Source organism: Corynebacterium sp. HMSC075F02 (assembly GCF_001838335.1).
Classification (GTDB): domain Bacteria; phylum Actinomycetota; class Actinomycetes; order Mycobacteriales; family Mycobacteriaceae; genus Corynebacterium; species Corynebacterium jeikeium_D.
This window is the reverse complement of the sequence record NZ_KV836308.1, coordinates 1-56,321: the sequence shown is the minus strand read 5'-3', so window position 1 is coordinate 56,321 and position 56,321 is coordinate 1. Positions and strand designations below refer to the sequence as shown.

The 56,321-nt window shown below is 58.2% G+C and carries 52 protein-coding genes, 1 tRNA gene and 1 CRISPR repeat array (1 of these 54 running past the window's edge); of the genes, 23 read left to right on the top strand and 30 right to left on the bottom strand.

Going from position 1 to position 56,321, the window contains the following annotated elements; all coding sequences use genetic code 11:
- Positions 1–349 carry the 5' end (the start) of an SDR family oxidoreductase gene (locus HMPREF2920_RS03410; protein ID WP_016421787.1) on the bottom strand. The gene continues 383 nt to the left of window position 1, outside the view, so only the first 349 of its 732 coding nucleotides appear in the window; the start codon lies at positions 347–349; its stop codon lies beyond the left edge, outside the window.
- 24 nt (positions 350–373) lie between these two features.
- Positions 374–1,135, bottom strand: coding sequence for an SDR family oxidoreductase (locus tag HMPREF2920_RS03405; RefSeq protein WP_049193380.1), 762 nt, complete (start codon positions 1,133–1,135; stop codon positions 374–376).
- 183 nt (positions 1,136–1,318) lie between these two features.
- Between HMPREF2920_RS03405 and HMPREF2920_RS03400 the strand changes: the two genes are divergently transcribed.
- The gene (locus HMPREF2920_RS03400) at positions 1,319–3,379 is read left to right on the top strand and encodes an oxidoreductase (RefSeq protein WP_049189818.1); all 2,061 of its coding nucleotides are present in this window, start codon (positions 1,319–1,321) and stop codon (positions 3,377–3,379) included.
- An 11-nt stretch (positions 3,380–3,390) separates the two neighbouring features.
- Here HMPREF2920_RS03400 and HMPREF2920_RS03395 read toward each other — a convergent pair whose 3' ends face one another.
- The 4 genes from HMPREF2920_RS03395 to HMPREF2920_RS03380 all read right to left on the bottom strand — a co-directional run bounded on the left by HMPREF2920_RS03395 (position 3,391) and on the right by HMPREF2920_RS03380 (position 6,520).
- Positions 3,391–4,053 carry a nitroreductase family protein gene (locus tag HMPREF2920_RS03395; RefSeq protein ID WP_049172542.1) on the bottom strand — a complete coding sequence of 221 codons (663 nt, stop codon included), beginning with the start codon at positions 4,051–4,053 and terminating at the stop codon, positions 3,391–3,393.
- A 3-nt stretch (positions 4,054–4,056) separates the two neighbouring features.
- Positions 4,057–4,557, bottom strand: a complete 501-nt coding sequence (locus HMPREF2920_RS03390; protein WP_070767672.1) for a methylated-DNA--[protein]-cysteine S-methyltransferase — start codon at positions 4,555–4,557, stop codon at positions 4,057–4,059.
- Positions 4,558–4,569: 12 nt separating this feature from the next.
- Positions 4,570–5,517, bottom strand: coding sequence for an alpha/beta hydrolase family protein (locus tag HMPREF2920_RS03385; protein ID WP_049189819.1), 948 nt, complete (start codon positions 5,515–5,517; stop codon positions 4,570–4,572).
- 109 nt (positions 5,518–5,626) lie between these two features.
- Positions 5,627–6,520, bottom strand: coding sequence for a cation diffusion facilitator family transporter (locus HMPREF2920_RS03380; RefSeq protein WP_070854005.1), 894 nt, complete (start codon positions 6,518–6,520; stop codon positions 5,627–5,629).
- 43 nt (positions 6,521–6,563) lie between these two features.
- Between HMPREF2920_RS03380 and HMPREF2920_RS03375 the strand changes: the two genes are divergently transcribed.
- A complete protein-coding gene (locus HMPREF2920_RS03375) occupies positions 6,564–8,981 on the top strand; it encodes an ATP-dependent RNA helicase (protein WP_070854004.1) in 2,418 nt (805 codons plus the stop codon).
- A gap of 12 nt (positions 8,982–8,993) precedes the next feature.
- Here the strand turns inward: HMPREF2920_RS03375 and HMPREF2920_RS03370 are convergent, their stop codons facing one another.
- A complete protein-coding gene (locus HMPREF2920_RS03370; RefSeq protein ID WP_242458688.1) occupies positions 8,994–10,160 on the bottom strand; it encodes a glycosyltransferase 87 family protein in 1,167 nt (388 codons plus the stop codon).
- A gap of 84 nt (positions 10,161–10,244) precedes the next feature.
- Between HMPREF2920_RS03370 and HMPREF2920_RS03365 the strand changes: the two genes are divergently transcribed.
- Positions 10,245–10,967, top strand: a complete 723-nt coding sequence (locus tag HMPREF2920_RS03365; RefSeq protein WP_049193390.1) for a YggS family pyridoxal phosphate-dependent enzyme — start codon at positions 10,245–10,247, stop codon at positions 10,965–10,967.
- Positions 10,968–10,997: 30 nt separating this feature from the next.
- Entirely contained in the window at positions 10,998–11,384 is a 387-nt protein-coding gene (locus HMPREF2920_RS03360) for a Rieske (2Fe-2S) protein (RefSeq protein WP_049172555.1), read from the top strand.
- A gap of 14 nt (positions 11,385–11,398) precedes the next feature.
- Here HMPREF2920_RS03360 and HMPREF2920_RS03355 read toward each other — a convergent pair whose 3' ends face one another.
- Entirely contained in the window at positions 11,399–12,613 is a 1,215-nt protein-coding gene (locus HMPREF2920_RS03355) for a Fic family protein (protein ID WP_070767698.1), read from the bottom strand.
- 200 nt (positions 12,614–12,813) lie between these two features.
- Positions 12,814–14,022, bottom strand: coding sequence for an MFS transporter (locus tag HMPREF2920_RS03350; protein ID WP_070595869.1), 1,209 nt, complete (start codon positions 14,020–14,022; stop codon positions 12,814–12,816).
- Positions 14,023–14,128: 106 nt separating this feature from the next.
- On the opposite strand from HMPREF2920_RS03350, the gene HMPREF2920_RS03345 reads away from it, so the two are divergent.
- Together HMPREF2920_RS03345 and HMPREF2920_RS03340 are read left to right on the top strand one after the other, a co-directional pair.
- Positions 14,129–15,346, top strand: a complete 1,218-nt coding sequence (locus HMPREF2920_RS03345; RefSeq protein WP_070595870.1) for a saccharopine dehydrogenase family protein — start codon at positions 14,129–14,131, stop codon at positions 15,344–15,346.
- Positions 15,343–16,194 carry an SDR family NAD(P)-dependent oxidoreductase gene (locus HMPREF2920_RS03340; RefSeq protein WP_070767668.1) on the top strand — a complete coding sequence of 284 codons (852 nt, stop codon included), beginning with the start codon at positions 15,343–15,345 and terminating at the stop codon, positions 16,192–16,194. Before HMPREF2920_RS03345 ends, HMPREF2920_RS03340 begins: the two co-directional genes overlap by 4 nt.
- Before the next feature lies 1 nt (position 16,195).
- Here the strand turns inward: HMPREF2920_RS03340 and HMPREF2920_RS03335 are convergent, their stop codons facing one another.
- The 11 genes from HMPREF2920_RS03335 to HMPREF2920_RS03290 all read right to left on the bottom strand — a co-directional run bounded on the left by HMPREF2920_RS03335 (position 16,196) and on the right by HMPREF2920_RS03290 (position 29,645).
- Complete coding sequence (locus HMPREF2920_RS03335) at positions 16,196–16,531, bottom strand: YciI family protein (RefSeq protein ID WP_049172565.1); 336 nt, start codon at positions 16,529–16,531, stop codon at positions 16,196–16,198.
- A gap of 108 nt (positions 16,532–16,639) precedes the next feature.
- A complete protein-coding gene (locus tag HMPREF2920_RS03330) occupies positions 16,640–17,044 on the bottom strand; it encodes a hypothetical protein (protein ID WP_049172567.1) in 405 nt (134 codons plus the stop codon).
- Between the two features lie 54 nt (positions 17,045–17,098).
- A CRISPR array of direct repeats spans positions 17,099–19,080; the repeat unit is 28 nt; unit sequence GGAACATCCCCGCTCGCGCGGGGAAAAC.
- Between the two features lie 44 nt (positions 19,081–19,124).
- Positions 19,125–19,490, bottom strand: a complete 366-nt coding sequence (gene cas2e, locus HMPREF2920_RS10590; protein ID WP_083327106.1) for a type I-E CRISPR-associated endoribonuclease Cas2e — start codon at positions 19,488–19,490, stop codon at positions 19,125–19,127.
- Complete coding sequence (gene cas1e, locus HMPREF2920_RS03325) at positions 19,484–20,443, bottom strand: type I-E CRISPR-associated endonuclease Cas1e (protein ID WP_070854003.1); 960 nt, start codon at positions 20,441–20,443, stop codon at positions 19,484–19,486. The genes cas2e and cas1e overlap by 7 nt, the downstream gene beginning before the upstream one ends.
- Before the next feature lie 2 nt (positions 20,444–20,445).
- Complete coding sequence (gene cas6e / locus HMPREF2920_RS03320) at positions 20,446–21,147, bottom strand: type I-E CRISPR-associated protein Cas6/Cse3/CasE (RefSeq protein WP_070854002.1); 702 nt, start codon at positions 21,145–21,147, stop codon at positions 20,446–20,448.
- Positions 21,148–21,150: 3 nt separating this feature from the next.
- Positions 21,151–21,852 (bottom strand): type I-E CRISPR-associated protein Cas5/CasD, encoded by a 702-nt coding sequence (cas5e, locus tag HMPREF2920_RS03315; RefSeq protein WP_070854001.1) that lies wholly within the window; start codon positions 21,850–21,852, stop codon positions 21,151–21,153.
- Entirely contained in the window at positions 21,852–22,973 is a 1,122-nt protein-coding gene (gene cas7e / locus HMPREF2920_RS03310; RefSeq protein ID WP_070854000.1) for a type I-E CRISPR-associated protein Cas7/Cse4/CasC, read from the bottom strand. The genes cas5e and cas7e overlap by 1 nt, the downstream gene beginning before the upstream one ends.
- A 20-nt stretch (positions 22,974–22,993) precedes the next feature.
- A complete protein-coding gene (gene casB / locus HMPREF2920_RS03305) occupies positions 22,994–23,617 on the bottom strand; it encodes a type I-E CRISPR-associated protein Cse2/CasB (protein ID WP_070853999.1) in 624 nt (207 codons plus the stop codon).
- A 2-nt stretch (positions 23,618–23,619) separates the two neighbouring features.
- Positions 23,620–25,254 (bottom strand): type I-E CRISPR-associated protein Cse1/CasA, encoded by a 1,635-nt coding sequence (gene casA / locus HMPREF2920_RS03300; RefSeq protein ID WP_070853998.1) that lies wholly within the window; start codon positions 25,252–25,254, stop codon positions 23,620–23,622.
- Entirely contained in the window at positions 25,251–28,052 is a 2,802-nt protein-coding gene (gene cas3 / locus HMPREF2920_RS03295) for a CRISPR-associated helicase Cas3' (protein ID WP_168168140.1), read from the bottom strand. Before cas3 ends, casA begins: the two co-directional genes overlap by 4 nt.
- Positions 28,053–28,316: 264 nt before the next feature.
- A complete protein-coding gene (locus HMPREF2920_RS03290; RefSeq protein WP_069359349.1) occupies positions 28,317–29,645 on the bottom strand; it encodes a PepSY-associated TM helix domain-containing protein in 1,329 nt (442 codons plus the stop codon).
- Between the two features lie 145 nt (positions 29,646–29,790).
- Here HMPREF2920_RS03290 and HMPREF2920_RS03285 point away from each other — a divergent pair, with 145 nt between their 5' ends.
- Complete coding sequence (locus HMPREF2920_RS03285; RefSeq protein ID WP_070853996.1) at positions 29,791–30,828, top strand: aldo/keto reductase; 1,038 nt, start codon at positions 29,791–29,793, stop codon at positions 30,826–30,828.
- Here HMPREF2920_RS03285 and HMPREF2920_RS03280 read toward each other — a convergent pair.
- On the bottom strand, positions 30,812–31,810 hold the full coding sequence (locus HMPREF2920_RS03280) for an LLM class oxidoreductase (RefSeq protein ID WP_049193400.1): 999 nt from the start codon (positions 31,808–31,810) through the stop codon (positions 30,812–30,814). The two genes, HMPREF2920_RS03285 and HMPREF2920_RS03280, sit on opposite strands and share 17 nt — an antisense overlap.
- 54 nt (positions 31,811–31,864) lie before the next feature.
- On the opposite strand from HMPREF2920_RS03280, the gene HMPREF2920_RS03275 reads away from it, so the two are divergent.
- Complete coding sequence (locus tag HMPREF2920_RS03275) at positions 31,865–32,782, top strand: FAD-dependent oxidoreductase (protein ID WP_070853995.1); 918 nt, start codon at positions 31,865–31,867, stop codon at positions 32,780–32,782.
- On the opposite strand, the gene HMPREF2920_RS03270 is transcribed toward HMPREF2920_RS03275, so the two are convergent.
- Positions 32,739–32,978 (bottom strand): GNAT family N-acetyltransferase, encoded by a 240-nt coding sequence (locus HMPREF2920_RS03270; protein ID WP_306295160.1) that lies wholly within the window; start codon positions 32,976–32,978, stop codon positions 32,739–32,741. The two genes, HMPREF2920_RS03275 and HMPREF2920_RS03270, sit on opposite strands and share 44 nt — an antisense overlap.
- Positions 32,957–33,100: a GNAT family N-acetyltransferase gene (locus HMPREF2920_RS11055; RefSeq protein ID WP_306295439.1), complete on the bottom strand. Its 144-nt coding sequence runs from the start codon at positions 33,098–33,100 to the stop codon at positions 32,957–32,959. Before HMPREF2920_RS11055 ends, HMPREF2920_RS03270 begins: the two co-directional genes overlap by 22 nt.
- A 309-nt stretch (positions 33,101–33,409) precedes the next feature.
- Between HMPREF2920_RS11055 and HMPREF2920_RS03265 the strand changes: the two genes are divergently transcribed.
- Positions 33,410–34,639, top strand: a complete 1,230-nt coding sequence (locus HMPREF2920_RS03265) for an HNH endonuclease signature motif containing protein (protein ID WP_070853994.1) — start codon at positions 33,410–33,412, stop codon at positions 34,637–34,639.
- On the opposite strand, the gene HMPREF2920_RS03260 is transcribed toward HMPREF2920_RS03265, so the two are convergent.
- The gene (locus tag HMPREF2920_RS03260) at positions 34,636–34,962 is read right to left on the bottom strand and encodes a transglycosylase family protein (protein ID WP_005511827.1); all 327 of its coding nucleotides are present in this window, start codon (positions 34,960–34,962) and stop codon (positions 34,636–34,638) included. The two genes, HMPREF2920_RS03265 and HMPREF2920_RS03260, sit on opposite strands and share 4 nt — an antisense overlap.
- A gap of 93 nt (positions 34,963–35,055) precedes the next feature.
- Here HMPREF2920_RS03260 and HMPREF2920_RS03255 point away from each other — a divergent pair, with 93 nt between their 5' ends.
- Complete coding sequence (locus HMPREF2920_RS03255; RefSeq protein ID WP_070549586.1) at positions 35,056–36,069, top strand: App1 family protein; 1,014 nt, start codon at positions 35,056–35,058, stop codon at positions 36,067–36,069.
- The gene (locus HMPREF2920_RS03250; protein WP_070853993.1) at positions 36,066–36,758 is read left to right on the top strand and encodes an AAA family ATPase; all 693 of its coding nucleotides are present in this window, start codon (positions 36,066–36,068) and stop codon (positions 36,756–36,758) included. The genes HMPREF2920_RS03255 and HMPREF2920_RS03250 overlap by 4 nt, the downstream gene beginning before the upstream one ends.
- Here the strand turns inward: HMPREF2920_RS03250 and HMPREF2920_RS03245 are convergent.
- A complete protein-coding gene (locus HMPREF2920_RS03245) occupies positions 36,742–38,124 on the bottom strand; it encodes a DHA2 family efflux MFS transporter permease subunit (RefSeq protein ID WP_070853992.1) in 1,383 nt (460 codons plus the stop codon). The two genes, HMPREF2920_RS03250 and HMPREF2920_RS03245, sit on opposite strands and share 17 nt — an antisense overlap.
- Before the next feature lie 59 nt (positions 38,125–38,183).
- On the opposite strand from HMPREF2920_RS03245, the gene HMPREF2920_RS03240 reads away from it, so the two are divergent.
- A complete protein-coding gene (locus HMPREF2920_RS03240) occupies positions 38,184–38,600 on the top strand; it encodes an iron chaperone (RefSeq protein WP_070546987.1) in 417 nt (138 codons plus the stop codon).
- Between the two features lie 24 nt (positions 38,601–38,624).
- On the opposite strand, the gene HMPREF2920_RS03235 is transcribed toward HMPREF2920_RS03240, so the two are convergent.
- On the bottom strand, positions 38,625–39,998 hold the full coding sequence (locus HMPREF2920_RS03235; RefSeq protein ID WP_070546985.1) for an aminotransferase-like domain-containing protein: 1,374 nt from the start codon (positions 39,996–39,998) through the stop codon (positions 38,625–38,627).
- Between HMPREF2920_RS03235 and HMPREF2920_RS03230 the strand changes: the two genes are divergently transcribed.
- Complete coding sequence (locus HMPREF2920_RS03230) at positions 39,997–41,259, top strand: aminotransferase class I/II-fold pyridoxal phosphate-dependent enzyme (protein WP_070546983.1); 1,263 nt, start codon at positions 39,997–39,999, stop codon at positions 41,257–41,259. The two genes, HMPREF2920_RS03235 and HMPREF2920_RS03230, sit on opposite strands and share 2 nt — an antisense overlap.
- Before the next feature lie 124 nt (positions 41,260–41,383).
- A complete protein-coding gene (locus tag HMPREF2920_RS10980; RefSeq protein WP_255351592.1) occupies positions 41,384–41,506 on the top strand; it encodes a hypothetical protein in 123 nt (40 codons plus the stop codon).
- Positions 41,507–41,544: 38 nt separating this feature from the next.
- Here HMPREF2920_RS10980 and HMPREF2920_RS03220 read toward each other — a convergent pair whose 3' ends face one another.
- Positions 41,545–42,360 carry a hypothetical protein gene (locus HMPREF2920_RS03220; RefSeq protein WP_049172588.1) on the bottom strand — a complete coding sequence of 272 codons (816 nt, stop codon included), beginning with the start codon at positions 42,358–42,360 and terminating at the stop codon, positions 41,545–41,547.
- A 632-nt stretch (positions 42,361–42,992) separates the two neighbouring features.
- A tRNA-Leu gene (locus HMPREF2920_RS03215) sits at positions 42,993–43,076 on the bottom strand.
- 265 nt (positions 43,077–43,341) lie between these two features.
- On the opposite strand from HMPREF2920_RS03215, the gene HMPREF2920_RS03210 reads away from it, so the two are divergent.
- The 7 genes from HMPREF2920_RS03210 (at position 43,342) to pknB (ending at position 52,588) form a co-directional block, all read left to right on the top strand.
- Positions 43,342–44,241, top strand: a complete 900-nt coding sequence (locus HMPREF2920_RS03210; RefSeq protein ID WP_070439233.1) for a DUF3662 and FHA domain-containing protein — start codon at positions 43,342–43,344, stop codon at positions 44,239–44,241.
- Positions 44,242–44,390: 149 nt separating this feature from the next.
- Positions 44,391–44,852 (top strand): FHA domain-containing protein FhaB/FipA, encoded by a 462-nt coding sequence (locus HMPREF2920_RS03205; RefSeq protein ID WP_016421758.1) that lies wholly within the window; start codon positions 44,391–44,393, stop codon positions 44,850–44,852.
- Entirely contained in the window at positions 44,849–46,183 is a 1,335-nt protein-coding gene (locus HMPREF2920_RS03200) for a PP2C family protein-serine/threonine phosphatase (RefSeq protein WP_049193413.1), read from the top strand. The genes HMPREF2920_RS03205 and HMPREF2920_RS03200 overlap by 4 nt, the downstream gene beginning before the upstream one ends.
- The gene (locus HMPREF2920_RS03195) at positions 46,180–47,541 is read left to right on the top strand and encodes an FtsW/RodA/SpoVE family cell cycle protein (RefSeq protein WP_069358904.1); all 1,362 of its coding nucleotides are present in this window, start codon (positions 46,180–46,182) and stop codon (positions 47,539–47,541) included. The genes HMPREF2920_RS03200 and HMPREF2920_RS03195 overlap by 4 nt, the downstream gene beginning before the upstream one ends.
- On the top strand, positions 47,542–48,978 hold the full coding sequence (locus tag HMPREF2920_RS03190; protein ID WP_016421755.1) for a penicillin-binding transpeptidase domain-containing protein: 1,437 nt from the start codon (positions 47,542–47,544) through the stop codon (positions 48,976–48,978).
- A 2-nt stretch (positions 48,979–48,980) separates the two neighbouring features.
- The gene (locus HMPREF2920_RS03185) at positions 48,981–50,465 is read left to right on the top strand and encodes a serine/threonine-protein kinase (protein WP_070595878.1); all 1,485 of its coding nucleotides are present in this window, start codon (positions 48,981–48,983) and stop codon (positions 50,463–50,465) included.
- 53 nt (positions 50,466–50,518) lie between these two features.
- Positions 50,519–52,588, top strand: coding sequence for a Stk1 family PASTA domain-containing Ser/Thr kinase (pknB, locus tag HMPREF2920_RS03180; RefSeq protein WP_070853991.1), 2,070 nt, complete (start codon positions 50,519–50,521; stop codon positions 52,586–52,588).
- Positions 52,589–52,591: 3 nt separating this feature from the next.
- On the opposite strand, the gene HMPREF2920_RS03175 is transcribed toward pknB, so the two are convergent.
- Positions 52,592–53,263, bottom strand: a complete 672-nt coding sequence (locus tag HMPREF2920_RS03175; RefSeq protein ID WP_048731900.1) for an aminodeoxychorismate/anthranilate synthase component II — start codon at positions 53,261–53,263, stop codon at positions 52,592–52,594.
- Between the two features lie 135 nt (positions 53,264–53,398).
- Here HMPREF2920_RS03175 and crgA point away from each other — a divergent pair, with 135 nt between their 5' ends.
- Positions 53,399–53,668, top strand: coding sequence for a cell division protein CrgA (gene crgA, locus HMPREF2920_RS03170; RefSeq protein ID WP_005511903.1), 270 nt, complete (start codon positions 53,399–53,401; stop codon positions 53,666–53,668).
- 697 nt (positions 53,669–54,365) lie between these two features.
- Here the strand turns inward: crgA and HMPREF2920_RS03165 are convergent.
- Entirely contained in the window at positions 54,366–54,902 is a 537-nt protein-coding gene (locus tag HMPREF2920_RS03165) for a peptidylprolyl isomerase (RefSeq protein WP_369707163.1), read from the bottom strand.
- A gap of 304 nt (positions 54,903–55,206) precedes the next feature.
- On the opposite strand from HMPREF2920_RS03165, the gene HMPREF2920_RS03160 reads away from it, so the two are divergent.
- A complete protein-coding gene (locus HMPREF2920_RS03160) occupies positions 55,207–56,121 on the top strand; it encodes a hypothetical protein (protein ID WP_070853990.1) in 915 nt (304 codons plus the stop codon).
- Positions 56,122–56,321: the final 200 nt, after the last annotated feature.

Sequence of the window (56,321 nt, the reverse complement as noted above, 5' to 3'; positions counted from 1 at the left end):
CGACGACGTTGATGTCCATAATTCGCGACCAGTCCGCACGCGAAACCTCCGCCACGTCCCCATCGACGTACACGCCCGCCGAGTGCACGAGCACATCCAGCCCGCGCCCACCGAGCGCCTCCAACAGCTTTGCCACTTCCGCGTTTACGGCGTCGGTATCACCCAGATCAGCAACGAATACGCTTGCCGACGGCAACTGCGACGCCACCTTCTCGGCAGACTCAGCACTGGTAGCGCCCACAATGACATGGTGGTCACGGGAGAGATCCTTGGCGACCGCCAGGCCAATACCACGGCTTGCACCCGTGACCAGGGCAATCTTGGTGTCAGCGGCAATATCGATGCTCATGTACGGCTCCTCTATGTAGTCGGTTTACTTCTTCGGCTTCGCGCCGCCCACCTGGTCGATGGGGGTCACCTGCAGGAAGTCAATGTTGACGCGCTTCGGACGGGTGGCCGCGAACACAATGATGTCGGCAACATCATCGGCGGTCAGCGACTCAACGCCATCGTAGACCGCTGCGGCCTTGGTCTCGTCGCCGTCGAAACGCACGAGTGAGAAGTCGGTGTGGACGCGCCCCGGATCGATTTCGGTGACGCGCACGCCATCGGCAGCAACCTCTTGACGCAGGACTTCCACCAGCGCGCGCTCAGCGTGCTTGGCTGCGTTGTAACCGGCGCCGCCGGTGTAGACCTGACGGCCGGCAATCGAGCCGACGGTGAGCACAATGCCGCTAGTGGACTTCAATGCGGGCAGCAGCGCGCGGGTGACGCGCAGGGTGCCCAGCACGTTGACCTCGTACATCCAGCGCCACTTTTCCTCGACAGCGCCTTCAACCGATTCCATGCCCCAGGCGCCACCGGCGTTGTTAACCAGCACGTCGACGCGCGGTTCGGCCTTAGCCAGCGCCGCCACATCGGCGTCAGAGGTGACGTCAACCTTGTAGACCGTCGCTTCACCACCGGCAGCGCGAATCTCCTCCGCGACAGCCTCCAGCTTGTCCTCGCGGCGGGCTCCCAGCACAACGCGGAAACCTTCAGCTGCGAACTGCTTGGCAGTGGCTGCACCAATACCGGAAGAAGCACCGGTAACTACAGCTACTTTCTTGCCATTAGTTGAAGTTTCAGAGGTCATGGGGGCTCAACTCCTTGCTACATGCGTCTACTAATATTCCCGACTGTAGTCATACGACACCCTCCTGCGCCGAAGACTGCGCGTGCTTTACACCTGATGTTCCACGTGAAACGTATATAAAACTGTGCCGGAATTTTTCCGATTCACCTCATACACAGCCGCTAAAACCGCGATACTGGTTGCATGTCTGACCAGCCTCACTTCCCACATCTTCTCTCCCCTCTCGACGTCGGTCCTCTAACTCTGCGCAATCGCATCATCATGGGCTCAATGCACTCCGGCCTGGAAGATCGCACCCGTGATATCCCCAAGCTGGCTGCCTACCTGGGTCGGCGCGCCGAAGGTGGCGTGGGGCTCATCGTCACCGGCGGTTATGCTCCCAACATCGAGGGTTGGCTGACTCCGGCCGGTTCGATGATGGCGTCGAAGCGCATGGCGGACAATCACCGCCGCGTTACTGACCTCGTGCACTCCCACGGCAGCCACATCGTGCTGCAGGTGCTGCACGCCGGTCGTTACAGCTACAGCCCGCTGGCTCGCTCCGCCAATACCGGTCAGTCGCCGATTAGCCCGTTTAAGGCTCACCGCCTCACCGGCTTTGATGTCTCACGCACTATCGGCGCTTATGTCCGCGCCGCGAAGCTCGCAAAGCGCGCCGGTTACGACGGCATCGAGGTTATGGGTTCCGAGGGTTACCTGCTCAACCAGTTCCTGGCCGAGCGCACCAACCACCGCTCGGACAACTGGGGTGGCAGCGCCGAGGCTCGCATGCGCCTGCCCATCGAAATTGTCCGCCGCATTCGCGCCGAGGTGGGCGAGGACTTCCTACTGCAGTACCGCATTTCGCTGCTTGACCTGGTGGAAGACGGCCAGACCTGGTCCGAGACCACTGAACTCGCGCAGCGTCTGGTCGAGGCTGGCGTCGATGTCTTCAACACCGGTATCGGCTGGCACGAAGCACGCGTCCCCACCATCGTCACGTCCGTGCCGCGCGCCGCATTCACGGATCTGACGGGTCGTCTCCGTTCGCTTGTCGACGTCCCGGTGGCAGCCTCCAACCGAATCAACCGCCCCGAGGTTGCGGAGAAGATCCTCGCTGACGGCAATGCGGACTTGATTTCCATGGCCCGCCCACTGCTGGCTGACCCGGACTTCGCCATCAAGGCGGGCGATGGTCGAGCTGACCAGATTAACACCTGTATCGCCTGTAACCAGGCCTGCTTGGACCACACCTTCGCGGCCAAGCGCTCCACCTGTTTGGTCAACCCGAAGGCTGCTTACGAAACCGAGTTGGTATCCGTGCCGGTTGCGAAGGACAAGGCCAAGCGCATCGCCGTCATCGGCGCTGGTGTGGCTGGACTCGCTTTCGCGGAAGCCGCAGCTCAGCGCGGTCACCACCCAGAGATTTTCGAGGCCGCCGACCAGATTGGTGGCCAGTTCAACCTCGCCGCAAAGATTCCGGGCAAGGAGGACTATGGCGAGACGCTGAAGTACTTCTCCCGTCGCCTGGAGGTCCTCGAAGTTCCGGTTCACCTGAACACGCGTGCCGACGTCGACGAGCTCAAGACCAAGTTTGACCACGTGATTGTGGCCACGGGTGTCACCCCGCGTATCCCGGGCATTGACGGTATCGACCACGAGAAGGTCATTCGTTACGACGAGCTGCTCTCGGGTGCGAAGCAGGCCGGCAACAAGGTGGCCGTCATCGGTGCTGGCGGTATCGGTGTGGACGTGTGTGAATACCTCACTCGCAAGCCGAACCAGACCATCGAAGCCTGGAAGGACGCCTGGGGCGTCGGTGACCCTGCGGAGTTCCGCGCGGGTCTGACCAAGCCGGGCACGGTCTCTGGCGCGGCTGAGGAGTTTGAGGTTGAGCGCGAGGTGCACCTGCTGCAGCGCAAGACCTCCCGCATCGGTAAGGGCCTGGGCAAGACCACTGGTTGGGTTCACCGTGCGGAGATCAAGAAGGCCGGTGTCAAGCAGTACACCGGCGTCACCTACAACCGTATCGATGACGAGGGCCTGCACATCACCATCGATGAAAAGCAACAGGTCATCGCGGTTGACAACGTGATTGTCTGTACTGGTCAGGTATCCAATCTGGACTGCCTGGGCGGCAAGGATCGCGAGAGCGTCACCGGCGATAACTCCAATGTCACCATCATCGGCGGCGCGGACGTGGCCGCTGAGCTGGACGCAAAGCGTGCCATCCGCCAGGCCGTTGAGGTAGCGCTCGCGCTGTAGGGCTAGGGCTGCTACGCCTCGTAGCGGTCGGTGTAGGCGCGCTGCTCGAACTCGAAACGGCCCGGGTGAGCCGGGAACTCACCCGGGACACCGATGGCCAGCAACAGCGCTACCGCCACATCGGTGTCACCGGCACCGATAGCTTCCTTGACCTTCTGCTCACTAAAGCCCGTCATCGGGGAGCTAGCCCAACCAAAGGCGCTGGCAGTGACCATAGCGAAAGAAGCGGCAATCATGGCGTCGCGGATTGCGAACTCGCGGGAGAGACCCTTTTCCTCGCGGACCTTATGGAAGGAGGTCATCGAGGCTTCCCGCTCGGCAGCGGCAACTTCGTCCCACAGGCCAGTCGCCTTGTTGGCCTCAACCAGGCGTGGAATACCGCGCTTCCAGCCGGTCGGCTCACCAATGAAGGCGAGCAGCAGCGGCGCATTGGCAACCTGCTTCTGACCACCGGCAGCTTCCACTACCTGCTGGCGCACCTCAGGGTCCTCGATGCGCACGATAGCCCGAGACTGAATGTTAAAGGCGCTGGGAGCTTCCAGAGATAGCTCCAGGAGGCGGCGCACGTCAGCGTCGTCAAGCGGTTCGTCAGCATAGACGCGCGTGGCACGGCGGTTGCGGATGATGTTCTCAAATTCGGTGGCGAACTGATCGCGCGGAGAATGCGAAGTCATGCATTAAAGAATAACTGTTTGCCAACCTTCGAGTTCGAGCAGCCAGCGCTTCATTTCGCGGCCGCCGGCATAGGATCCGAAAGACCCCGCTCCCCCACTGGCGGGCACCACGCGGTGACAGGGAATCAGAATGCCCAGCGGATTGGTGGCACAGGCCGAGCCGGCAGCTCTGGCGGCACGGGGTGATCCGGCCATTTCAGCGAGCTCACCGTAGGTCACAACCTGGCCATACGGCACGTCGCGCAGTGCGGTCAGCGCACGAGCGCGGAAAGAATCCTGGGTGAATATGTCGCAGTCCAGCGGCAGCGCAAACTCGCGGCGCTGCCCGGCAAAGTACTCGCGGAACTGCTGCGCTGCCTGTTCCGCCACCGCCTGCGCTTCGGGGTCAGCGGCGCTGGGGTCGTCGTCAAGCACGGGGCCTAAGAGATTGACTTCGACGACCCCGCGAGCGGAGGTGGCGATTCCAAGCGCGCCGAAAGGCGTTTCTACCTGGGAAATCGCCATAAAACCTCCTACTTAGCCCTTGTTGGCCTGGAACCAGGCCAGCAGCTCGTCCCACTCCTTCTCGTGACCGGAGCGGAAGTAACCACCGTAGCCCACGCCCTTGCCACCAGCCGGCTGAGCCTGGCGCTTTTCAATCTTTTCAGCAGAGCTCATCACATTGGTAATCAGGTCTGCCGAGGACTCCTCAGTCCAGTAATCATCTGGAACGCGGATGGACAGGAACGGCTGCGGAGCCTTGGAGAAGCGGTTAGCGAAGTCGAACTCGGAATCGTCGAAGAAGTAGCCTTCCTTGCGAGCCCAACGAGCCCACTGACGCATGACACCGTTCGGCGGCTCAACAGCCAGACGCCACGCCGACGCCGGAATGTGGCCAGTGATGAAACCGCTAATCGGGCCGAGAATATTGAAGATGAAGAATGCGCGGACCTTGCCCGCCACGGACGGCACCTTGGAAATACGCATACCGCGGCAGTTGACCAACGCCGCTGCGTCATAGGTGCCCTCGGAGCCGGCGTAGACGATGCCGTGACCACCAACCGCGTGACCGACAGCGAAGTGCGGCACGTCCGGGTAGGTCTCCTTGGCCCACTCAATCACACCCGGAATATCCTTGGTGATCCAGTCCGACATCCGGATGTCTTCATTGTTCTGGTCAGTCTTCAGAGCGGACTGGCCAATTCCGCGGTAGTCATAGGTGATAACGCCGTAGCCCTTTTCTGCCACGGTCTCAGCGAAACGGTGGTAGAAACCCTGCGGCACACCGGTACCGGAGTGAACGGTGATGATGCCGTTGGGAATGTTCTCTGGGTTCTCCTTCGGGCGGAACATGGTTCCGCGCAGCAGGACGCGGTCATTTGCCGGAATAATGATGTCCTGCCGAGGGCACGGCTCCGGCAACTTCGGGCTCTTCGCGGAAAAACGGCTATCCCCAGTGGAAGTGGTTGAGGCTTCGGAGGTCATTTATGCAGTTCCTTCGAGTGGACTTAAACAGTGCATGATTTTGTATTCACAATCTTAAAGTGTAAGGCTCATCACTTTCAGCGCTTTCGTGGAATTTGCCTCACGCGCGTTACAACTGCACATCCCCATAGGCGCGTTCGTCCTCGATCGGCTCCAGATGCGAGGAAATATGCACACCCGGGAAGCGCTCCCGCAGCTCATCCTCCATCGCAGTGAGCACATCGTGGCCGCGCTCGACGCTCCACGCGCCCGGCACCAGCACATGGAACTCAATGAACTGCTGATGCCCCGACACACGAGTGCGAATCTCGTGAACGTCAATGCCCCGACTCCGATTGCGGTGCGAGGCCAAAATCTCGTCCACCGCCACGCGGTCCTCGCCCTCCATGGCCTTGTCCATCAGGCCGTTACCGGAATCGCGCAGCAGCTTGAAACCGGTGACCAGGATGTTTACGGCCACCGCCAGCGCGATAATCGGGTCGAGCCACCACAGGCCAGTAATCCACACCAGAGCCACACCCGCCAGAACACCGGCGGAGGTCCACACATCGGTCATAAGATGCTTGCCGTCGGCGGTCAGCGCCAGGGAGTTATGCTGACGCCCAGCCCTAAGCAGAATCAGCGCCACCGCACCATTAACCACCGAGGCAATCACGGTCACGATGAGGCCCAGGCCGATCTGCTCAATCGGCTGCGGGTGCACCAAACGCTCGATAGAGACATAAATAATCGCCGCCGCCGCCACGAAGATCATGGCACCTTCCAGCCCGGCCGAGAAGTACTCTGCCTTGGAATGGCCGAACTCATGGTCGCGGTCCGCGGGCCGCGCGATAACCTTGAGCACAATAATTGCGAAAACTGCCGCAACCAGATTGACAATCGACTCCGTCGCGTCGGAAAGCAGGCCCACCGATCCGGTCAGAGTGTAGCCCCAAAACTTCAGCGCGATGGTGACGACCGCCGCCCCCACTGAAAGCCAACCAAAACGAGATAAGTCCTGCATATGCGGGCACTTTACCCGCCTGTCCGGAGTTACTACCAGTTCTATGAGCACCGATTTCCAGTTCAATTTGCAGAACATTTCTGCAGGCCTGCCGTTCGCGTCGCAGCTCGCCTCGCTTGCCGACGCCGTGCGCGACCACGACGTAGTAGTCCAAGCCCCACCGGGCACCGGCAAGACCACTTTGGTTCCGCCGGCAGTAGCCAACACCCTGGGCGGCCGCATTGTGGTCACGGCTCCCCGGCGTGTGGCGGTGCGCTCGGCAGCGCGGCGGTTGGCACAGCTGTCGGGCACGAAGCTCGGTGGGGAAGTTGGTTACTCGGTGCGTGGCGACACAAAAGTTTCCCGCGCCACCCGCGTGGAGTTTGTCACTCCCGGTGTGCTGCTGCGTCGACTGCTGCGCGACGGCGACGTGGATGCCAGCGCGGTGCTCATCGACGAGGTGCACGAGCGCGGCTTGGATACCGATTTAGTGCTGGCGATGGTGCGCGACTTGCGGGATATCCGCGATGACCTGCGCCTTGTCGCTATGTCGGCAACGGTGGACGCGCCGAAGTTCGCGACCCTGCTCGGTGGCTCTGCCCCGGCTCCCATCGTGGCTGCGGAGGCGGCAATCCACCCGCTGGACATCCGCTACGCGCCCTTTCCGCAACGGCTGGATGCACGCGGTGTGACCGACGACTTCCTGCAGCACGTTGCCGCCCAGGCCAGCACACTCACGGAAGAAGCCGCCGGTGATGTGCTGGTTTTCCTCCCCGGCATCCGCGAGGTGGAACGCTGCGCGGGTTATATCGCGGATTCCTCGGAGGTGGCGGTGCTGACGCTGCACGGCCAGCAGAGCTCCGAGGAGCAGGACCGCGTGTTCCGTCGGCAAGCGGATGGTAGACGCGTAATTGTGTCCACCGCGATTGCGGAATCATCCGTGACTGTGCCGGGCGTGCGCGCCGTTGTCGACGCCTGCCTCGCGCGCGGACCGCGACTCGACATTGCGCGTGGCTTCTCCGGCCTGGTCACCAGCTCGTGTGCGCAGTCCTCCGCGAACCAGCGCGCTGGCCGAGCGGGACGTGAGGGCCCGGGCATCGTGGTGCGCTGCGTCTCCCAGTCGGAATTCGCGTCCTTTCCCGCCGGGCCCGCGCCGGAAATCGAGGTCGCCGACCTGACCCAAGCGCTCCTCGACGCCGCCGCGTGGGGCACGCCGGGGATGCAGGGACTGAAGCTTCTCGACGCCCCACCACCCCACCACGCCGAGGCTGCAAACCGCATTCTCGCTGGCCTGGGCGCTGTTGATGAGGCCGGTGACATCACGGAACTCGGCCGCACCCTGGCTACCCTGCCGGTGCATCCGCGCATGGGACGCGCGCTGCTGACCGCCACGGCCATGATGCCGCAGCACGCCGACGCGGTCGCACGCGCGGTGGAGAAACTCACCGATGCCCGCGGCTTGGCCAAGCAGGTGCGCCGCATTGAGCTGGATACTGAAGCCCCCGCCAATCTGCTGCCCTCGGACATCCCCGCGCTGGTCACGGCCCTGGCGTGGCCGGATTTCATCGGGCGACGGCGCAGTGCGAGTTCCGACGAGTACCTTTTCACCGGCGGCACCGCAGCGGAACTCGCCCGCGGTTCTGACCTACACGGCCACGAGTGGATTGCGGCCGCCGACATCTCGCGGCTCTCCCACGGTCGTGCGCTCATCCGCACCGGCGAGGCGATCGACCTGGAAATCGCCATGCTCGCCGCCGGCCACCTCGCCCGCACGGAGACCACGGCGCGCGTCGAACAGGGCCGCGTTCGCGCCCGCGCGCGCGACCTGCTCGGTGCCATCGAACTGTCCTCCCGCCAGGTCTCCCCGACGCCCGAGCAGTGCATCGCCGCCAACTCCGCTTGGCTTGCCACCGCGCTTACCGACGCCTCCCCCAACCTCGACCGCGACACCGAACAGCTCCGCCGCCGCATGGCCTTTCTCCACACTCATCGCGGTGCCCCATGGCCGGATGTCTCCCCCGCAGGGCTGGCGGCCCAGGCCGAGCTCCTCTTTGCTGGCGAGCTGGACCGCCCGACCCCACCCAAGCTAGATGCCGAACACCTACACCGCCTGCTGCCCTGGCCGGAGGCCTCGGACTTCGACCGGCTGGTGCCCGAACGCCTGGAGGTCCCCTCTGGTTCGAAGATTCGCCTGGAGTACCCGGAGGACCCCACGGACCCTGAGGCAACGATTGTGCTCGCCGTGAAGTTGCAGGAGTGCTTCGGCCTGGCGGAGACCCCGCAGGTATTGGAAAAGCCGGTGACAATGCATTTGCTGTCACCGGCTCAGCGACCACTCGCGGTCACTCAGGACTTGGAAAGTTTCTGGAATGGCGCCTACGCACAGGTTCGCTCCGAGATGCGGGGCCGTTACCCCAAGCACCCGTGGCCGGAGAACCCGTGGGAGGAGCAGGCTACTGCGAGAACGAAGCGCCGTCGTTAAGCAAGCCCGTCGTTAAGCAGCTGCCTGTGCCCGCACGCGACTGGGCTTGCGCCAGAGGTAGATTGCGTAGCCCAGGCAGGTGAAGAAGAGCACGCCCCCCATGATTCCCTGCATGTTGCCGTAGAACCACTGCCCCACATTGGCAGCGTGGCCGAAGTCATTGCCCACGAACACCTTGTACGGTGCCCACCAGTGGGCGATCATGAACAGGACACCGACAATAATGTGCCCAATCTCGCGGACGAAGAGCACCAGCGGCACGAAGACCATGACGATCGACCAGTGGTGGCTGACCGCGTATGGCCCGGCGAAGCTGACCGCCAGCGCAACGAAACCAAGGGCTGCGACATCATAGCCATTGCGGTGGTAGATCCACGCCACGAAAGCAGCGGCAATGGCACCGATGAGGAAGAAACCGTAGATGCCAATATCGAGCGCGGTACCCTCCACCCCGGCGCGGGCGAGCAGACCACTGAACGCCTGGTTGGCCTCATAGGTCGGGGCGCCACCGCGGTTGCCGGCGAAGAACTCATCGGTCCAGAAGTAGATGGACTCCTTAAAGCGCACGGCGAAACCAATGGCGACGGTTACCAGGAACCAGCAGAAGCTCTTGGCCACGGCCGCAAAGTCGCGGCGCATGAGGAACACCAGCGCATATGCCGCGGGGGTGATCTTAATGCCCGCCGCGATACCCACGCCCAGTCCACGCAGTTTCTTGGGCAAAAAGCCCAGCACATCGGAGACCACCAGCAGCGCGAGGAAGACGTTGATCTGCCCGAAGAGCACGTTGGCGCGCAGCGGGTCGAGCAGCATCACAACACCGAGCACGCAGGTAGCCATCAGCTTCGGACGCTCAGAGCCGAGACGAGTGAAGACCATCCACAGCATCGCCCACACCGCCGCCAGCGTGGCGAACGTCCAGATGATCTGCAGGGTCACCGGCCCCGCCCAGGTCAGCGGGTAAAACAGCAGCGCCGCAAACGGTGGGTAGATGAAGCGGAAACCCGATCTGGTGGGAAACTCTGGTGAGTAGAGATCCTGGTCTCGTCGTAGTGCCCAGCCGGCGTCTTGGAAGACCTCGAGGTCCATCATGTAGGCAGTTGCCGCAAGATAGATGAGGTCGATGACAACGACCAGCGACACCAGCCCAAATACAATTGCCAAGATCCGTCTCTGCATGACGGAAAGCGTCGAGAGTCTGTCCATGAGCATGATTCGACACTACCGCACAGTTCTTCCTACTCAGGCCTTAGAGTGGGAGGTATGTTCGTGGAAAACTATCGCAAGGTTCGCTCCGAGATCGACGACGCTTGCCGACGAGCTGGGCGCCAGCCCTCCGAGGTCCGCCTGCTGCCCGTCAGCAAGACTGTGCCTGTCGATGCCCTGGTGGAATCCTGGCCGGAGCTCGCAGCAGCCGGCTGCGCTGGCCTGGCGGAAAACCGCGTCCAGGAAGCGGTGGCCAAGGCGGAGGCATTCCGGGAGGCCTTCGGCGACAAGGCACCGCATATGGCCATCATTGGTCCACTGCAGACGAATAAGGCCGGCCACTTGGTCAGCTGTGCTGATGAGTTTCAGGCGCTGGATCGCCCGAAGGTGGCCGGGGCGCTGCAGCGTCGCTTGGCCGATTCCGAGCGCAAGCTCGATGTGTTGATTCAGGTCAATGCCTCCCGCGAGCCGCAGAAGTCGGGTCTGGCGCCGAGTCACGCGGCGGAGTTTGTCCGCATGTTTGGCCCCGATGGCGAATACCCGAACCTGCGTCTGCGCGGGTTTATGACCATCGCGGCCCAGAATGATCCGAATGTGCGCGAGACCTTCGCGGAGCTGCGGGAGCTGCGGGACAGTCTGCTCGGGGATTTGCCGGACGGTGTCAGCCTCAACGAACTGTCAATGGGTATGTCCGGCGACTACCGCGAAGCCATCGCCGAGGGGGCGACCACCGTCCGTGTGGGACGCGCCATCTTCGGTGAGCGCTCCTATCAGAAATAAAGGTCGCGAAATAGAGGTAATCTCAGTGCCATGAGTTCTGATGTCTCCCCGTGCTCCCGTCGTCGTTTCCTCCTGGGAACTGCCGCCACTGCAGCTGGCGCACTCGTAGCCGCTTGTGCACCAAAGTCTGCGGTGGAGAAGGTTGACGCTGCCGACATTCCGGTTGGTGGCGGTGTGGTGATCGGCAATTACGTCGTCACGCAGCCGGAGGAAGGCAAGTTCGCCGCTTTCTCCAGTTCCTGCCCGCACCAGAATGGTCGTATCACCGAGGTCAGCAATGGTGTGATGATTTGCCCGAACCACAACTCCCACTTTGATATTGCTACTGGTGAGGTTGTTTCTGGCCCGTCGCGTAAGCCCGCTGGTCAGGCATCGCTTTCAGCCGAAGGCACTGAGCTGATTGTGGGCCAGAAGTAGGTTCCGGAAGCAGATTAGTGTTCGGTGGGTTCAAGGCCTAGAAGGTCTACGCCAGCCGGCGCTAGCTGGAATCGCAGCGGGCGACGGCTCGTCGGCGTTGCCAGTCCTTGAGCCTCTAACTCGGCGAGATACTTTCGCGCTGTCCGCTTCTCCTTGCCGATGGTGTCGGCGACGTGTTCGAGCTTGATTCCATAATCAGGTCCGAACAACCGAACCTGTGCCAGGACAAACAGCGTCCCGATTTCGTTGTCTGTCAGCGACACGGACAGTGCCTGCTCGGGCGAGTTGGTTAGCTCAGCTACCCGCTGTTCAAGCTTCTCGCACTGGTGGGACTTCATCTGCAGCTCTTCCAGCAAATACTGCTGAGCATTCAGAATGACATCAGCCATCACCTCGACGAAGAACGTGACTTCGCCCCGGTTCATTGGGTCTTCCGTAGTGGTAAAAGCCTTGTAATACTTCGCTTTATCCTCAGCGAGTTGGCGAGAAATAGTCAGCGCTGTGGCAGGTGAGAGTCTCTCCCGCAAAGCCACTGACAGCAGAAAACGCCCCATCCGACCATTGCCGTCATAAAACGGGTGAACGAACTCGAACATGAAATGGCTTGCCAGGATTCGAATAAGCCGATTGTCCTCTGAGGAATTCACCGTTTCCAGGAACTCATTGAGAAGTTGGTGAATGGCAGCTTCACTTTCAACACCGCGATGAATCTGTCGCTGCCCATCGGTAATTGTGACCGTTGATGCTCTAAAGAGTTCACCGTCTAACTCATCCTCGGCGCCAATTTCATCGCCGAGAAGTTGATCGTATTGCTGCCGGATCCCTGTGAGCGTTGTCGGAAACTCAATCCGCTCATCGTTTGCCAGCCGGAAATAGAGCTGACTGAACTCATGAAAGCGCTTGTGCTGGGTTCCCGAAGTGTTGTCCAACGCCTCGGCGACTTCTCGCCGTGTGGAGTGAATCCCCTCAATCTCATTGGTGGCTACCACCTCGGCCAGGAGCAGATTGAAGAGATAGTGAGTCCGCGCGGCACCTGGCAGACGATTCCACAACTGTGAAATCTGCAGCTCTAGAGACAGAATCTTTTCAACCCTGGCTGCGAGATCGCTTGTGATGCAGCAAAAGAGTGGCCACTGCCCCAGCGGAAAGTGCCACTGAATCGTCGACGGGGAGTCTTTGCGTGACTGGTACTCGCTCTCCACTGCCTGTTCCGCATCGTGTGCAGACATGTGGAAGATCCTCTTAAGCGGATAGTGCTTCACGGCGAGTCTCCCCCTTCTGTTTCCAATGCTTTTTACATGATGCTTTCTACATATAGTGCCCTAAAAACGAACCCTTAATGTAAAAAATCACCGTTTTTTACATTAAGGGTTCGTTTCTTGGTGTCTAAATGTACCTTGCTGGCGATTTTCCCCCTACCGCGTTACCCTTACCGCCGCGGCTTCAACCCCGCCACAGCACACGCACCAGCGATGAAGGACAGCGCCACCAGCCACGGAATCAGCCCTGCCCACTCGAAGTGGCTGAACACCATGCCGGAGACCCAACCGACAATCGATGAGCCCGCGTAGTAGCTGAACAGGTACATCGATGACGCCTCGGCGCGGTCGCGCTGCGCCACCAGCCCCACGCCGGACGAGGACAGTGAGTGCGCCACGAAGAACGATGCCGTGAATACAAGTACGCCCACAACCAATGCGGGCAGCCACGGCAGCAGCGCCAGCCCCAGGCCCACGCACGCGGCCAGAGTCGCAATGGCGATGAGGCGACGGCGGCTCACCGTCTTCGCCCACACGCCCGCGCGTGCCGACGACCACGTGCCCGACAGGTAGAGAATAAATACGAACCCTGCCAGTGCCGGGGAGAGCCCGAACTTATCGCCCAGTCGGAAGCCCAGGTAGTTGTACAGAGAGACAAACGACCCCATAAACAGGAACGCCAGGGCGCACAGCGCGAGAATGCGCGGGTCGCGCAAGTGCCGCGCTATGGCCTGCCCCTCCCCTGCAAACGACAGCTGCTTCGGCTGGAACCTACGCTGTTGCGGCAGGAAGTACCAGGTCAGAATGGCGAAAACAAACGCCACCGTCGCCGAGACCGCAATCGCCACCCGCCAGGAGGCGAACTCCAGCACAATGGACGGAATAATACGGCCGAGCAGGCCACCGACCGTCGTGCCCGAGATATACAGCCCCATCACGCGACTGACATGGTCGGCGTGGACTTCCTCACTGACATACGCCATAGCCACTGCGGGCACACCGGCAATGACAATGCCCTGCAACAGGCGCAGCGCAATCATCGAACCGATGCCCGGCGCAATTGACACCACGAGCCCCAGTAGCGTTGCCACAAATGCGCTGATGACGATGACGCGCCTGCGCCCAAAGCGCTCCGACAAAATGGACACCGGGATAATCGCACAGGCCAAGCCACCGGTGGTGGCGGATACCGTCAGCGCGGCGGTGGCGGGGTCGACCGATAGCTCGTCGGAAAGCGTGGGCAGTAGCGCCTGCGTTGCGTAGAGCGCTTGGAACGATGCCAGGCCAGCGAAAAGCACAGCAATAAGCGCGCGACGGAATCCGGGATCTTCTGGCCGTAGTCCTTCGATCTGTTCGGGGTTTTCGTTAGCGCTAGTCACTTGTCCTACGTTAACCCTCCCTCCAAACCTCTCGCTGAGTACCCGGATTCAGAAAACCTTTTTAATTCGCCCGCGGTATCGCTTTCGTTTTATTAGTTTCGTAGGCATGACTACTTCTTCCGCACAGCCACAGAGTCGCAATCACGACCGCGAGTACGACATCGTCGTCTACGGTGCCACGGGTTTCGTGGGCCGCTTGATTGTGGACTATCTGGCTAAACACGCCGGTCAGACGAAGGTGGCGCTCGCAGGCAGGAACGCCCAGAAGCTTGCCGACGTCGCGGAGAACGCAGGCGTATCGGACTGGCCGGTCATTGTTGCGGATGCCGCCGACCAGCAAGCGGTGGCTCAGCTTGCGGCCAGCACAAAGGTGGTGCTGACCGTTGTGGGACCGTACGCGAAGTACGGCCGCACTCTGGTGGCCGAGTGCGCCAAGGCCGGTACTCACTACGTCGACCTGTGTGGCGAGGTGCTGTTCGTCCACGACTCCATCGCGAATAACCACGAGGTGGCACAGCAGACCGGAGCGAAGATTGTTCACTCCTGCGGCTTCGACTCGATTCCTTCCGACGTCGCTGTCCGCGAGCTCCACGAGGCGGCCCACACCAAGCTCGGTGAAACAACCCTGCTGTTCAAGCACGTCAAGGGCGGTGTCTCCGGCGGCACTATCGATTCGGTCCGCGTCCAGCTTGCACAGGCCAAGAAGGACCCCAAGCTGCGTCGCATCATCGCCGATCAGTACGCCCTGGCTGAGCCGGGTCCCGACCAGGGTAAGTTCGGCGTCGACCTGCGCCCGGCGCGCTTCCGCCGCCACTGGCGAGCGCCCTTCTTCATGTCGCCGTTCAACACCCGAATTGTTCAGCGCTCGGCGATGCTGGCGGATTACGGTGATTCCTTCCGCTACCGCGAGCTACTCAATGTCGGCCGTGGCCCGAGGGCTTTCGTCCGCGCAAATATTTTTGCGGCTGTCTGCAGGTTGGCGCTGGCGGCGATGGCGTTCGGGCCGACGGCCAAGCTCATTGATAAGAAGCTGCCGAAGCCGGGTGAGGGCCCGAGCGCTGAAGAACAGGCCGAGGGTCGCTTCACCATCGAGGCCTACACTGTCGATACCTCCGGCATTCACTGGCGTTCCAAGGTGTCTCTCGAGGAAGACCCGGGGTACGCAGGCACCGCGATTATGATTTCCAGCGCCGCCCTCGCACTCGTCCACGACGATCTGCCGGACGCTACCGGCGTGCTCACTCCTACTGTCGCGCTTGGCGACGCCCTGTCCCGCCGTCTCCGCGCGGGCGGCATGACCATTGAGGCGGTGCAGGCTCGATGACTGATGGCCTGACCGGTGCTTTTGCGAATCTCACCCGCGGACCGAAACTGCCGAGTGTAGGTGGCGGCCGTGCGTTAGTGACCGGCGCTTCCTCCGGCATCGGTTGGGCATGCGCGGAGGCACTAGTCAAGGACGGTTTCGAGGTCGTTGGCACGTCCCGCAGGGGCGCCGAGGCGCCGCACCCCGAGGGCGTGCAGATGGTGGCACTCGACATGTCCAGCGCCGACGACATCGCTGCTGTGGTCGCCCACGGGCCTTACGACGTCGTCGTCGCCAACGCCGGTGAGAGCCAGTCGGGCGCTTTCGAGGAGCTACCCCGCGAGGCGCTTGAGCGTCTCTTCCAAGTCAATGTTCTGGGGCAGGTGGAGCTGTTACAGCAGCTGCTGCCTGGCATGCGCGAGGCCGGTCGTGGCCGAATTGTGCTGGTTGGCTCGATGCTCGGCGGGTTGCCGCTGTCCTACCGTTCTTCCTATGTGGCGACGAAGGCCGCTATCCGCGGCTTTGGGCTTTCGTTGCGCGGTGAAGTCGCGCAGTTCGGTATTGGGGTGACGGTTGTCGAACCGGGTGCCATCAACACGGGGATTTCTACACGTCGGACGACGTATGGCGATGAGGGCTCCGTTTACGCTGCTGATGTCCACCGCATGCTGACGAAGTTGAACGCCAATGAGGAAGATGGCATTCCCGCTTCGGAGATTGCTGAGGTGGTTATGCGCGAGGTGACCGCCGAGCGACCTTTGGCTCTGGTGGCGCGGGGGTCGTCGGCAAGCGTTGCAGTGCCCTTCATGCGGCGAATCCCGACGCAAGCGATGTTGACCATCATGCGCCGGGTGCACGGGCTGCGGTGAGTTAATCGGCGATGGCGCGCATTTCGACTGCCTGCGCGCACGCCTCCGCGGCTTCGTGGGCTAGATTGATGGCCTCTTGCTCGTCTGCGACTTGGACAATCCAAAAAGCTGACGGGAACGTCATCGCGTTGTAGTACGGCAAATCGCTGTGCGAACCATCCGGCAGCACCGTCATGGCATCCTCCGGTGGAACCAGCCCGCCGGACATAACCCAGTGGCCTTCGTCCTGAAGCTTCTGATTGAAGCGTCCAATCCGTTCAAAGGCAGCGTGCATTTCCTCATCAGAGTCATACGCGTTGATATCTCTGCGGCCATGGACCGTGAAAAAGTACTGCACACCAAGCTCCTGAGTTTCGTTTTGCTAAGTGTAACAGATTGCGCGGGGCTGGAACCGGGAATTTGTGGGAATTTTAGAGCTTTGGCTGAGCGTTTTTGCGGCCAGGGCCTAGTTTTCCTGCCGCGCAGCGGCGGCTCGCTGTGCCCTGATCTCCGCTACCTGCTGCTTGCGGGTATTGAAGCCCATGCGCCACGGGGCGGCTAGACCTGACTCGGGGGCATGCGGGTTATCGCGCCAAGATTTGCCCTCGTTGTAGGCCTGCGCGCCCTCACGGTATGCGGCGGATTGCTCAGTAAAGGTTGGGTACGGCTGTTCGGTGGCTTGCCTGGTCTGCGCACCGACCGATTTCATTCTCGCGCGCAGTTCCTTGATTTTGCTCTTCACCCTTTCGTTATGCTGTTCCTGCTGCTCGGTGATCTCAGCGAGTGCCTGCTGCTCGGTGATGGGGTCGCACCAGTCTTCCTGACCGTCGTCTTTGTAGATACTGCCGCTGTGATCCCAATACCTTGTCATGCGTTTACCCTCCTGAGTGTTTCTATGGGGACAGTATCCCCTCATAATCAAACTTGAACTACCCCACTCGCGCGGGGAAAACCAGAACGACCACACCCAGACCTTCGCGTTTTCGGGAACATCCCCGCTCGCGCGGGGAAAACACAGCAATGGCTGAACAGTCCACCCTTGAGGGCGGAACATCCCCGCTCGCGCGGGGAAAACGAGCCGTAGTCAGCCTCAGAAACCGGGTAGGTGTGGAACATCCCCGCTCGCGCGGGGAAAACGTCTCAAACGACATGCGCTTCCCCAACGCAGGAGGAACATCCCCGCTCGCGCGGGGAAAACGCTCACTGTCGGCGCTGCCTAAGCAGCCCTTGGGGAACATCCCCGCTCGCGCGGGGAAAACCCCATCGCAGGCCCGAGGTCAGCCCACTTCTGCGGAACATCCCCGCTCGCGCGGGGAAAACTCGGTGCGCGGGTCGCCCACGGTCATCGACCACGGAACATCCCCGCTCGCGCGGGGAAAACGGTACCATGACGGGTGCGACTGCCGCGCTGTTCGGAACATCCCCGCTCGCGCGGGGAAAACAGGCTCACCCGGTTATCCTGGGTGAGAACATCAGGAACATCCCCGCTCGCGCGGGGAAAACAGCGGATGCCGAATGGTGAGCCGTGGCCGCAGAGGAACATCCCCGCTCGCGCGGGGAAAACGTTTCGACGCTCCAATCCAACTAATTTCTCTTGGGAACATCCCCGCTCGCGCGGGGAAAACACAATGATGTTGCCAGCGCTGTCCTCGGTGACGGGAACATCCCCGCTCGCGCGGGGAAAACAACGCCGACGCGGTACCAGAGCAGTCACCCCAGGGAACATCCCCGCTCGCGCGGGGAAAACGTAGAAACCGAACCGGAAATCTTGCCGGAGGCCGGAACATCCCCGCTCGCGCGGGGAAAACTTAAGGAAACTGTTTCTCAGGTGTGGGAGGGCAGGAACATCCCCGCTCGCGCGGGGAAAACTACGAGGGTAACCTGCCGGACTTCCCGCACGAGGGAACATCCCCGCTCGCGCGGGGAAAACTCGATTTGCTTGAACGGCAGTCGGGTTGGGGCGGGAACATCCCCGCTCGCGCGGGGAAAACCACGCACGACACCTTGGCTCCTTCGTCCACTACGGAACATCCCCGCTCGCGCGGGGAAAACCACTGCTGGCTGGGTGACCGTGTCGGTGTGACGGGAACATCCCCGCTCGCGCGGGGAAAACTCGTCCGGCGATAGCGGTGGCATCACCTGGTACGGAACATCCCCGCTCGCGCGGGGAAAACAAAATCATCACTAACCCCCGCGTCCTCTCCGCAGGAACATCCCCGCTCGCGCGGGGAAAACTTCTGCGCTGTCCCCATGGCCTGCATGAGCTGGGGAACATCCCCGCTCGCGCGGGGAAAACCACTCCACGGTGAGCGATATCGTCATGCAGTTCGGAACATCCCCGCTCGCGCGGGGAAAACGCGGTGTTTTTGCATTCGACGGTGATTTTGTCGGGAACATCCCCGCTCGCGCGGGGAAAACTGGAGACGTCTAAGGATCGTAAGGCTTCTGAGAGGAACATCCCCGCTCGCGCGGGGAAAACGCCGTGGTTTCGCGGTTGATGGCCCGAAGTCGAGGAACATCCCCGCTCGCGCGGGGAAAACCGCTTGAGGTTCAGCGTGAACGCCAGCGACCGCGGAACATCCCCGCTCGCGCGGGGAAAACTGTTCGCGGAGTTTGTTGGCCGTGGCGTGTTTGGGAACATCCCCGCTCGCGCGGGGAAAACTGACTGCATGCGCCCACCCCAGCGGGCACCGTCCGGAACATCCCCGCTCGCGCGGGGAAAACTCGTTGGTGCTGCCACGAAGGTGTGGACTGGTAGGAACATCCCCGCTCGCGCGGGGAAAACGTTACCGCTTCTGGTGGCACGGAGCCGTATGAGGGAACATCCCCGCTCGCGCGGGGAAAACGGCAGCTGGTCGAACTTCGGCAGCGTGAACTTCGGAACATCCCCGCTCGCGCGGGGAAAACACTTAATAACCAGCAGATTTCAGTTCCCAGTGAAGAATTCTATATCACTCAGCTCGACGAGCACGTCGAGCACGACGCCGCTTGGCTGGATTTGACCACCCCGGTTGTAATCCGACATCACCTTTAGTCCTGTTTTTGAACGGACGCCGAATCAGGGACAGCCCCTCAACATCAACAACCTCCCAATCATGGCGATGCACCTTGTAGGCATACCCTTGTTCGGCATTCCGATCCGGATAAACCATAATTGCACGACCATTGCCAACCATTTCGATGACGAGTCCCCACAAGATGTCACGGAGACGAGAGTTAACTTTCCCAACAAATACACCTGGGGAGATTTCCTCAAGCCATCGAGTTAAATGGCCCCGCAACCCGGCAGGGCAGCTCGTCAAAACTATTGTCACCATGGCGGTTCTCCGGAGGAGTAATTTGTACCACCTCTAATCGCGCCACGGCTGTAATCCCACAACTCGATAACTTCGCCGAATTCCTCGTTTTCAAGAGGCTCTTTCATTAAGAGCTTTAGGTCCTTAACGCAGCGCGAAATAACTTTTTCTTCACGAATTCGATCACGCACATGTCGCCTAACCGTAGTGCTAAGTGTTTGAGTATCAACCTCGGTTCCAAGCTCAGAAACCACAGTAAAAGCAACTGGAATCGTTATGTCTGCCTTATACAAATCCGCAATGTCATAAACAAATGCTCGGTCGTGCCCCGTATGCACAAACCCCAAGCCAGGACTCATTCCCAAGGAAACCATCACGGCATGCACAACACCGTATAGGCAAGAATGTGCTGCTGAAAGGGCCTGATTGATTGGCGTGCCATCCGAAAAATCGTCAGGGCGGTATTCACGGCGCGACCACTCAACCCCAGTTATCTTTGACCATTCCCTATAAACCGAACGAACCCGAGCACCCTCTCGGCCCCGTAATTGCTGCATATTCAGGGATTCCACATCCTCGCCGGAAAAGCGCATCCCATACATTTCGCGCGCAACGGCTAGTCGGGTTTTTCGGTTGCTCACTAGCTTTGCCTGCTGTTCCAGAAGCCGGGTCGAACGACCTATCGGCCGACCATGCGCGTAATATCGCACACCGTTTTCTCCCACCCAGACGATTGTTGAACCGGCATCTGCAATAACCACCATCGCCTGATGCGTAACCCGTGTACCAGGGCCCAGCATAAGCACTCCCAGTGCAGCACTGGGTATATGCATGACGCCCTGGTCGTCAGTCGCAGTGAGAGAATTAGAATCTCGACCGATGGTGCAGTGCTCAAGATAGAGAAAAGAGATCCGGTCTTCAGCCCTCGACAATTCGATCGGTTTCGACGGACGCGCTCCTGGAAAATTGGCCATGACTAGTCACTTCTAGAAGTCATTGGAGCGACAGTCAACAATCCACACCCATATCCCTTTGCTTTGCCAATTCCGTTAGTCAAAACACGACGGAACTTCTCAGCATCAACTACCTCAATGGCTCCATCAAACTGTGCCCGGGCGATTGTGACCATTCGTCCCTGTCGGCGGAACTTCATCACTTCCCTACCCGTAACGGAAACAGCTAAGTCATCACTGGAGGCGTCGTGACTATCTGCATGTGAAAACTCCGCTGGCAGAAATCGCACACCCATAACTTCGGCGCGTTCTAACAACCAATTTCGCTGTTGAGCTGCAGTTACATGCGCAAGCCTTTTAGACTTACCCGTCTGGGCGTCGCGCACTGATTTCACAGGGTTCGCTACCAACCTAAAACGAAATCGCTTTCCGACGGAAATACTTCCCAAAACCGGTTCGTATTCACGTATCGCCCACGACTCTTGATTTTCCCAGCCTGCTTGCTGCTGCAGATGCTCAAATGATGGTTTTTCAGGACTCACCACGTATAGAGCGAGGGAATGGGCTTCGCGGTCAACTCGCCACAAAACGCGACCGTTCTCAGTGATGAGGTCACTATTTGGTGGAAAAGCTGACATCACCGCAGCATGCATAGCCTCTGGGCTGGCTAACAACTTACGAGTCCCCCGCCGTTGCGGATTGAGAAACACGCGTGAAAGGTACATCAACTAGTCACCTCCCAGTAGGGACATAGGATCGTGAGAGAACACAGGACGCTTTCCTTCTTTGTTTTCAATCTCTAGCCATCCATGAACCACTGGTCGCATCTCGTGTTTTCGTTCTCTCGGATCAAAGCTGACTGGAGTATCCGGAATTAGCTCATCGTAGGTCTCACCATCGCGCATATCTCGAACAATTGGCAGCGAAACTACGTCTGGCTGACGTTTCCGGTACCAAGTCGATGCTTGCCAAGGAGCCTCACGCAGAGCGTCTTCCAGTGGCTTTTCCTCAATTCCTAGAACCATTCTTCCTGTCGGTTGGAATGCACGGCGGCCTAAGTAGAGAGGGAACGCTGGACGCTGTACCGCGTCGGCAAGCCCTTCAAGAACACTGCGTGGACCTTCAATTGCAACAATGAAGATGGCATCAGTGAGGTAATCACGATACGTCAGGGGCTTGGATTTATTGTTGCGCCAATCAATTTCAGTCTGGAAATCTCGCTCGACCTTTCCAATCTGATCAGTACGAACACCAAAGCCCAGTGATGCCAAATCTTCAATCACATCAGTACGGCGTCGTCCGCTTGCAGCTGCAAGCAAACCAACTACCCCGCTTTTCGTTGGCTCTCGCCGCGTACCACGGTGATTGAATCGACTCGAGTCTCCCCATGCTTGCATAGGTCCAGCGAGCCTCAAGAGGAGAACCGACATTAGAGCTCGACCTTCTCCATGACGGCCTGCTCAACTAAGTTGACCAAACCAGCCATGTCGGTGCGATCGCCAAAGACATTCAGCTTTTCCATTGCAGCTTCAGTAGCTGCGCCACCAGTGGCAAGATACGCACCTCCGAGTGGATGAGAGTCGTACGCACCGTCCTGCTCAGCGGCATACTCTGCCAGCTTGATAGATGCGTTTTCTGTGCGGCCACGAGTAGCTTCCACCGGGTCTTCAAAAGCTTCTGACAGATTGACAGGCTGATCATCACGAACTTGGACCACAATCAAATCTGGTCGCGTTCGGTTAGCAAACGTGTTCTGCTTACCAGTTGGCATCGAAAGCGCAAATGCCTTGAGTAGCGCGCCAGCAGCTTCAGATGCTGCCTCCTTCGACCCCAAAGAATGAGCCAATTCACTAGCGTTGACCGTTGCGTAGCGGTACAACGTAGACGAGGTGAATTCCACCGTGCCAATCATGCCAGCACCAGCGTTGTCCTCCGCCGCGTTGTCATCAACCGCAGTGAAGTAGTCAAACTCCGTAACGGTCGGATGAACAGAAATAGCATGATTGAACTGGCACGTCGCATCAACATTTAGGTCTGGAGCATCGGCCAACATGCGACCGAAGAGGGCGATGTCGACTGAGTGCTCGTTATTTAGCGCTTCCTTCGCTTCCTTCGCAGGAATTTTGGCCGGATCGTCCTGGTACTGAATTGCCAGATTAGCTAGCGCTTTAATTTGCGCGCGGGAAACAAATAGCAGGTACTCAGTACGGATACGCGTGTCTTCTTCACCCTTCTTGGGCTTTGCCTGCTTCAACTTCGTCTTCTGCAGAACACTCAGCGCTAGATGCTCAGCGCTTTCTTCCAGCTCCGGAGCCTGCAAAATGATTTCCGCAGCAATCAATGACGGGCTGAAGCGAGTACGCTGTCCCAACTTATCAAGGTCAAGTAAGTTCTCGAATTCCTTACGTGCTGCGCGCTTCCATGCTTGGCTGGAAACTCGGGCCCGACGCACACCGCCGTAGTTGGCTGTCTTTGGACTACCCGTGTCATCTCGGTTCAGGTTTGATGGCGGGACAGTTTGGAGTGCGTGAATATCAATGTAGATGGTCATGATAAGCCTTTCTGCTGTTATTAGTTTTCTACTGCGCGGTCATGGTCATCGATTTCGGATTGCGGAACTCTGTTCATATCCCGGGTCCAACGAAGTCGTACACGGCGAGCTGAATCTGAGTAGTTCAACGCCACCAAGTCATTAGCCAAACGGCCGTAATCCATCGGAACGCTGTAACTCCTCAGCATCTGAATTAGTCCGCGTAAATGGTGCACTAACTCATCGGTTGTCTGTGCAGTAAGCGCTGCGTTAAACCGTCGCTCAATACCCTTTTTCTGGTTTTCACCTGCTACTTGATGAAGCTGGCAAATAGCCACTCCGAATCCTTCATTGGCCTTATGCATAGGCTCATTTCTCGATTGCTGATGGAGTGCAAAAAAGGCCAATGCAAGGTGTGCTGCAGTTTCGTAGACCCCCGGCTCATCTCGAGGGCCTTCAAGCTCCGCCGGGAACGAATTGAATACCTCTGACCACACCTGGGGCTGATCTGCCAGCGACGCGCTCAGGGAGCGGCGAAGCACCGCAAGGGAGGCACGAGCTTCCGAGCTTTCGTTGGCCAGACCACCTGCTAACCTTTGTGCCTTGCCGGCAACAAAGCTGTACAGCAGGGAGCTGCGCGACTGCGACTTATTCGTATCAGCCATTGTTAATTAACTTTCTCTCGAGGTTTTTGTTCTTCGGGTCGTGGCAGAACTTTTCCGAGCCCTCGCCGAAACCACAGCTCAGCGTGCCCCACGTTGTACTGACGCTCATCAACCTCACGACCTGGCCATGCGCTGTCGGGCACACTTGCTATCAACTCCGCAGCTCTGGCGAGAGCCAAACGTCGCAACTGTTCTGTCCAAGTTGCAAGGTGATCACTAAGGTCTGTTTCTGACGTAAGTCCGCTAACCCATTGACGGAATACTGGGTCTACATCCGAGTAGAAGGACCCCTCTGCGCTAAAGCCTGCGGCCCCGCGTTCGCCACCAGACGCAATGGCCAAATTATTGGCAAATTTTCGCAGTTCGGCTGCTGTATCTTGTGTTCGGTTTGCGGCCAACAATACGAATTGGATGGTCTGTTTATCAGCAGCCAAAAGCGCAGGGAACGCTAAATCATCTGTTAATAGACGGTTGTACGAAGCCATTTGGGGACCATATTCGTAACCAACCATCCGAAGACTCAGCCGGTAGTTCTGCGGCACGACTCCACCACGACGCCCCGTCCGAGTCTTCAAAGCTTCCATAACACCAGCAGGTTTTGAGACTCTTACCTCACTGCCCGTACGTCCCTTAGTCGTATCGACCTCTGCCGCGGGCAGCACAGCCGAAAGACCTCGCCAAAGGGCTCGGTCAGGGTTGATTGCCTTTGGCATGTAGATATCTTCTTTGGCTTTCTTCGACTGCGGCCCGCTATAGCGCCACGGAGACATCATTTCGACTGCATCTTGATGTAAGTAATCCACTGGATCGCCATTACAAACGAGTGCACCGGTGACCATGCCATTTTCCACGTGAAGACGAATACGCCGCTGCGGCCAAGTAAATAGCGTGAGCTGACCCTTCGGAGGCGGCGTGTCAGAGACTGCGGATGTCGGAACCGGGAGTTCCCAAATAGGGACACCAGCCCAGGCCACAGGCTTATGATCAACGATATTTAGCAGCAGTGTTTCAAGAAGACTGTGTCCTTCAAGTACGGTTCCGCCTAGCCATCCTGACCAACCGATACCAATGGGATAACCTTTCCCACCTTTGACGCGGGAATCACCAACTGCACCCGACTTAATTCCGGAAAAGTCAAAGGCGAGACAATGAACAAGCCAACGTGCTGCCTCCGCCAGTGGAAGGGGCGCTAGTGCTGAACGCCGGTAGAAGAGGTCACCTAATTCCGGTGAGTCCGGAATGATTGCCTCAAGGCTCTTCCACTCTCCACTTTTTGTAGCAAGCGTAGGAGTTTGCATGAAAGGGGCTTCCCGATCGAGCAAATCGAATCGGTGCGAATATTCATCTAAATAGCGGCTGATGCGCTCTAACGGCAGCTTTTTGTCCTCCCATGCTGCCGCCCATTGTTTGCGGTTTTCCTTGACATCTTCTCCAAAGTCGAATGCGCGATAAAGAACCGCAAGAGCCACGCGCAAAATCGCAAAGTCCTGCGCTGGCGATTCACCAGAGATCCGTTTTAACTCACCAGCCTGCGCAAAGATATCTCGAAGGCCTAATTCCCGACCATTGCCATCGTGCCCCGTGACCTTAATCCAGGGCTCGTCGAGCAGATTAAAACTTGGTTCAGTTCCGCTCACTGCGACTCCTTTTCTCGAACGGACCGCAATCCATACTTCATATCGTATGAAAAACTAACTCCGTTAACATGGCATTCCCCACTTTTGTTCAACGGCAATGGCAGAAGCCCTTTTAGCCAGGAGCTAAGTTGCCAAGAGGGGCTACCAAACCGCTCCAATTCAGCGATGAACTCGTCCACTCCCCCGACTTGCCAACAAGGCAGCGAAATGGTGCATTTAGCAACTTCGCGTGCTAATTCGTCGTCGACTCCATTGGCATTACTCAGTGACTCACCACCGCGGTTTTCCAGCCACGGCAATGAATAGAGTTCGCTGCCTCGCTGTTCTACAAGAACTACTTCAATTGTCTCTTCGATATCTCTCACCTGCGACTGCCCACGAAACTCTTCTGCAGATCCATGCTGGAACCACAGACTCATGTCTTTTTCGTTTGGCGATGGACCGAGTGAACGTTTCGCTTTTTCAGCAAGCTTCTCTCCCCTCGCTTGCTTCTCCTTCACCGCCTCATCCCAGTCTTTTCGCCAACTGACTGGACACTGCGCATCTGCGTCATACGTTTCACGAACTATTCCTGCGACATCATCTGGTGAAATAAACTGCTTACGCCCCATCAACGCTGAGGCCGTCCGCATCAGCAACGCAGTGCCATAAATCCGTTTACTACCGCTCACAAACTCTGGAGCATTGCTATCCCCAATCTCAGTGACCCCAAAGAGCACCAGTCGTGGCGTTTGAAGTCGCTCCGGACGGCTTTTACGACTATGCCGATGGAGACGACCCGCTCGCTGGATCAGCAGGTCCGAAGGCGCAAAATCGCTGAACATAATGTCAAAATCCAAGTCAAGGGACTGCTCAACAATTTGTGTTGACACCACCACTCCCCGCCGTGGACGCACACCAGACTTGCCATATTTGGCAACGAGCTCTTCTTCTTTAGCCCGTCGATCTGCCGCAGCGAAGCGTGAATGAAGCAAAAACACTTCGTCATCAGTGAAGCTACCAACAGCACAGATTTCGTCGTAAAGCGTTTGGGCACGCTGAACTGTATTGCATACGACTACGGCGCAACCACCATCACGAAGTTCTTCTGCCAGCATGTGCACAACAGATGAGTCATCACAGAATTCGAGCGATACCACCTGCCTGCGAGATGAAGCGTTTGGCTTACGGGCCGTGACACCATCCTCGTTCACAAAGGTCAGAAGCGGATAAGCCCGTTCGTCTTTGGCAACTTCCATCTCGCCAAGAATCTTGTTGGAAATTTGCGCATTTCCTAACTGTGCAATTCCCGACGCGTAAGCCTCCATCAAATGGAAACGAGTATCCGGCGGAAGCGTGGCTGATAGAGCAATGACTGGGACTCCATACGCGCCACACCACTCCAATGCGCGGTACAAATACTGCTGCATGTAAATGTCCGCAGCATGCACCTCATCAAGAATCAGTACCTTTCCGGCAAGCCCTAGGTGTCGCAACATCACGTGCTTTGACTGCAGTGCCGAGAAAAGGAATTGATCGATCGTGCCAACAGTAAAGTCTGCTAACGCTGCAGTTTTTCGAGATCGTAGCCACCAATGAGCCTCTACTGCAGGCTCTTTAGAATTGGCACCATATTCTTCGTCATAAATAGCCGAAAAACTCTGTGACGGAAACTTAAGACCTTGGAATTCATCATTAAACTGCGCGCGACTATGTGTGAGCATCGCAGAGGCCAACTGGTCTTCTGCAATCGCACGATCGAGCCACTTCAAAACACGAGAAAACATGGCATCTGATGTGGCGCAAGTAGGCAAGGCGACTTGCACACCACCACAGCCGAACTTGGCTGCAAGAACTTCCGCAGCCGCAAGTGCAGACTCTGTCTTACCCTCACCAGTCGGTGCTTCTAGCAGCAACAGGCCTGGTTTTTCCACTTCCTCAGCAAGCTTTACTGCGTCCAGCTGAACTGGGTATGGGGTGGCACCAGCAGGCAGGTCAAACCGAGCGCGAAATAAGTCATCCGCACTACTTTCCGGGCGAGGATCCCACGGATCCGGAAGATTCAATCTGTCAATCGCATCATCGCTTCTGCTTGTCGACGATGCATCAAACATCGACAGTGGAAATAAATCAGTGTTCGAAGCAAGCCAGTCAGCCATGACCACAATTCCCGTCAGAAGCATTTGCGCTTGCGCTGACAGCTCTTGCTCTCGGCGTTGTTCACAATCAGTCGCCGTTAAACCTGCCCTTGTGGCCACGGCGTCGAAGAATTCAGAACGAATGTGTTGCCACTTTTCATCTTCGAGTTCTTCGACGAAGTCTTCGGCAGAATGCAACAGATTCTCATCGGGAAACTTGCCGTGATGGCCACCAATTGGCGCAACATATGTGTCGGCAGCATCTTCATCGAATCTATGGTTTTCCACCAACCAAACCCATAATGCATATGCGCCGACAGCGCCGTGGGGCGCTCCACGTAACTCCTTGGAGGAAAGTGTTGTCGCAGCGCCTAGCCCATACGAGCGCACACGGTCATACAGTTCCGGAACTTTAACCGAAAAAGCATAAGACGCCTTACCAATATCGTGCCCACCAGCATAGAAAGCAACCCATGCACGGGCTCGTTCCTTCGAGCCGAACTCATCGGTAAGCACTTGCCTTAGTGATTCCGGCAACCACTCATCCCAGAGATAAAAAGCCACATCCTGGGCATCATTCAAATGTTGTGCGAGACTCAATGCCTCTTCACTTTGCCAATCCCACTTAGCCCACTGCAAGCGAGCTATTTCAGACAGTACATCTGCCAAGTTCGAGCCCATGTTCGACATATCGACCCTGTCCGGCCGAACCCTTATCCGGCCTCTGTTCTAATCTCCAAGATAGCCGAGATATTAATTTCATTCAATATGGAAACTACCCCTTACTAACCCCACACAATAAAACGTTTATATCTATCAAATAGACTCATCTACAAGTGTCGCTTACACGAAAAATCCCCGCTTTCGCGGGGATAACATCGCCCCTCACAATAAAACCGGAACATCCCCGCTCACGCAGGGAACCCGAAGGCGACAGAACCTACACTAACCTCTCCGCAGCTTCCGCCAGACCCAATCAACAATCACGAAGCCAACAAGCGTCACACCAAACAGTGGTGCAACCACCGAGTAGGCAATCAACAGCGCCACAACAGCTGCTGCAACACCCGGGCGAATGTCCCGCCAACGCGTCGGCGCCGGGAGCCTGCCAGGGCGGCCACCTCGACCGCGCCCAAACCACATGGCGTACCCGCGCACAATCATCGCCAACAGAGCGACACCGATCAGTGCCAGGACCAGCTGATTCACCCAACCGAACAAGATGCCCATGTGCGCGTTAATCAGCCATTCGGTCAGTTTCGCCGGCAGCGGCCAGTCCGCAAAGTGAATCCGATCGACCATCGTTCCGGTCGACCCGTCAACGGTGACGGTCTCAATACCCATCCGCCATTCCTCGCGGGCTTCCTTGGCCATCCACACCGTGCCAGCTTCCGGTGGTGTCAGTTCGACTTTCCCGGACAGGCCCTCGGAACGTGCGAGGTTCATAACATTATCTGCCTCTGACCAGTCGTAATTCGCTGGCGCAGTCGCAGTCATGGCTGGTTTCGGCGCGTACCAGTCCATCGTCTCGCGCAGCTTTGCGATGCCCGTTCCAGCCACCCACGACCACGTCAGGCCGGTGACAGTCAGGAACAGAAGTCCAACGCTAACCGCCACGCCAACATTCGCGTGACGACGCATATGATGCGCCCTCTTACTCGTTCCCTGTGTCCGCTTGCGACGCGAACGATCCCACCAGAGCCAGAGGCCACCAATAGCCAGTGCGCCCATCCAGGATGCTGCCGTCTCGGAGTAGAGGCGACCAAAGTTGCTATCAATCCAGAGCCTGCGGTGCCCTTCCGAGATCCACGCCCGCAGTGGCAGCGCCGCCGAGGAACCGTATTGCACCAGGTCACCCTTGATACTCAAGTCGCCTGGGTCAACGAACACCGCATGTCGGTAGGACTCCGACTTCAGCTGCTCGTCATTGAACATGACTCGCGTTGTCTGCCCCGGCTTTTCCGGGACCTGCACTGCGGTCACCGGCAGGTCAGGGTGCACGCGCTGCGCGACCTCAACCTGCTTTTCCAGCGGTTGTGCGGGAAGGCTTGATGTTGCGGTTAGCTCTTCGTGGTAAACCACCTTTTCTATGCTCGGGGCGAGGGCATACGCCACGCCTGTGATAGCTGCAATAACAAGTAGTGGCGCAACGAGGATGCCTGCAACGACATGGATTCGGTGCAGTAATGCTCGTGGCCCACCATTTTTCTGAGTCTGTGCGACGGGGTTTGCGGCTGGCGTTCCAGCGGCATCGCCTGTGGCTATTGAAGTCATGCCTTATTAGTCGGACGAACTGCCCCAGTTGTTCCCCAGCAAGCTCACTTTTATTACTTCCAGGGGTAGCCATTCGGCCACGCGCCTCGTTGTCGGCCACCTTGTGCACAACTACTCGTCGTAAAGCCCGCGTACCCTCGAATACATGGCTTATCCAGACGTGTACCACGCCAATGACAACCGCTATGAGACGATGCCGTACAACCGCTCCGGCGGCACGGGGCTGAAGCTTCCAGCCATTACGCTGGGACTTTGGCATAACTTTGGTGATGACCGGCCGCTCGAGACGCAGCGTGAGATCCTGCGCACCGCGTTCGACCACGGCGTCACACACTTCGACCTCGCCAACAACTACGGCCCACCGCAGGGCTCTGCGGAGGCGAGTTTCGGTCGCATCATGGCCAAGGATTTCGCTCCTTACCGCGATGAAATGATCATTTCCTCCAAAGCCGGTTGGTACATGCAGGATGGTCCCTACGGCTTCGGCGGCTCGCGGAAGTACCTCGTGGCCAGCTGCGATGCCTCGCTGAAGCGCATGGGCCTGGATTATGTGGACATTTTCTACCACCACCGCCCCGACCCGGATACGCCTATCGAGGAAACCGTCGCCGCCCTCGACTTCCTCGTCCGCTCCGGTCGCGCGCTCTACGTCGGCGTGAGCTCCTACTCCCCCGAGCTCACTCGTCGCGCGCAGAAAATCGCCCGTGAGCTGGGCACACCGCTGACCATTCACCAGCCGAGCTACTCCATGTTCAACCGCTGGATCGAGGACGAACTGCTGGCAACCTGCGCCGACGAAGGCATGGGTGTCATCGCCTTTTCCGCGCTTGCGCAGGGGCTTCTCACCGACCGCTACTTGGATGGCGTGCCGGAATCCTCGCGTCTCGGGGCGCACAAGATGAACTCGGGGTTCCTCAACGACGACACGCTCACCGCCATCCGCGAGCTCAACGCCATTGCTTCACGACGAGGCCAGTCCCTGGCACAGATGGCCATCTCGTGGGTGCTCCGCCGTGACGAAGTGACCTCCGCCCTGATTGGCGCATCGTCGGTGGAGCAGCTGAAGAACAGCCTCGGCGCCCTGGAGGCTGCGCCGTTTAGCGATGAAGAACTCGCGGAGATCGACAAGTGGGCCGTCGACCGCGGGATTAATCAGTGGCAGGGCGCTACGGAGTCTGTGTAGGGAGCTCATCGAGCGCCGGCAGCACATACTCAATCAGCTCATCAATCTGCTCTTCCGCATCCCGCTTCGAGGTACGAAAGTTGATGCTGACGTGGTTGATACCGAGCTGGCGCTGGGATTGCAGCAGTTCAATGAGCTTGTTGCGGCCAAGGCGGTACCCGAAGTGGCCACCCTGCGCGGGGGCGTCGGGGTCTTCATGCAGGTCAATCCACAGTGATTCCAAGAAGGGCTTGAACACGCCCTCGCCGCACTCCTGGGCCACCGCCTCCTGCCAGTTGGCGATGTTTTTCTTCTGCATCTCCAGGCCTTTGTGGTACATGAACCACCCGTCGGTATGCGCGGCCTTCCACTCCAGGCTCTGCTGACAGGAGCCGGTGGCCAACAGCGGAACTCGGCGGGCCAGCGGCTTGGGCACCACATCGGATCCGCCCATCTTGCCCTCGGACCACCGGATAGGCCGGTAGCTAGTGCTCAGGGCCTTTTTATAGACCTCGATATGCTCGCGGAAACGCTCACCCCGCTTGCCTTTGTCCTGGTTAAAGGCGGGAAACTCCTCGGGTCGGTCCCCAGTGGCAACGCCGAAGAGGAAACGACCGTCGGAAAGCCTGTCCAGTGTGGCAGCGCGCTTGGCCATCACCAGCGGATGCTGGAAGGGCACGACGACTGCGCCGGTGCCGAGCGCGATATCGGTGGTGTGTGCGGCGATGTAACTGAGGTACATCCAGGGGTCGTAGACCTGGCCGACGTCGCCGAATGTTTCCACGCGCAGCGGGATGTCGCGTGCCCACACCGCCGCGATGCCTGCGCGTTCGACTTTCTGAATCAGCCGAATCTGGTTGCTCAGCGCGTCCTTGGGCTCGGCTTCGGCGTCCTGCTCGATGGGCAGGCTGAGCCCCACCGTGAGTCGGCCCGGCGCGAATGTGCGCTGGTAACCGGGTAGTTCGTCGATGGGCTTGTCCGAAAGATCAAACAGCGAGCTCATGGTGCTCCACGGTAGTACAGCTCGAGGTGCGGCACTCGTCGTTAAGCTGGAAACATGCTTGAGGATGTCATCATCGTCGGTGGCGGCCAAGCTACCCTCGCTACCGCCTATTACTTGCACAAACGCGGCATTGATCCGCTCATTCTGGACAATCAGCCCGCTCCCGGCGGCTCCTGGCGCAATGTCTGGCCCTCACTGACGCTCTTTTCCACCCCGGACTTTTCCAACCTTCCGGGCATCCAGATGCCCAATTATGACGGTTTCCCGCCCGCTTCCCACGTGATTGACTACCTCAACTCCTACGAAAAGCGCTACGAACTGCGCGTTCAGCGCCCGGTCGCCGTCACGCACGTCTCCCACGACGGCACCTTCCACCTCACCAGCGATGCCGGTGACTTCGAATCCCGCCAGCTCATCGCCGCCACCGGCAACCGGCCCTTCGTCCCGTATTACCCCGGCACGACCTCCGCGAAACAGTGGCATTCGGCCAACTACCCAGGTCCCGAGCCATTCGAAGGCTCCCGCGTTGCCGTTGTCGGCGCGGCGAACTCCGGCGCCCAAATAGCCTCTGAACTGGTGCTTTCCGGCATCGACACCACCTGGTTCACCCGCCACGAACCACGCTGGATGCCCGACGACGTCGACGGCCGCGTCCTGTTCAAACGCTACCGCCAGGGCGCCACCGACAGCATTGGCGACATCGTTGCCCTACCGCCCGTCCGCAAAGCCCGCGACTCCGGCGCACTCACCTGGACACCCATGTTTTCTTCGCTTGACGACGTCCACGCGGACCACCTCATCTGGTGCACCGGTTTCCGCCCAGCGCTCGACCCTTTCCGCAGCATCGACTCTGACCTCATCGAGTTCGTCGGCTACGGCGACTGGGTTGGCCCCGGTGCCGCCACGATCATGGGTGTTGGCCCCTTTGCTAAGCGCGCGGCCGAGCGGGTGGCTGCCCGTCTGTCAGCATGACCTGCATCAACAGCATGTCCAACCAGCGCCCGTTCTTCGCCCCCACCTGCGGCAATAGTCCAACGCGCTGGAAGCCATACTTTTTGTGCAGCGCAATCGACCCCTCGTTGCTGCCTTCTATCGCCGCAACCAAGACGTGCTTTCTCGCCTCACGAGCAGCATCGATGGTCGCGCTTAACAGTGCGCCTCCATCCATGCGATGCGATCCTCCGCACTGACAGTGTCATCATTCCAGATGGCGACGGTGTCGATTACGGCTTCGTTGTAGATCTCCGCGATTGCCGCGGCATCGTCCCGCGTTGCGTGCCGGATGATCATGGTTTTACTCCCCGCTGTCTGCGCTGTTTCTGTGCTGTTTTCTACAGCTCCGCTTTTATGAAAGCGGGATTACCAAGCTTTCGTTTTCGAACGGGTGTTTTAGTTTTGTTTTCCGTCCGCTAGCTCGCATACAGCTCACACTACTCCCTCAAATATGCAGCTAGATAGCGCTTTACCGCCTCCACCGACCACCTTCGAAAACTCCTCAAAATTCTCTTTCATTTCTCTTTACAAACTAGAAACATGCCCGTATGATAGCAAGTAAGTTCGAAAGAAAACCGACAACCATTGGAGCACCAGGGGGATCCAATGAAGTCCGAACAAGTACCCGAACCATATTGGGCTCATGAGAATTCTGAAGATGAGCTCTCAGCACTCGCGCGGGCTACCAACCGCGCCCAACTTGAGTTGATTGAAGCCTGCTGCCCTGCAGGTGATGATGACGTTGAAAACCATGCCGCTCGCATCAGCGTTCGGTTGGGAATCACTCGCAGTGAGGCACTGCGTATCTGTGACATTGGCCTGTTGCTGGAGAAAATGCCACAGTTGGCGGAATATGCCCGGGAAAGCTGCGCATTATCCATGCGGCAACTCGGCATCATTGCACATGGCGTAGTCGGCATCGAGCCTGATCAAATACCCGATGCAGAGAAGAAGATTCTGGCATTGGTTACGCCACGGAAGCGTCGTCAAGCAATGATTGGTCCTCGCACGCTCACCACCAAAATTGGTGATATTGCTGCGGACTTGGATGACCGTGCTCGCGCCGACAGCACAATTCCCACCATCACCGACACGGAATCGGTGACTCTGGTGGAACGTCCCGACAGCTACTCCCAAATCATTCTCACACTGCGGCCGGACCGCGCCTATTTCGCCATGTGCGCAATTGAAACGGTCTTCCGCGCGAATGAGGAAATGACGCAGGCGGATGCATTTGTGGAACTCATCCACCAGCGCACCAATGCGGAAGTTGTGCTCAATGTTTTCCGCGAGCCCCACAGTGATGACGCCTGGCTGGACGGTGCCGGCTGGCTAGGCGCGCTGGTCACGGAGGAGTGGATGCAAAAGGTGACGCATGTCCGCCTCTCAGCAGACAGCGCCACCAATGGTTACCGCCCAACTCCAGCGCAGGTCGCCCGCGTCCACGGTCGCGATGGAACATGTCGCTTCCCCGGCTGCGAAGTCCCAGCGTACAAGTGCGATATTGACCATATCGCGCCGTACAACCAGGAAGACCCCGAAGCCGGTGGTCCCACCGACACGCAGAATCTGCACTGCCTATGCAGGAAGCACCACAACCTGAAAACCCACAAGCTCTGGGATATCACCGCTTATGAGGACGGCTCAGAGGTGTGGTCCTCTGCCGACGGCGTTACCGCGGCGACCGTCCCGGCCGGACCATTAGCCGGGTTCGGCCGACAGACTTTTGACAAACGCGCTACCCAGAAGACGAAAGCACGCCATGACCACTACATGAAGTGGTGGCTGTCATTCGCGGCTGTGCCAGATCTGGTCTTTGATGATGGGGAGGATTAACCCAGCGGACCACCGCAGTTCGGCCATGCGCCAGCACCCTGGGAGGCAAGCACGCGCTCGCCAATCTCAATCTGCTGCTCCTTAGTGGCCTGGTCAGCCGTCGGTGCGTACTGGTCACCGCCGTGGCCGCTCCAGGTCTGCTGCGAGAACTGCAGTCCGCCGTAGTAGCCGTTACCGGTATTGGTCTGCCAATTTCCGCCGGACTCACAAGCCGCAACCTGATCCCAGGCGCTAACTGATGCAGCGTTAGCGGCCGCGGTCGGGGCAGCAATCATGCCTGCTGCCACAGCGGCGGATGCGATGAACTTACCGGAAAAACGCATAAAAAGAGAACACTCCTAAAGGGTTGACTTTTCTCTTGGGCGACCAACCTACGCGCACCCTCCCCCGTCCTGTCAACCCGTATCCTGGAAAGCATGTCCGTGGCAGATGTCGTCCGCAAGACCGAGAGAAGGATCAACGCGCTGGCCGCCAAGCGTTCCAAAAACGCTGGTTGGGAACCGGAAATCATCGGTTTCACCGGGTACGGAAATGCAGAGCGCGTGCGCGTATTCGGCCGTGTCCTCCTGAAGGATCCGGCCAAAAAACGAGACGAAGAACGAAACAAAAAACGCGGATTTTGGCAGTTCTTTACCGTCGAACTCGCGGACTTTCCCGTCACCATCACTGCCGGCGACCGCACGGTGGAAACCACCACGGATAGCAACGGCTATATCGAGGTACTAATCAGGAATCACGGCCTGGAACCCGGCTGGCACGAAATCACCATCAACGACACTCCTGCAGAGGTCCTCATCCTCTCCCCGGAGACCAAATACGGCATCGTCTCCGATATTGATGACACCGTTTTGGTCACTATGCTGCCGCGCGCCCTCATCGCCGCCTACAACTCCTGGGTCAAGGAGACAGATGAGCGCAAGGCCGTCGCTGGCTTCGGCGAGTTCTATGCGCAACTTCGCCGTCGTTACGCGAGCAAAACGGACGAGGACACGGACGTCCCCGTCATCTACCTTTCCACCGGAGCGTGGAACACCTTCAGCACACTAAAAAAGTTCCTGCACCGCAACAACTTGCCGAAGGGCCCACTGCTTCTCACCGATTGGGGGCCAACGCCCACCGGCCTGTTCCGCTCCGGCAAGGAACACAAGAAGGTGCGGCTGCGGGACCTGTTTATTGACTTCCCCGAGATCAACTGGATCCTCGTCGGCGATGATGGCCAGTACGACCCGCTCATCTACGGCACGGCCGCGGCGGAGCATCCCGACAAGGTCGCGGCCATCGCAATCCGCAACCTCACTCCCAGCGAGCACGTGCTCTCTCACGGCACGGCGGTGCCAATTGAAAAGTTGGAGAACAAGGAGGTCCCGTTCATCGAGGGCGCCGACGGCTATGAACTGCTCAAACAGATTGACCAGCTGCCGCAACCATGATCTATCTCCGTCATGCCCGTATTCACGATGATGCCGAGCTCCCGGCGTACGTCGTAAAGCTCGCGCTGCCCTTCCCCATGACCTTCACCACGCCGATTACCATCCTGACCGGCGAAAACGGCAAGGGAAAGTCGACGGTGCTGGAGGCGTTGGCATCGGCGATGGGGGTCGATACAGACGGCGGCTCGCGATACAAGACGCAAGAGCGCACCTCCCCAGTCCCCCTGGCGCTGACCAGGCGCAATCCCCCGGATACGTTTTTCTTTCGCGGCGACGCGCACCTGAACCTCGCGCGCTATTACGAGTCGCTTGGGCAGCTACCAGGTGGCAGAGAAATGGCAGACCTCACCCAGATGAGCCACGGCCAATCCATCATGACGCTGGCCGAACGCCGCTTCAGCGCCGAATCACTGATCTTCCTCGACGAACCCGAGGCCGGACTGTCGGTCCTACGCCAACTGGAGCTCCTCGGCCGCCTCGGCGCGCTCGCGGAAGCCGGCGCACAAATCATCATGGCGACGCATTCCCCCATCCTGCTCGCCGCACCGGAAGCAACAATCATTTCGCTTGACGACGCCGACACCACCCACTTCGAAGACACCCTCGCGGTACGGACAACCAGGGACTTCCTAGCCGATCCCGTCGGCATCGCGGACTACATGGTGGAGCGTTTTACTTCGGATTCTTAAGCCCCAGCGCCGCGACGACACCCACGGCCGACAGCGCCACCGGTAGCCACATCGCGTCACTCATGGCGGTGGTGAAGTCGCCACGGTTACTGCTGAGCGCCGCGGCCATGACGGTGGCAATCAGTGCGCTGCCCAGCACACTGCCAATCTGGCGGATGGTGTTGTACACACCGGAAGCGGCACCGGCGAGGGACGGGTCGATGTTGCGGGTGGCAGCCGTCGACAGCGTGCCCCATATAAACGCGTTTGCCACACCGAATGCGGCGCCCGGCAGCAGCAGCCACAGCACGGAGAGATCCTCGTGGATGAGGTAGTGGAACCCGAGCATGCCCACCAGTGAGGACCCAAAACCAATCAGCGCGAACTCACGGAACTTCAGCCGGTCTAGCATTCGCCCAGTCCACGGCGCCATGACACCAGAGATGAGCGCCTGCGGCACGAGCAGCAGTGAGGCCTGGATGGTCGATAGGTCGCGAGCATTCTGGGCGAAGAGGATAATCGGGAAACCGACCGCGACCACCAGCGCGCCCATCACGGCAATGGCCAGCGAGGAGATGGTGAAGTTGCGATCCTTAAAAAGGGACAGCGGCATCAGCGGTTCGGCCGTGGTCTTGGCCTCCCACGCGGTGAATAGTCCAAGAACCACCACGCCACCGGCAATCAGTGCCCAGATCCAACCGGACCAGCCGGCACTCTCCCCCTCCTGAATGCCGAAGACCAGCAGGAACATACCAATCGCGCTGAGTACAACACCGAGATAATCAATCTTGTTGCGGTGCGTCTCAAAGGTCGGCAGATAGCGGAACGCAAAAACGAGCCCGATCAGCCCAATCGGCACATTAATGAGGAAAATCCAGCGCCAACTCAGCAGCTCAATCAACACGCCACCGGCCAGCGGCCCCGTCAGCGAGGCAATTCCGGCCGCCGCACCCCACAGGCCCATCGCCGCGCCACGATGCGCCGGCGGAAACATCTGCGTAATCAGCGCCATCGTCTGCGGCGTCAGCAGCGCGGCCCCCAGTCCCTGCACCACGCGGGCAATGATCAGCATGCTTAACGACGGCGCCAACCCACACGCCAGCGACGCCAACACGAAGATAACCAGGCCCGCTACATAGGTGTGCTTGACTCCCCAGAGGTCACCGAGCCTGCCGGTAATGAGCAACGGCACGGCATAGGCCAGCAGATAACCACTGGTCACCCACATGACCTGGTTGAGCTCACCGCCCAGTTCATGCTGGATGGTGTTGATACCAACGGTGACAATGGTGGCGTCGACCAGAATCATGAAGAAGCCGAGCAACACGGTCCATAGCGCTGGCCACGCCTTTTTGGGATCAAACTGAGTATTCAAATCTGTAGCCACTCGGAGTCATGTTAGTTGATGGCTCGGGTGTTAGTTGATGGCACAGTAAAATCCAGGCCATGGCTGTTCAGCATATGACCGATGAAACCACCGCCGAGTTCTTCGCCAATCACCTCTCGCGGGTAGATGATGACACGCAGCGCACTGTCGCTCTCGAGGTGTTGGAATGGGTTCATGAAAAGTACCCGGAACTCGGCGTTCGCATTGCCTGGAATCAGCCGATGTTCACGCTCGATGGCACTTTTATCATCGGTTTTTCCTACGCCAAGAAACACATGTCCATCGCCCCAGAGCGCGACGGCATTGTGAAGTTCTCCGACGAGTTCGATGACCGCGGCCTCTCCTATGGCAAAATGATGGTCCGTTTCCCCTGGCCAAAAGATGGCAAAGCCGAGTCCATGCCGCTGGACCTGCTGGCCAAGATGATTGAGTTCAACATCGAGGACAAGCGCGGGATGACCAAGTTTTGGCGGTAGGAAGGTCTCCGTCGAATTTAGTGGCTAGCCCGAAACCACGCTGTCCAGAATCATCGCAGCATCAACAAATCTCTCGGGATGGGGACCCGCGAAGTTCAGGCGTAAATACGGGCCGATTTCCTCGGAGGGAAACCAGTCCCGTCCTGGCGCAACTATCAGTCCCCGTCCTTCGCAACGTTCGGCAACCTCTTGGGGGTCTGTGCCATCGGGAAGCCTGCACCACAAGTTGAGTCCTCCTTGAGGCACGTGTGGAGTTTCCACCGACGGCGCATATCTGGATAAAGCTTCAAGCAAATCATTTCGTCGCTGTCGCAGTGCGACCTGCATATTTTTGAGGTGCGTCGCGTACGCACTTTGCTTGACGACGTCCAGCGCCACGGCCTGCAAAATTCCACTGGTGTACAACGCTTCGGCTGAAACTTCTGCGAGTATCCGCTGAAGAACCGGCCCCTTGGCAATTACTGCCCCTACCCGAACTGCAGGCGAAATCACCTTTGTCAGCGATCGCAGATAGATGACATGCCCTTCGGCATCATCCGCCGCTATCGGAACATCAGGTGCGTCGAATGCGAAATCATGTGCCCAATCGTCCTCAATGAGGAAAGCGTTGAACGCTCTTATGATTTCAATAATTGTTTTACGACGAGCTGTCGACCACCGTTTCCCATGAGGGTTACCGAACGTGGGTTGACCATAAAAAGCTCGTGCAGAACTCGTTCGTAGCAGCCTCTCCAAACTCTCGGGGATTGGCCCCTCATCATCACTTTCCACTGGTAGTAGAGAAATCCCAGCCTGCCGAGCAGCCAGGATTGCACCCCAATATGAAGGCGACTCAATGATGAGTTCCTTCGGTGAAATGGCACGAAAAATGGCACCGAGCCCGCTCTGTGTGCCCGGAACAATAACCACATCGCGCTCATTTGCCCGTACCAGTTGCGAAGCAAACCACTGCCGCAGTTCTGCCATCCCCCGCACCGGTGCTCGTCGATAGGCATCGCACGATTTACTGACTCTGGTAAGCGCTCTTCGTACCAAGTTCGTTGGCAGCAGAGATTCATCCGGATAACCGGAATGCAGACTGATTGCCTCATCAGTGGAAGCTCTCTGGGTGGCGGCCAGAACCCTTCCGGTATTGGGCTGAGGTCCCAGCGCTCCGACTTGCCAGCTAAAGTCCGCCCGTGGGAGTTGTTGGCGATGCCTGACGAATACCCCCACGCCGACTCGCACTTCTACCAGTCCGCGGGTAGCCAGTTCGTGGATAGCGTTTCGCACTGTCACCGGGCTAACCGAATACGACCGTGTGATTTCACGGCTGGATGGCAGCTTTTCTCCGGCTTTGTGTTGCGCAATCCACGTTTCCAGCTCGCCGACCAACATAGACGTGCTACTGTTAACCATGAATATACATAGTAGCGCTATCGTATCGAAGCGCGCAGTGCTATCCTGCCCAATCCATTTTTCGCATCACCTCGATAATGTTCTCTATGACCTGCGCGGACCAATTCAGGACAAGGCCGACGAGCTACAGCGCCAGGGCGTAAAGGTCATTCCCCTCAATGTCGGAAATCCTGCCCCATTCGGCTTCCGGCCATCTGCAGAGGTACTTTCCGCTATGCACCGTGGCCTCGAGGAAACTTCTGGATACTCAAATTCCCTCGGCCTGAGCGACACCCGTCAGACTGTCGTGGACTACTACTCGCAGAATGAGGACTTCCCCGCCCTCGATAGCAATCACGTTCTTGTCGGAAATGGTGTCTCGGAGCTGGTAAACCTATGTCTACAAGCTCTCATCAACGACGGTGATGAAATCCTCATCCCCTCACCCGACTATCCACTCTGGACCGCATCCACCACCCTCGCCGGCGGAGTCCCCGTGCACTATTCCTGCCTAGAAGAAAATAATTGGCAGCCAGACGTCGATGCCATACGCGAGTCCATCACAGCCAAAACTCGGGCGATTGTCATCATCAATCCAAACAATCCCACAGGCGCCATCTACTCACCGGAGACTCTCTCCCAGATTGCCCAGCTCGCACGTGAGCACAATCTAGTGCTGCTTTCCGACGAAATCTACGACCGCATTGTGTACCCTGGAGCCTCGTTCACTCCAACAGCTTGCCTAGCGCAGGATGTCCCCTGCTTAACGTTCTCCGGCCTTTCCAAGACGCATCGCTTGGCCGGATTGAGAGCTGGATGGGTGACTGCAACTGGATTTCGCGAACAGGACACCCTGCTTAAAGGAATTCGACTACTGGCCTCAATGCGGATGTGCGCCTCAATTCCAGCCCAGCACGCGATTGCTGCCGTGCTGGGCAAAGAACACAGCATCGACAATTTAGTACGACCCGGTGGCCGCCTCTTCGAACAAAAAGTTGCTGCCACTACAGCACTCAGCAAGATTCCCGGAATCTCGTTCATCGAGCCGCAAGGGGCGCTGTACATTTTCATTCGACTAGACGGCAATATTTACGAAATTGATAAGGATGAGGACTTCGTTCTCTCGTTTCTGGAAGCAGAACACATTCACATCGTCCAAGGCAGCGCTTTCAATGTGAAAGGCGGGACATATGTCCGGATTACTTTTCTTCCTGAGGTCGAGACAATTGAACATTTCGCCGCTCGCTTCGCAGCTCACCTGGAGAAGTACGCTAAGCGCTAGCCCCTACCTACATCGCTAAATCCGCCAGGGCATCCTCATCAATAAAGGCCGTCCATCTTCGACCCGCGCAGGTATTGAAAAGTTCTCCGACGAGTTCGATGCCCGCGGCCTCTCCTACGGAAAAATGATGGTCCGCTTCCCCTGGCCAAAGGATGGCAAGGCCGAGTCCATGCCGCTCGACCTGCTGGCCAAAATGATTGAGTTCAACATCGAGGACAAGCGCGGGATGACCAAGTTCTGGCGGTAGGTCGGGGTTGATTACCAGCCCTGGAAGCTGCCAAGCACTTAATGAGCATTCCTTTCCTCAGCGAGATCACGCAGGAATGTGTCTTTGTCGTCGCAGTAAATCTCAATCGAGGAAACCATCATTGGTCCCTTGTAAAGATCTTCTGCCACGACCTGCGAATCGACTTCTAACTTGACGTTCACTTCACTCAAAACAGGCACCCTGAGATTGCCGTGCTCGTCAATTGCTACGTCCCCTCCTTCACCTGCCGTTACGGAGCTCGCATGACGTAAGTGTGACCACGGAATTTCGCAAATAAGCCTTCGCCCATTTCGCAGTACGAGTCCTTGCGGTGTCATTAGATGTGGATGATCCCGAACAGTTACGTAAAATCCAGATAAAAGAACTACGGCATAAACACTAATTACCAGCAATAAATATCGCCAAAACGCATTAGAAATAGCAAAATGCACTATGCTTATTTCTGCAACGCTCAGCGCCAGTATCATAAAAACAACAGTTCGAAGGTTTCTATATGCTGTGAAGGATCTGACTTCACTGTCGACATTTCTCTGAGGCTTAAAAAAGGTGAAAGCAGCTAGCAGCGAACCAACTTCCGAAACGAGTAACGCTAGTATTTTTCGAGGTACGCCAAATTTCTTTGACGTCTCGGACAGCGAAGAAGCCCATGACCTGCCATTTCTGAGATAGTCTTGCCACATACCTCCAAACAGTAAGAGAAAAGCCGCAACCACCACGGCAAGTGGTAACAGGAATACCCAACCCGGCAAACCAGATACCACATTCATAAGAAGGAAAAGAACTCCTTCAAAAATAATTGCGGCACCCAGCATTGCTCTAAATACAATTTTCATGTTTGCCTTCCGACTATGAATTGGCAGGTTTTCCTCGGAAGAAGATTACTCACCAAACGGGCTCTCTCTTAATACTTCTTACACATTCTTGAGTTGCCTTTTCACGATATGAACAGGTACCAAATGGTCGTTAAAATATGGCCGTAAGCCAAGCTCATGACTGAACACCGCTATATCAATGCCCCAGATGGGGGCCGACTGCCCTCATGCACATCTCAAAACTATTCAAGTTTTCTTCTACTTTCAATACAAAATGAGTTGTGAGATTTCTACATTTCTTCTCGTGAGCCGTTGCAATGCTAGCTGGCCGACGCATCCGACGACTTATGGCCACGCTATTCACCTATCGATGCGCTACAGCGTGTCCACAAGTGAATAGCGCATCGACAAGTGAAAGAGCCTGGCCCACAGCGTGCGCATAAGTGCCGAAAAAGCATCGATAAGTCGAGAATACATCGATAAGTCCCCGAAACCTGGCCATAAGTGCCGGACAGGGTTAAAGGGGGGGGGTAAAGGACAAGCCAACAATCTCAGCTCAGCATCTGCCTCTGCTTCAACCCAAACCCCACTCCAACCGCCACCGCAAACAAAAAAATCCTCGGAAGCTTTTACACTTCCGAGGATCTTCGCTGTGGGCGAAGGGGGACTTGAACCCCCACGTCCGTAAAGGACACTGGCACCTGAAGCCAGCGCGTCTGCCATTCCGCCACTCGCCCGTGGGAACGAATAGAACTATAACACCCCGCGCTAATACACCACCAAATCCCCAGGCCAGCGCGCGTTTTCCACCACTTTTCAGCACTTAGCAATAGCAACTTCCTCCACAACCGTCGTCACTATTTGATAAACCTCAGTAGTTCCTAGCCCTTAACTGAAGGTGTAGGGCTCTATACTGTTGCTTAAGTATCGATAATTTTTGTGCACATTTTTTTCACGTAACCCGCCGCGGTTTGGCGGGAGAAGGCGAATTTCTTTAGTCAGATGGATTTCCTAGGACGCATCCGCAAGCTCGATAGCTCGCTTCAGCGCGGGCTCGATAACAGCTTTGCGCGCGTGTTCGGCGGCAAGGTTGTCCCGAATGAGTTAGAAGAATGCCTGAAGCAAGAAATTGAAGACTTCCTGATGCAGGACGCCAACGGTCAGTACTTGGCACCCAATGATTTCCGCATTGGCATCAGCGCTGCCGACTACAAGAACCTTTCTGCGTCCGAGCCCAACCTGCCGAATCAGTTGGCTGACCGCATGACACGCTACTGCCGTAACAACGGCTGGGGCTTCACCGGTTCCATTAGCGTCCACCTGCAGGCAGTGGAGTCTCTCCACACCGGCCAGTTGAAGACGGCCAGCACTTTCACCGAGGACACCGTGGGCACCTCGGAGTTCGCCCCATTCGAGGACAGTGCCGATGATGCCAACACTGACGCAGCCCCGTCGCAAAGCGATGATGAACCCCAAGCTGCAGAGACCTCTGCCGCCTACCACCCGCAGCCTGAAGCTGAGCAGTTCCCCACCGCTTCCCGCCCCATCCCCGCGGTCGACCCAGAGGCTGCAACTGAGCTGAGCAGCGCGACCGTGGGCGAAGACCAGTCCCAGGAAAAGACCGTCACCCTGCTGTTGCAGGACGGCTCCTCGCGCGTATTTGAGGTGCGCCATGGTTCGAACATCATCGGCCGCGGCACCGCTTCCGACTTCCGTCTCCCGGATACTGGTGTTTCCCGCCAGCATGCCGAGATCACGTGGGACGGCCAGGACGCTGTGCTCGTCGATTTGCATTCGACCAACGGCACCATTGTCAATGGCGAACCCATTGAGAACTGGCTGCTGGCTGACGGCGACGAAATCTCGCTGGGGCATTCTGTTCTCGAAGTTCAGATCCGCTAGTTAAATCCGCTGATTCAGATCCGCTAAGTAGTGAGGTTCACCAGGTTCACATGCCACTGCCCTAGGTTTGCCGACACATTCCTGGAATAATTACGTCCGTGTGTTCGGTTTGCGGACCCACCAGCTCTACATAAGGAGGTTCCTCGGACGTGGAAGCTATCGTTTTTCTGCTTTCGCGCATCGGCGTGCTGGTCGTCCTGTGGTTTTTCATTTGGATGACGCTTCGCACCCTGCGTACAGAAACAACAGGCTCGGCTCCGCTGCGCCCACTTCGGCAGGCCAGCAGTGCTCCGGCCAAGCGTTTCCAGCGCTCGCAGACTCCACATCAGCTCCTTGTCACCTCCGGGCCGCTGGCGGGTTCGCGCATGAACCTAAACAACCAACGCGACATCACTATTGGCCGTTCAGAGTCGAATGCCTTCGTCCTCAACGATGACTTCGCCTCGGGCCAGCACGCTCGCGTCATCAACCGCGACGGCATCTGGTACCTGGAAGACCTGGACTCCCGCAATGGCACATTCCTCAATGGCCAGCGCGTGGAACAGCCGGAACGCCTGGCTTCGGGTATGGAATTTCGTATTGGCCGTACAACTTTGAGGTTGCAACCATGAGTCTTGCTCTGAATTACACGGCCCGCTCTGACCGCGGCCTCATCCGACAGAACAACGAGGACTCCGCCTATGCGGGTTCGCGTCTGCTCGCGCTTGCCGACGGCATGGGTGGCCACGCCGCCGGAGAAATCGCATCTCAGCTGATGATTGCGGCCGTCTCTCGGCTGGACAATGATCAGCCCGGCCCCGATTTGCTCGAGTCCCTGCGCAGCGCCTGCATGGAGGGCAATAACTCCATCGCGGATGAAATTGAGCAGAACCCCTCTACGCAAGGCATGGGCACTACGCTGACTGCTCTGCTTTTCGACGGCACCCGCCTGGGCATGTGCCATGTCGGTGACTCGCGTGGCTATCTGCTGCGCGACGGGGAGCTCATCCGCATTACCCGGGATGACACCTATGTGCAGTCCCTGGTGGATGAGGGCAATCTCACCGAAGAAGAAGCGGCAATTCACCCTCAGCGCTCACTGATTTTGAAGGCTCTCACCGGTCGCCCGGTGGAGCCTACTTTGTCTTATCGCGATGTTCACGAGGGCGATCGCTACCTGCTGTGCTCGGATGGTCTATCCGATCCAGTGTCCGCGGACACCATCAAAGACGTGCTCTCGGAGGGCACTCCGGACGAGGCCGCTACCAAGCTCATTGACTACGCGTTGAAGTCCGGTGGTCCGGATAACATCACCGTGGTGGTTGCCGATGTTGTCGATTCGTCGGCACGCACGCCTTACGAGCCCGCCCTGGCCGGTGCCCTGCAGAGTGCGGAGGAGGAACTCCCCCGCCCCAATACGTCAGCGGGACGCGCGGCGGCACTCCGCCCGCGGAAGTCACAGGAAATTGCAGTGACTTCGGCGCCGGAGAAGAAAGCTTCCAAGGGCAAGTGGCTAGTTATTTCTGTGGTGCTGGTGCTGGTGGCCGGGTTGGTCGGCCTTGGTATTTGGGGCTGGCAGAAGAAGGAGTCGATGTACCATCTCGCGGTGGTCGACGGGCAGGTGCAGCTGATGCACGGCGTGCCCGGCAGTTTGCTGGGCTTCGATCTGCAAGAGCCACATCAGTTCATCTGTTTGACCGATGACAATAAAGTTCAGCTTCCTCCGGCTGGGACGGCGAAGGAGAAGGTCGACTGCCACATCATGACGCCGGAAGATCTCTCACCGGCGGCACGCAATTCGCTGGAAGGTCTGCCAGCTGATTCCTACAACGGTGTCAGCGACCAGATTGGACGTTTGGCGGAGTCGGCGCTGCCGGTGTGTCTGTCCGTTTCCGACGATGACAAGAAGGATGAAAAGCTGGGCTCGAAGCCAGGAGTCAACTGTAGGCAGGTGCGAAAATGAGTGAAACTACCACGAAGCGACAGCTTCGGATGAAGGAAATGCTCCTGCTGCTGCTGTCGGCAGGATTGTTGCTTTTGGCACTAATTTCGCTGGAACTGGCTCAGGGTAACTCTCTGACCGGAGATGTCTTTTACATCATTGGCGGATTCTTTGTGATTTTTGCAGTGGCGCATATCGCGCTGACCTTTGTGGCGCCCAACGCCGATCAGGTGATGCTGCCGGTTGCAGCAACGCTCAATGCCTTGGGGCTGGTGATGATTCACCGCCTCGACCTGGCCAATGACACCTCGTTGGTGCGCAATCAGATCATGTGGACCGTACTCAGTGTCGCACTGTTTATCGGCGTGATTGTCCTGCTGCGCAACCACCACTCGCTGTCGCAGTACTCGTATCTGCTGGGTCTCGGCGGCTTGATTCTGTTGGCGCTACCGCTGGTGTGGCCGTCGTCGATTAATGCTGATGCCCGCATCTGGATTTCCATCGGCCCGTTCTCCATGCAGCCGGGTGAGTTTGCCAAGGTCATGCTGCTGATCTTCTTTGCTCAGCTGCTGGTGAATAAGCGCTCGCTGTTCAATGTGGCGGGCAAGCGTTTCCTGGGCATTGATTTCCCGCGTGTTCGCGACCTGGGTCCGATTCTGCTGATCTGGGGCATCGCTACCGTCATCATGGCTCTGCAGAATGACTTTGGCCCGGCGCTGGTGCTCTTCGGCACTGTGCTGGCAATGCTCTACGCTGCCACCGGTCGCGGTTCCTGGCTGATCATCGGCATGGTGCTGGTGACCGTCGGCGTTGTCGGTGTCTACATGGTTTCGGACAAGATTCAGGCGCGAGTCACGCATTTCCTGGATCCGTTGGGCTCCTACGACGAGGGCGGCTATCAGCTCTCCCAGGGTCTGTTCGGCATGAGCTGGGGTGGCATCGGTGGCACCGGTCTGGGCCAGGGCTACCCACAGAACATTCCGGTGGCACACTCTGACTTCATCCTCTCGGCCTTTGGTGAGGAGCTCGGTTTTACCGGCCTGAGTGCCATCATCCTGCTGTTCGCGATTCTGATTTCCCGCGGTATTTCGGCGAGCTTGGCGGTACGTGATTCCTTTGGCAAGCTGCTGGCGGCCGGTGTCGCATTCTCGATGGCCATTCAGCTGTTCGTGGTTGCAGCCGGTGTTTCCAAGCTGATGCCGCTGACCGGTCTGACTACTCCGTTCATGTCAGCCGGTGGTTCCTCACTGTTGGCCAGCTACATCATGTTGGCCATCGTGTTGCGCGTCTCTGACGAGGCCAACCGCCCCTGGGGTATTCCAAGCAACCCTTCGGGCCTCAACGACAATGTCAACGCATCTCAGGAGGTGAACCAGTAGATGAATAAGACCATTCGCCAAATCTTTGTTGTCGTTCTCGGACTCTTCGTTCTTCTACTGGCGAACCTGACCTACATCCAGGGCTTCCAGCAGGATAAGTACGCCCACAATCCGCTGAATAGCCGTCAGTTCCTGGAGGAAAAGTCCAAACCTCGCGGCCAAATCACCACTGACGGCGACATTCTGGCCCACTCGGTCAAGGGCGAGAGCGGCTTCTATGACCGCAGCTACGACACCGACCCGGAGGCATATGCCGCGGTGGTCGGATACCTGTCGGACATCTACGGCTCCGCCGGTATCGAACGCTCTCAGAACGAGATCTTGAACGGCAGCGACCCTTCGCTGTTTACCTCCCGCGCCCTCGACATGGTCACGGGCAAGGAACCCTCTGGGGCCTCCACGGAGCTGACGCTGTTGCCGAACGCTCAGCGGACTGCGTACCAACAACTCGCTGAACGCGGCTACGTCGGCTCCGCCGTCGCCATTCGCCCATCGACGGGTGAAATTCTCGCGATGGCCTCCACACCGTCGTTCAACCCGAATGACATCGCCGCCGGCGACGAGAGTACCTGGCAGTCCCTCAATAACAATGAGGGCGCACCGCTGCTCAACCACGCCACTCAGCGTCCGCTGCCGCCGGGTTCCACTTTCAAGGTGTTGACCACGGTCACGGCACTGGAGCAAGGCGCTTCCCCGGACACCTCGGTCACTGGCGCACCGCAGATTACGCTGCCGGATACCACCACTACGTTGGAGAACTACGGTGGCTCGACCTGTGGTGGGGCTACTACAACTCTCCGCCAGGCTTTCGCGCAGTCCTGTAATACGGCATTCGCTGAGCTCGGTATGCAGTACGGGGCCGATGCGCTCAAGGACGTCGCTAAGCGATTCGGCATCGGTGAGACCCACGATGACGCGGGCCTGCCGATTCAGCCCTCCGCTGTCGGTGATATTCCGGATCAGTCCTCGCTGGGTCAGACCTCCATTGGTCAGCGCGACGTGTCTTTCACGCCGCTGGACAACGCCATCATCGCCGCCACGATTGCCAACGGCGGCGTGCGCATGGAACCCCAGATCATCAAATCGGTGCGCGGTGCCGACCTCTCCGAAATCAAGTCCTTTAAGCCGATTGAAGCCGGCGAGGCGATTTCGCCGGAGGTCGCGGAGACCGTAACTGAGCTGATGCGCGGCTCCGAGTCGCACTCGGGCGGTAACGGTTCGCGTATTGCCTCCAAGACCGGTACCGCGGAACACGGTGCTGTCCGCGGCGAGTACGCACCGCACGTCTGGTACATCGCCTTCGCGCCGGACTCCGATGTCGCCGTGGCTGTCGTCGTGGAAAACGGTGGCGGCCAGGGCCAGGGCGCTACCGGCGCCTCCGTTGCTGCCCCGATTGGCCGTGCACTCATTGACGCGGTCGAACAGGCGGGTCGATAAGCATGGATGCCCACCAAGTTCAAGACATCGTTGGCGACCGATATCACGTTCGCCGTCTGCTCGGCCGTGGCGGCATGTCCACCGTCTGGCTTGCCGACGACGCCACCAGCGGCGAACTGGTTGCAATCAAACTTCTGAACCAGGAGTACTCGGACAACTACGAGTTCCGGCAGCGTTTCCAGAACGAAGCCGCCGCTGCGCGCAGCGTCAACAGCCCAAACGTGGTGAAGATTGTCACCTACGAGGAAGGCGACATCGGCAGCCACGGCGCGTGTTACATCGTCATGGAGTACATCCGTGGCGAATCTCTGTCGCAGGTGCTGCAGCGACGTCGCACCCTGCCAGAGCACCTGATGCTCGACGTGCTAGAGCAGACTGCACACGGCCTGTCGGCAATTCACGCTGCGAACCTTGTCCACCGCGACATTAAGCCGGGCAACCTCCTGGTGACGCCGGAGGGCACCGTGAAGATTACCGACTTTGGCATTGCCAAAGCCGCTGAAGCGGTGCCTCTGACGCGTACCGGCATGGTCGTCGGTACCGCGCAGTATGTCTCACCGGAGCAGGCACAGGGCAAACAGGTGAGTCCGGCGACAGACATCTACTCGCTTGGCTGTGTCGCCTACGAAATGGTGGCCGGCGCCCGGCCCTTCCAGGGCGACTCCACCGTCGCGGTTGCCGTGGCACACATCAACGAGGCACCACCTGCGTTGGCGCCGACGGTCAATCCGCATATCCGCGAACTTATCGGCATTATGCTGCGCAAGGATCCGCAGCGTCGCTATGCCGATGGCCGTGAGCTGGCACAGGCTGTTTTGCGAGTGCGCGCGGGGCACCGCCCACCACAGCCGCGTGGTGTGACCCCAACGGTGCACCGTCAATCCAACGCTGCCAACCCGGCGACCACCGAACTCGGTGCCATGACGCGACCGCCCATGCCGGTGTCGCAGCCACCGCAGCAACCGCAGCGGCCACCGCAGCAACCCGCCCGACAGCGTAAGCCGGCAAAGAAGCGCAGCGGCTGCGGTTGTGGCTGCGGCAGCATTGTGCTGTTGGTGCTGCTAGTGTTGCTGGCCGGTGCTATCGCGGTCGTCTATTCGCTGTCGACTACCGGTTCACTGCCAACCATTCCGAACTTGGAGCAGTACATTCCGAACCAGTCACAGCAGCAGACCACAGAGGAAAACACCGACCCCAACGACGGTTCTGGTTACGGTTGGTCGGGCGACAATTCCGGTAACTGGGGAAATAACGACGGCGGCAACTCTGGTGAAAACTACGGCGGCAACAATGACGGTGCCTCTGACAGCTCCACTGAGCAGGACACCAGCGAGACCGCTCCGGATACGTCCGAACCGACTCAGGATTCGGGCAACGACAGTGGCGACGACAGTGGCGACGACTCCAGTGGCGGTGGTCTACCCGGTATTCAATTGCCCTTGGGAAATGACTCCGGTAATACCTTGGGGACTCCAGATGCACAGTAATATTCAGGTACAAGATGTTTTGGTGGAAATCCTTCCGAAGGGACTGACGAACAATGTCTGGCAATGACGATCTCCTCTCCGGCCGTTATCGGCTCGGCGAGCTCATTGGCGTTGGCGGCATGTCCGATGTCTACCGCGCTGAAGATACTGTTCTCGGTCGCTCTGTCGCGGTCAAGATGATGAGGGCCGACCTTGCCAGGGATGAGAACTTCCTCGCAAGGTTCCGTCGTGAAGCGAAAAACTCAGCGCTGCTGAATCACCCGTCGATCGTGTCGGTGTACGACACCGGCGAGACGGATAGCCCGATGGGGCGCGTGCCTTTCATTGTCATGGAGCTGATTCAGGGCGAGACCCTGCGTGATCTTGTTCGTCGTGAGGGGCGGCTCGACCCGAAGAAGGCCGCATCGATCATGGCATCGGTGTGTGATGCGCTGACGGCATCCCACCATGCGGGCATTATTCACCGTGACATCAAGCCAGCGAACATCATGCTGACCAACACCGGCAAGGTGAAGGTGATGGACTTCGGCATCGCTCGCGCGCTCGGTGATTCCACCACGATGACGCAGACTGCGGCGGTGCTGGGTACCGCGCAATACCTCTCGCCGGAGCAGGCGCGCGGTAAGACCGCCGACGCCCGTTCCGATATCTACGCTGTCGGCTGCGTACTTTTCGAGGCCGTCACGGGCGCCCCGCCATTCACCGGTGAAACCCCTCTTTCTGTCGCTTACCAGCACGTTCAGGACCAGCCGCCGCGGCCTTCAGGGAAGCTCAACACCGACCCGAACACGGCTCAGGCCCTCGACGCGGTGCTGTTGACCGCGATGGCCAAGGATCCGATGGAGCGCTACGACTCCGCAGAGGACTTCGCCCAGGATTTGCGTCGTCTTGCACGCGGCGAGGATCCGTTGGCGCTGGCGCACCACGGCGCGCATGACGACGATGCGAAGACCACCGAATTCCTTCCGGCAACTCCGTCGGATGCTGAGACCCGGGTGACCCCTGCGCAGCAGGCAACTCCGGCTCCGGCTCCGGCCGCTGTCCCTGCTCCGGCTCCGGAACCGGAGAGAGTGGCTGCCCAGCCGGAAGCCCCTGCTCAGATCGCTAACACTGACGAGCCTGAGAAAAAGAAGGGTGGCGCAGGAAAGACTGTCGCACTGGCGGCTGCTGCGCTGGTCGCTCTCGGCGGTGTCGGCTACGGCGCCTACCAGCTTTTCAACTCGTCCACCGAGGTCGAGACCGTCGCCATTCCGCAGGTCGAGGGCCTAAATGTCAATGAGGCAACGCAGGTTCTCGAGCAGGCTGGTTTCGTGGTCAACCGCGTCGACGAGCCGAACCCAGATGTGCCCCGAGACACGGTGATTGCCACCGAACCGGGTGTCGGATCGGGGTTGCCGCAGGGATCTCGTATCAAGCTGCGCGTATCTTCGGGCCCAGAGTTGACCAATGTGCCGGATGTACGCGACAAACAGGCAGAGGAAGCTCGCCGCCTGCTCGAGGAGGCGGGGCTTGTCGTCAATCCGAAGCTGCAAGAGGAACCGAGTGAGGACGTTCCGCGCGGCAATGTCATCGAGCAGTCTCCAGCTGCCGGTTCTCAGGTGTCGAAGGGAACCCGCGTAACTTTGACTGTCTCCTCCGGTATCGAGACCAAGACTGTTCCGGATGTCACTGGTCAGAGGTTGGATTCCGCCCGCACGACCCTCGAATCCGCTGGTTTCGTTGTCGAGGTGGTGGAGGTTGACTCCACTGAGGAACAGGGAACCGTTGTTGAGGTTCCCCAGAAGGGCACGGAGCTCACCGTCGGAACGACTGTCGAGCTGCACGTTTCGCGCGGCAACCAAATTAAGATGCCACGAGTTGAGGGCCAGACTCGCAGTGATGCGGAGAAGGCACTCACCAATGCCGGCTTCGAGGGAACTATCCGCACCGAGGAAGTCACCACGCTGGATCTGTCCAAGGTCGACCACGTGGAGAAGGCCAACCCGTCAGCCGGCTCCAAGCTCAACAAGGACGGCGAGGTCACCCTGCGCGTCTACCGGCTGGGGGTTGCCCCGGAGAGCTCTTCAGAGGAACGGCCTGCTCCGGAACCTCCCATAAGGCTGCCGGATCTGCTGCCTAACTAGCGGCTAGTGTGCCAGCACGTCTGAGAAGGCGCGCTGGTACACGGCCTGCTGCTCTTCCAACTCCGCCAGGAGTTCCTCGGTGTACTCACCGCCGGCCAGCCGCAGCCAATTGACCAGCATGCGGTGCCCGTACTGGGTGAGTACCGACTCCGGGTGGTACTGCACGCCGTGAATCGGCAGGTCGCGGTGGCGCATCGCCATCAGCATGCCCGAATCCGTGAATGCCGTGGCAATGAGTTCCTCCGGCAGTGTCTTCGGATCCACCGTCAACGAGTGGTAGCGCGTGGCAATAAAAGGACTGGGCACATCGGCCAGAACACCCGTGCCGTCATGAGTGACCGGGGAGGTCTTGCCGTGCAACAGCTCGTCGGCACGCACGACCTGCGCACCAAAGACCTCACCAATCGCCTGGTGACCCAAGCACACACCCAACACCGGTGTCGGCTCGTCCTGCCTGCTCACCGCGCGAATAATGTCCTCTGTCCATCCAGCATTGGACGGCTCACCGGGACCGGGCGACAGTAGGATTGCATCAAATTGCTTTACGACGTCGTCAACATCGCGGAGACGCGCATCATCATTGCGCCAGACAGTAACCGTTTCGCCGAGCTGGCCTATGTACTGGACCAGATTGAATACGAAGCTGTCATAGTTATCGACGACGAGAATCTGCATAACTGGGGATTCTACTGCCTGCGAACTTCACTGGTAAGTTCGGATGCAAAGTTTACAATTATGCATATACCGCGGGAGTGTAGATACCGCGCTGATCGCAACCTGCTGACCACAACCTAAGGAGTTTAAAGCGCTATGCCTAAGGCAAAGATCGAAAGCACTAATTCACCACAATCCGGTGGCTCCTCCGTCAGCCGTACCCCGGTCAAAATCAACAGCACTCAGACGCCGGTGTGGTACAAGGTGCTGATGTTCGGGTTCATGCTGATTGGTTTGGGCTGGCTGCTGGTCAACTACATCGCGGGTCCGCATATTCCGTTCATGGTGACTTTGAACGCATGGAACTACGTCATCGGCTTTGGTCTTTTCATTGTTGGTCTGCTGATGACTATGGGTTGGCGTTAGTCAGCTCTAATACATCGCACCCCCTCAGGCGCATCCACTTTTGGATGCGCCTTTTTTTCATACCTAAAAACCCAGGTCAATTCACCCCCGTCAATACACCCGTTTCCCACACGTTTTTCGACGAATGAGGATTTCCCTCCTACTGATCGCGCAAAAAAGTTATCCACAGAAACCTGTGTAACAATCATGTAATTTGTGGATAACTGTGGAGAGATTTCGTCCCAAATTTCTCACGGGTTACGTGACAGAAACCGTAAAGCATGACAACTTTGGTTCTATCCCCTGTGTCCACAGTATCCACAGCCTGTGGATAACTCTGTGAACAAGTAACATAGTTGCAAGTCAAGTTGTGCGTAACTCCAATATTCTGCGGAGTTCGACCACTTTCGAACGCTGGTTCGTAAATTACAAGAATGGAATTATCCACACATGTGCACAAGTCTGTGGACAACTGTGAATTGTTGTAATTTGTGAAAATTGGAACCCGTAACGTGCTTCTTGGCCCGTGTTCACCTAGGTGAACAGTGGAGTATTTTTTCCACAGGGCTGTGGACATGTGGAGAATCAACACGATGTGCTACTACCCCCACTACCCCTAAACACAACATTGAAGTTACGGGCCGTCGTAAAGCGAAAATGGGCATGAAAAACCCGCCCGGAACAACCGGACGGGTTAAAGAGCGTAGAAGCTAGCGGATTACTTCTCGATGTCGATGGAGGTAATCACGACCGGCTCCAGCGGGCGATCCCAGTGATCGGTAGCCACACGAGCGATCTCGTCGACAACCTTCTTCGAGGCATCATCAGCGACCTCACCGAAGATGGTGTGAGCGCCATTGAGGTGCGGGGTCGGAACAACGGTGATGAAGAACTGGGAACCGTTGGTACCACGGCCGCCGCGCTTGCCGGCGTTTGCCATAGCGAGCAGGTACGGACGATCGAACTGGAGCTCCGGGTGAATCTCATCGTCGAACATGTAGCCCGGGCCGCCGGTGCCGGTGCCCAGCGGGTCACCACCCTGAATCATGAATCCAGCGATGATGCGGTGGAAGATGGCCTCATCGTAGAACGGGCCGGACTCGGTGCCAGAGGCGTTCTGCCCCTTGTACTCCTTGGTGCCTTCTGCCAGGCCGATGAAGTTGTCGACGGTATTCGGCGCGTGGTTGCCGAACAGGTCAATCACGATATCGCCATGGTTGGTGTGCACAGTTGCAGTAGCAGTCTTAATAGTCACGTTCCTTAGGATACCGACCTTGGTGGCCAATTGCTCCTACTGGTGAGTTTCTCCGTGGCAGAAACCAGCGAAAATGTTTCTCAAGATAAGGAAAAGAGTTCTTCGTTGACCCCCATGGAGGCCAAATAGTGCCTAAGCTGGAATGTGAGCCTGCTGCAAATATTTCGGCGCTAGGCCTAACTGGGCCCTAGCTCTTGGACTTAGAAGCATCTTGGTCTCAGAGGCACTGGCGCCGCAGCAGTATTAATCATTGATTGAGAATTAAAGGCGATGCCTGTTGGCGACGCACTAATAAAGGAGAGTCATGAACCCCAACGCAATCTCGCTGGCTGTCAAGGGACTGAAGTCCGCTTACGACAGCTACTCGGATTACCGGGACAAGAAGGCTGCAGAGCTCTACGACACGATGCAGGAGGCTAAGAAGGTGGCAGCTGCACAGAACGAGGCAGCAAAGGACGCAGCAACCAATTGGGCGGAAGACGTTAAGGAAAAGGTTTCCGACGCCCGCGATCAGCTCGCTGAGCAGGCCGAAGAACTGACCGGCAAGGTTGAGAAGAAGTCCAAGGAGACCAAGAAGCAGGCTAAGAAGGCTGCGAAGCAGGCTAAGAAGGCTGCGAAGCAGGCCGAGAAGGACGCTAAGCGCAAGGGCAAGAAGACCCGTTGCAAGGCTCGCTGCGAGGCTAAGAAGGCTGAAAAGAAGGCCAAGAAGGCTCGCAAGGACCTCGAGGTGCGTACCCAGAAGGCTATCGACAAGGTAACCGGTAAGGAAGAGCAGCGCGCCAAGAACGGTCGCATCGCAACCGCTTCCCTGGTCTTCGCTGTTGTTGCAGCAATCGTCGGTGTCATCGTTTGGAAGCTGCGCAAGGACGACAAGCTCCCGGTTGACCCAGCTCCATACCAGCAGAAGGCCCAGGAAGTTAAGCACAAGGTCGAAGAGAAGGCCGCAGAGGTCAAGGAGACCGTTGAAGAGAAGGCTTCTGAGGCTAAGGACAAGGCTGAAGAGGTAAAGGGCAAGGCAGCCGACAAGGCCGACGAGGCCAAGGACAAGGCTGCTGAGGCCAAGGAGACCACTGAGGAGAAGGCCGCAGAGGCTGCCAAGCAGGCTCAAATCAAGGTCGACGAGGTCAAGACCGAGAAGAAGAACGCTGACGACGCTAAGAAGATCTCTTCCAAGCCGTCCAAGCCGGCTCCGAAGCCGGGTCAGGCTCGCAAGAAGTAAATAGGCGGCTAGATAGCCAAAAGCCTTTTCACGCCCGATTGTTCTGTGCAGTTGATGCGCAGGCGGTCGGGCGTTTTTGGTTAAGCAGCAAACCTGACAACTTCAGAAAGACGGGCTGCAAATGTGAAACTGTGCAAGTTTATGACAGTTTCAAGCCATTTTTCACGCGGTAGGGTCAGGCGGTCATTGCATCATGGATA

Coding starts and splice junctions, on each gene's coding strand:
- HMPREF2920_RS03405 (WP_049193380.1), bottom strand. CDS start 1,135: ATGACCTCTGAAACTTCAACTAATGGCAAGAAAGTAGCTGTAGTTACC.
- HMPREF2920_RS03220 (WP_049172588.1), bottom strand. CDS start 42,360: ATGAAAATTGTATTTAGAGCAATGCTGGGTGCCGCAATTATTTTTGAA.
- HMPREF2920_RS03210 (WP_070439233.1), top strand. CDS start 43,342: ATGGATTTCCTAGGACGCATCCGCAAGCTCGATAGCTCGCTTCAGCGC.
- cas7e (WP_070854000.1), bottom strand. CDS start 22,973: ATGACCATCTACATTGATATTCACGCACTCCAAACTGTCCCGCCATCA.
- HMPREF2920_RS03375 (WP_070854004.1), top strand. CDS start 6,564: ATGAGCACCGATTTCCAGTTCAATTTGCAGAACATTTCTGCAGGCCTG.
- HMPREF2920_RS03185 (WP_070595878.1), top strand. CDS start 48,981: ATGGATGCCCACCAAGTTCAAGACATCGTTGGCGACCGATATCACGTT.
- HMPREF2920_RS03370 (WP_242458688.1), bottom strand. CDS start 10,160: ATGCAGAGACGGATCTTGGCAATTGTATTTGGGCTGGTGTCGCTGGTC.
- HMPREF2920_RS03395 (WP_049172542.1), bottom strand. CDS start 4,053: ATGACTTCGCATTCTCCGCGCGATCAGTTCGCCACCGAATTTGAGAAC.
- HMPREF2920_RS03255 (WP_070549586.1), top strand. CDS start 35,056: ATGTCCGTGGCAGATGTCGTCCGCAAGACCGAGAGAAGGATCAACGCG.
- HMPREF2920_RS03340 (WP_070767668.1), top strand. CDS start 15,343: ATGACTGATGGCCTGACCGGTGCTTTTGCGAATCTCACCCGCGGACCG.
- HMPREF2920_RS03270 (WP_306295160.1), bottom strand. CDS start 32,978: ATGGATGGAGGCGCACTGTTAAGCGCGACCATCGATGCTGCTCGTGAG.
- cas6e (WP_070854002.1), bottom strand. CDS start 21,147: ATGTACCTTTCACGCGTGTTTCTCAATCCGCAACGGCGGGGGACTCGT.
- HMPREF2920_RS03175 (WP_048731900.1), bottom strand. CDS start 53,263: ATGCAGATTCTCGTCGTCGATAACTATGACAGCTTCGTATTCAATCTG.
- HMPREF2920_RS03265 (WP_070853994.1), top strand. CDS start 33,410: ATGAAGTCCGAACAAGTACCCGAACCATATTGGGCTCATGAGAATTCT.
- casB (WP_070853999.1), bottom strand. CDS start 23,617: ATGGCTGATACGAATAAGTCGCAGTCGCGCAGCTCCCTGCTGTACAGC.
- HMPREF2920_RS10980 (WP_255351592.1), top strand. CDS start 41,384: ATGATGGTCCGCTTCCCCTGGCCAAAGGATGGCAAGGCCGAGTCCATG.
- HMPREF2920_RS03200 (WP_049193413.1), top strand. CDS start 44,849: ATGAGTCTTGCTCTGAATTACACGGCCCGCTCTGACCGCGGCCTCATC.
- HMPREF2920_RS03280 (WP_049193400.1), bottom strand. CDS start 31,810: ATGAGCTCGCTGTTTGATCTTTCGGACAAGCCCATCGACGAACTACCC.
- HMPREF2920_RS03360 (WP_049172555.1), top strand. CDS start 10,998: ATGAGTTCTGATGTCTCCCCGTGCTCCCGTCGTCGTTTCCTCCTGGGA.
- HMPREF2920_RS03230 (WP_070546983.1), top strand. CDS start 39,997: ATGAATATACATAGTAGCGCTATCGTATCGAAGCGCGCAGTGCTATCC.
- pknB (WP_070853991.1), top strand. CDS start 50,519: ATGTCTGGCAATGACGATCTCCTCTCCGGCCGTTATCGGCTCGGCGAG.
- HMPREF2920_RS03290 (WP_069359349.1), bottom strand. CDS start 29,645: ATGACTTCAATAGCCACAGGCGATGCCGCTGGAACGCCAGCCGCAAAC.
- HMPREF2920_RS03365 (WP_049193390.1), top strand. CDS start 10,245: ATGTTCGTGGAAAACTATCGCAAGGTTCGCTCCGAGATCGACGACGCT.
- cas3 (WP_168168140.1), bottom strand. CDS start 28,052: ATGGGCTCGAACTTGGCAGATGTACTGTCTGAAATAGCTCGCTTGCAG.
- HMPREF2920_RS03400 (WP_049189818.1), top strand. CDS start 1,319: ATGTCTGACCAGCCTCACTTCCCACATCTTCTCTCCCCTCTCGACGTC.
- HMPREF2920_RS11055 (WP_306295439.1), bottom strand. CDS start 33,100: ATGATCATCCGGCACGCAACGCGGGACGATGCCGCGGCAATCGCGGAG.
- HMPREF2920_RS03355 (WP_070767698.1), bottom strand. CDS start 12,613: ATGTCTGCACACGATGCGGAACAGGCAGTGGAGAGCGAGTACCAGTCA.
- HMPREF2920_RS03345 (WP_070595870.1), top strand. CDS start 14,129: ATGACTACTTCTTCCGCACAGCCACAGAGTCGCAATCACGACCGCGAG.
- HMPREF2920_RS03235 (WP_070546985.1), bottom strand. CDS start 39,998: ATGGTTAACAGTAGCACGTCTATGTTGGTCGGCGAGCTGGAAACGTGG.
- cas2e (WP_083327106.1), bottom strand. CDS start 19,490: ATGGTGACAATAGTTTTGACGAGCTGCCCTGCCGGGTTGCGGGGCCAT.
- crgA (WP_005511903.1), top strand. CDS start 53,399: ATGCCTAAGGCAAAGATCGAAAGCACTAATTCACCACAATCCGGTGGC.
- HMPREF2920_RS03250 (WP_070853993.1), top strand. CDS start 36,066: ATGATCTATCTCCGTCATGCCCGTATTCACGATGATGCCGAGCTCCCG.
- HMPREF2920_RS03240 (WP_070546987.1), top strand. CDS start 38,184: ATGGCTGTTCAGCATATGACCGATGAAACCACCGCCGAGTTCTTCGCC.
- HMPREF2920_RS03330 (WP_049172567.1), bottom strand. CDS start 17,044: ATGACAAGGTATTGGGATCACAGCGGCAGTATCTACAAAGACGACGGT.
- cas1e (WP_070854003.1), bottom strand. CDS start 20,443: ATGGCCAATTTTCCAGGAGCGCGTCCGTCGAAACCGATCGAATTGTCG.
- HMPREF2920_RS03260 (WP_005511827.1), bottom strand. CDS start 34,962: ATGCGTTTTTCCGGTAAGTTCATCGCATCCGCCGCTGTGGCAGCAGGC.
- HMPREF2920_RS03390 (WP_070767672.1), bottom strand. CDS start 4,557: ATGGCGATTTCCCAGGTAGAAACGCCTTTCGGCGCGCTTGGAATCGCC.
- HMPREF2920_RS03380 (WP_070854005.1), bottom strand. CDS start 6,520: ATGCAGGACTTATCTCGTTTTGGTTGGCTTTCAGTGGGGGCGGCGGTC.
- HMPREF2920_RS03195 (WP_069358904.1), top strand. CDS start 46,180: ATGAGTGAAACTACCACGAAGCGACAGCTTCGGATGAAGGAAATGCTC.
- HMPREF2920_RS03385 (WP_049189819.1), bottom strand. CDS start 5,517: ATGACCTCCGAAGCCTCAACCACTTCCACTGGGGATAGCCGTTTTTCC.
- HMPREF2920_RS03285 (WP_070853996.1), top strand. CDS start 29,791: ATGGCTTATCCAGACGTGTACCACGCCAATGACAACCGCTATGAGACG.
- HMPREF2920_RS03275 (WP_070853995.1), top strand. CDS start 31,865: ATGCTTGAGGATGTCATCATCGTCGGTGGCGGCCAAGCTACCCTCGCT.
- HMPREF2920_RS03160 (WP_070853990.1), top strand. CDS start 55,207: ATGAACCCCAACGCAATCTCGCTGGCTGTCAAGGGACTGAAGTCCGCT.
- cas5e (WP_070854001.1), bottom strand. CDS start 21,852: ATGTCGGTTCTCCTCTTGAGGCTCGCTGGACCTATGCAAGCATGGGGA.
- HMPREF2920_RS03190 (WP_016421755.1), top strand. CDS start 47,542: ATGAATAAGACCATTCGCCAAATCTTTGTTGTCGTTCTCGGACTCTTC.